This window comes from Burkholderia sp. KJ006 (genome assembly GCF_000262695.1).
In the GTDB taxonomy this organism is placed as follows: domain Bacteria; phylum Pseudomonadota; class Gammaproteobacteria; order Burkholderiales; family Burkholderiaceae; genus Burkholderia; species Burkholderia vietnamiensis.
Map to the genome: position 1 here is coordinate 741,285 of NC_017920.1, position 56,379 is coordinate 797,663.

The following is a 56,379-nucleotide window of genomic DNA, read 5'->3' on the forward strand; positions in this document are numbered from 1 at the left end:
TCGATTCAGGAAGGCAAGTTCATGGCCTTTGTCTAAACGGGGCTCATTCGAGCTTCGTTGACGGGACAGTGTGCCCGGCGTCGATGACGGGCCCGCGTTGCAGTGCATCGAGGACGACCGGCGGGATCGCCGCGGGACGGATGCCGGAACGGTCGACGCAGCCGAGGCGGATATGCCCGGCGACCAGCAGCGTGTCGCCACGCCACGCTTCCTGCGTGAACTCCACCGACGCGCGGCCGATGCGTGCCGGGCGGCTCGTGATCGCGAGTGCGTCGTCGAGTCGCGCCGGCGCGCGGTAGTCGACCGACGTGCTGCGAACGATGAAGATCGCGCCCGTGTCGTCGGCGAGCTGGCGCTGATCGATGCCGCACGCGCGCAGCCACTCGGTGCGGGCGCGCTCGAAGAACTTCAGGTAGTTGGCATAGAAGACGATGCCGCCTGCATCGGTATCCTCGTAGTACACGCGCACCGGCCAGATGAAGCCGCGCGAGGTGTCCGGAGAGCGGGTAGGCTGAGTCATGGCGCGCATTCTACCGGAAGGCCGGGGTCCGATTCGTTACGGTTTGGTAACGGAATGTAGTGCCGCACGGCACGACGCGGGCCGCCCATGGCGGGCCCGCGGCGCGCGGTGCCAGGCGTCAGCCGTCAGCCGCGATGGACCGTCAGACCGGCCGGCGCTTGCGCGACCGGCATCATCTCGATCGTATTGATGTTGACGTGCGCGGGGCGCGTCGCGATCCAGTAGATGGTGTCGGCAATATCCTCGGCTGTGAGCGGCTGGACGTTTTGATAGACGTTCGCTGCTTTCGCGTCGTCGCCGCGGTAGCGCACGTTCGAGAACTCCGTGCCGCCGCAGAGGCCGGGCTCGATGTCGGTGACGCGCAGCGGCGTGCCGACGAGGTCGGCGCGCAGATTCAGGCTGAATTGTCTGACGAAAGCCTTGGTTGCGCCGTATACGTTTCCGCCGGGATACGGGTAGGTGCCGGCGACCGAACCGAGGTTGAAGATGTGGCCGCGGCCGCGCGCGATCATCCCGGGCAGCAGCGTGTGCGTGACCGTCACGAGACCGGTGCAGTTCGTGTCGATCATCGTGTGCCATTCGTCGAGGCTGGCGTTCTGGGCCGGCTCGACACCGAGCGCGAGGCCGGCGTTGTTGACCAGCACGTCGAGCGCCGCGAATTCGGCGGGAAGGGCGGCCGGCACCGCTTCGACGGCGGCGCGGTCGCGCACGTCGAGTTCGAATGGCAGCAGCGCGTCGCCCAGTTCCGCGGCGAGCGCATCGAGCCGATCCTTGCGGCGCGCGGTGGCGACGACGCGGTGGCCGCCCTTGACGAAGGCACGGGAGATGGCTGCGCCGAAGCCGGCGGACGCGCCTGTGACGAACACGATCATTGCTGCTGCTCCTGGTCGATGACGAAGTGGCCAATAGTATCGCGCAAGCCTACTGAGATTGCCGCACCGCGGCAAGGCGCGGAAGCGCGCGGGCCCGGCGCGCGGAATCCGGCCCTCATTGATTCGGCGGGGGAGGCGCGGTTGCCTATTCATGACGCATCCAATAAACTAACGCGCTCATCACCCCTGCGTGACTGGCGATAGAACCCTTCGGGTTCAAGGTGGAGCATCCCACCGTGAAGCGCGGGGCGCCGTTTTTGCCGTTCGCCTGGGCAGCCGTTGTGCGCCGTCGCGTGCATCGCCGGTGGCTGTCCTGTCTCGCGTCATACGGATTCTTCCGCCACGTCGAGCTGGTTCCACCAGCAACGCAATGTACTCGGCCGCACCGGTCAACCTGTACACACTTAACGGAAACCGTATGTTTGACAGAGCCCAAAGCACCATCGCGAACGTCGATCCCGAGATCTTTGCTGCGATCGAGCAGGAAAACCGCCGCCAGGAAGACCACATCGAGTTGATCGCCTCGGAAAACTACACGAGCCCGGCCGTGATGGCCGCACAGGGCTCGCAGCTCACGAACAAGTACGCGGAAGGTTATCCGGGCAAGCGCTACTACGGCGGCTGCGAGTACGTCGACGTGGTCGAGCAGCTGGCGATCGATCGCGTGAAGCAGCTGTTCGGCGCGGAAGCGGCGAACGTGCAGCCGAACTCGGGCTCGCAGGCGAACCAGGGCGTGTTCTTCGCGATGCTCAAGCCGGGTGACACGATCATGGGGATGAGCCTCGCGCACGGCGGGCACCTGACGCACGGCTCGCCGGTGAACATGTCGGGCAAGTGGTTCAACGTGGTGAGCTACGGGCTGAACGAAAACGAAGACATCGATTACGACGCGGCGGAAAAGCTCGCGCAGGAGCACAAGCCGAAGCTGATCGTCGCGGGCGCCTCGGCGTTCGCGCTGAAGATCGACTTCGCGCGTATGGCGCAGATCGCGAAGTCGGTCGGTGCGTACCTGATGGTGGACATGGCGCACTACGCTGGGCTGATCGCGGCGGGCGTGTATCCGAACCCGGTGCCGCACGCTGATTTCGTGACGACGACCACGCACAAGAGCCTGCGCGGCCCGCGCGGCGGCGTGATCCTGATGAAGGCGGAGTACGAGAAGCAGATCAACTCGGCGATTTTCCCGGGCATCCAGGGCGGCCCGCTGATGCACGTGATCGCGGCGAAGGCGGTGGCGTTCAAGGAAGCGCTGTCGCCGGAGTTCAAGGCGTATCAGCAAAAGGTGGTGGAGAACGCGCGGGTGCTGGCCGAGACGCTGGTCAAGCGCGGGCTGCGGATCGTGTCGGGCCGCACGGAAAGCCACGTGATGCTGGTGGACCTGCGAGCGAAGCACATCACGGGCAAGGCGGCGGAAGCGGCGCTGGGTGCGGCGCACATTACGGTGAACAAGAACGCGATTCCGAACGATCCGGAAAAGCCGTTCGTGACGAGTGGCGTGCGGCTGGGCTCGCCTGCGATGACGACGCGCGGCTTCGGGCCGGCGGAAGCGGAGCAGGTGGGCAACCTGATCGCGGACGTGCTGGAGAACCCGGAAGATGCGGCGACGCTCGAGCGCGTGCGCGCGCAAGTGGCCGAGCTGACCAAGCGTTTCCCGGTCTATCGCTGATCCGGCATGCGCTGCCCGTTCTGCCGGCATGAAGACACGCAGGTCGTCGACTCGCGCGTCTCCGAAGATGGCGCTGCGATTCGCCGGCGCCGTCGCTGCTCGGCTTGCGACAAGCGCTTCACGACGTACGAGCGGGTCGAGCTGAACCTGCCGGCCGTCGTGAAGAAGGACGGCAGCCGCACGGAATTCGACCGTCGCAAGATCGTCGCCAGCATGCAACTCGCGCTGCGCAAGCGGCCGGTTGCAGCCGATGCGATCGACGCGGCGGTCGCCCGTATCGAATATCAGCTGCTCGCCACGGGCGAGCGGGAAGTGCGTAGCGAGAAGCTCGGCGAACTCGTGATGAACGAGTTGCGCGGCCTCGATACGATCGCCTATGTCCGTTTTGCATCGGTTTACCGCCGGTTCGAGGACGTTTCCGAATTTGCCGACGTGATCGAAGAGTTCCGTCGCGCGTCCCCCTCCAAGCCTCCGCGTAAGCGCTGACGCGCCGCGTTCGTTCATCGTCTTCTCCGCAGGCCCGATTGGGCCGAGTGATCCAGTTCGTCCCGATTGTGTCGGTCTCGGCCGCATGTCGCCAGTTGGCCGTTTGGCCAATGGCGCGGGTTCGCTCGCGTCGCTACAGTCGTTGCATCACGTTGACGGAGGGCAATGGCGATGGGACTGCACCGAAAGATTGTCGGCGCGCACCTGCGGCGCTGCGACGGATTCACGCTCGTCGAGCTGATGGTCGCAATCGCGCTGGCGGCCGCGACGGCGCTCTACGCCGCTCCGGCATTCGATCAGTGGCGCATGCGCGAACGCGTCGATGCGCGCTCGCGCACGCTGCTCGGTGCGGTGTCGTTCGCCCGCACCGAGGCGGCTCGGCTCGGCGTGCGCGTCACGCTGTGCCGCGCCGGGCCCGCCGGCGATTGCGTGCGCGCCGACGAACCATGCGATCCGGCCGCATGGTCGTGCGGCTGGATCGTCAGCGGGCAGTTCGACGGGCAGTCGCGGGTGTTGAGGCGTTATCCGCGCGATCCCGACATTGCCGTGACGGGCGCCACGCACGATCTGGCGTTCGCGCCGCCGGCCGGACAGGTGATCGGCGGGATCCGGCGCTTCGAATTGCGTGCGCAGCGCGAGCGGCCTGGCGACGAGGCGCGCACGTCGCGTTGTATCCGGATTTCGGCGGGCGGTCGCGCGCGCATCGTGGCCGGCCGGTGTGACGCGGCATGAAGTGCTCGCGCCGACGAACGCACGGCACGTCGCTGCTCGAAGCGGTGCTGGCCGTTGCGCTGCTCGCGGCCGTGATGCTGACGGTGGTCGGCAGCCAGTTCGCGATGACCCGCATGCAGCGGGCGACGATCTGGCGCGAACGTGCGCTCTGGCTGGCCGACGCACGCATCGAGCGCCGTCATGCGGCACCAGGCGATTACGGCGGCCTCGCGGCGCTTGCGGCGGCATCGTTGCCCGACGGCGCAATGATGCTCGACCGTGGGGCGGCCGGTGTCAGCTATGCGATCGTCGGCTGGCGCGACGCCGACACTGCGCAGTCGGCCTCGGCGTCCGCGCGGTGCGATGCGGCGCGGACGATGACGAAGCCGCCGTCGTGTGTGCGCATTCCGTTTCGGGAGTTCGACGCCGATGAACGCTGATCGCCGCAGCCGCGCACATACGCTGCTGGAAGTCCTGATTGCGATGGTCGTCGGTCTGCTCGTGCTCGCGGCCGCCGGCGCGCTTTACCACGCACAGCGTGTCGCGCACGGGCGGGCCGAGGACGCGTTCGCGATGCGCGATGCGGCCACGACGGCCCTGATGCTGATCGGACAGCAGATTCAGATGGCCGGATTTCGTTCGCTCGACGACGACGACGCGTTGCCGCTGCCGCCGTTGTTCGGTTGCTCCGCGGCGCGGGTGCGTGGCGATGGTGCACAGGTGCGCTGCGAAGCCGCTCGCGAGGCCTCCGATGCGGTGGTGGTCCGTTATGTCGGCGACGGTGTGTCGACCTGGCCAACCATTGGCGACCAGGTATCCGACTGTCTCGGGCAGGGTATCGGTGCCCCCGGCGAGCGGCCGCTGGTGGAAAACCACTTCGATGCGCATGTCAGCCCGTCGACCGGTGAGCCCGAGCTGTACTGCGAAGGCAGCGGTCGCCCCGGCACGCCGCAGCCGGTGGTGTCCGGCATCGACCAGTTGCGTGTGCGCTATTTGCGTCGCGGAACCGTGCGATTCGCCGACGCGGCGGCGATCGGCGCTGACGGGTGGCGCGACATCGTCGCGGTACATCTGTGTGTGCGGGCGCGCGGTGAACCGATGCGCGCGCCGACGCGTCATGTCGACTGCGATGGTCGCGTAGCCGTATCCGACGATGGCCGCGCGCGCCTCACGCTGCATCGCATCGTCGCGTTGCGGAATTCATCGATCGCGTTGGCCGATCGTGTCGTGGGCGGTGTGCGTGACGGTGAGGCATTCCGATGATCCGCGCGACCCGGTCCGTCCGACGTTGTGCGACGCGGATCGCGACAGCCGATGCGTCGGCGCGCCGTGCTGCGGGCCGGCGCGGCGCAGGTGACGGCCCCGCGTTGCCGAACCGCGCGACATTACGCGCTGCGCCCGCACGTCGGCCTCGGCTTCGGCGTCGGCTTCGCAATGCCGGCCTTGCGCTGCCTGCCGTGATGGCCGTTGCCGCGGCGGTCGTGGCGCTGGCAGGCACATGGTTCGAGTCGGCGTTGACGGAATCGCGTCGCACGCGCGCGTTGTCCGATCGGATGATCGCGTTTCATGCCGCCGATGCGGCGTTGGCCGCATGCATCGTGCGTTTGCGCGGCGGCGCAGCGCCATACCTCGACGAACCGGCATCGCATGGTGAACCACGCGCGTGGCGGCGGACGCCCGCGCTGCGCGTCGCCGACGCGTTCGAGCCGTTTGCATCGTGGCCGCTGGCGGCGCAGCCGCCGCGTTGTCTGATCGAAGCGTGGCGAGGTGCCGGTCCGGCCGGCAGCCGCGCGTACCTCGTCACCGCTCGCGGCGTCGGCGGCGATGCCTCGAGCGTGGTCTGGCTGCAAAGCCAGCTCGCGTTGCGCGACGGGCACATCGTGGCGCAGCGCTGGCGTCGTGTCGTGACGGTGCAATGATGCGAGCCGCTGCTGCGATGCGCCGGCTGGCGGCCTTCACGTTGATCGAATTGATGATCGTGCTCGCAATCGTCGCTGCGTTGGCGAGCTGGGGTGTCCCGTCATATCGCGCGCACGTCGCGCGCATGCATCGCACCGCTGCGGTAAGTGCGCTGTACCGGGCCGCCCAGTATCTCGAAACGCTCGATGGCCCGCCGCCGCAGACGTTGCCGGATGCGTACACACAGGCACCGCCGGACGGGCAACCGGTCTATCGGCTTACGCTGCGGCGACCGGCCGACGGCGATGCGCCGGTGGCATACGAACTCGTCGCCAGCCCGCTCGACGCCGGGCCGATGCGTGACGACCCATGCGGTGCATTCACGCTGCGTTCGGACGGAACGAAGGGCAATGCAATGGCGGATACCGGCCAGATGGACGAACCGTCTCGCGCGTGCTGGGGCGTGCATTGAGCCCGCGCGTGACGCGCGCGGCTCAACCGCATCGCGCGCGCCCCGTGGAGCGTCAGTCGTTGCTCGCGGTGCTGTCGCGCTCGTCGCGCGATTGCTTCCAGATCTGGTAGATCTCCCATGCGGCGAAGCCCAGCGTTCCCCACTTCAGCGCCGGCCCGCCGGTTGCGCGCAACAGCGAGCGAACGGGTTTCGCGAGCACGAGCGACGCAAGCGAGCTCAGCATCGGATACTGGTTCACGATCTGGCCGATGCTCGCGTTCAGGCTTTTCGCGGATTGACCGAATTTCGAGGTCGACAGGCCGGGGATGAACACCTTCAGCCAGCTGAAGCGCGTGACGGCGTGACGCATGTCGGCGGCGGCTTCGGCGAGCTCGAGCCGCTCGACTTCGGATCGCAGGATCAGCAACTCCTTGCGGAGTGCGCGATGCTGCGACGCGCTCCAGTTCGAGCGCGACGAATGGTGGCTGGGCGAATGGCCCGTGACGTTCTGGCTCATGGCGCGTCGGCGAAATGGGTGGAACGGGTGAACGCGACGGCGTTCACGGCTTGCCGCGGAACATCTCGCGGTCCTTTTCGAGCTCGGCGAGCGTCGCCTCGAACACGGTCGGCGCGTTGCGCAGGCCCGCGCGCGCCTTCAGCACGCACACGATGCCGGCGACCGCGTACAACGCGGTGACCACCGCGAGCGACTGCCAGCGATAGGTGTCCCAGAACGCGATCGCGATCAGGACGGTCAGACTGATGAGCGCCATCGTCGCGAGCATCATCGCGGCGAGGCCGAGAAACAGCACGCCCATCAGGCGTTCCTTCTCCTCGGCCAGTTCGATGCCAACGAGTTCGAGACGCGTTTGCAGTAGGCCGATCGCGGAACCGACGAGGCGGCGCAGCGGCCCCGGGCCGGATGGCTGCGGGTGGGTGTCTGTCGTCATGGATGAGGCGCTTGCACGCGCAGTGAGCAGCAAGGTCAAGCCAGGCCGGCGGCGAGCCGCCGGCCTGCCGCGACTCCCGCGTGCCGCAGCGAGCGGCGCGCGGGGCGAAACGGCGCAGCGCGCGTTACTTGCGGTTGATCAGCAGGCCGATCAGCACGCCGACGCCGGCAGCGACGCCGATCGACGTCCACGGATGCTCGTGCACGTAGTCGTCGGTTGCGCGCGCCGCCTTCTTGCCTTTCTCGACCACCACGACCTGGACGTCGGTTGCCTTTTCCTTGGCCTGCTTCAGGCGCGACATGGCCTTTTCGCGCAGCTCGGTAGCCCGGTCGCCCGTGCTGCTCGCAGCCTGCTTCAGCAGGTCCTCGGCGTCCGCCAGAACGGTTTTGATATCCGACATCAGTTTCTCCTTGTTGATTTCCGACATTGCAACTCCCTTCATGCTGTCATGCTGCAGGTTCACATCGTAGCGAAACGCCTGCCTGCTGGCGAGCCGGGAAGACGCACGGCGACATTGCAAGACCGCATGGTAAACGAAACGTAAACAAAAACAGAGCCGCCGACGGCGTGAAAAGTGCCTTTCGCCGCTGTCCACCGCGCTCTGCGCCTGGGCAAAAATGACAAAAAAGTATGAATATCAAACGTAATAATCGTTCGCATGGCCCATTGCTTCCCGTAAGCTGAGTGACTATCCCGCGCCGACAGCGCGCGGTTTCAACCAGCATCGTTCGAGGAGGGAACATCATGGGTCTGCGTCTTGGTGACATCGCACCGGATTTCGAGCAGGAATCGAGCCTGGGCACGATCAAGTTTCATGAGTGGCTTGGCAACAGCTGGGGCATCCTGTTCTCCCATCCGGCCGACTACACGCCGGTATGCACGACGGAGCTCGGGCTCACCGCGAAGCTGAAGGGCGAATTCGACAAACGCAACGTGAAGGTGATCGCGCTGTCGGTCGATGGCGTCGAATCGCACAAGGGCTGGATCAACGACATCAACGAAACGCAGTCGACGGTCGTCGGCTTCCCGATCATCGCCGACGCCGATCGCAAGGTCTCGCAGCTGTACGACATGATCCACCCGAACGCGAACGAAACGCTGACGGTGCGCTCGCTGTTCGTGATCGATCCGAACAAGAAGGTGCGTCTCATCATCACCTATCCGGCCAGCACCGGCCGCAATTTCGACGAAGTGCTGCGCGTGATCGATTCGCTGCAACTGACCGATAATTACAAAGTCGCGACGCCGGGGAACTGGAAGGACGGCGACGACGTCGTGATCGTACCGTCGCTGCAGGATCCCGATGAGTTGAAGAAGCGCTTCCCGAAGGGCTTCAACGCGGTGCGTCCGTATCTGCGTCTGACGCCGCAGCCGAACAAGTAAGCAGCGGCTGCGCGCGATCGCCGCGCGCCCATGAAAACGGCCCGCCCGGCAGCGATGCCGGGCGGGCCGTGTCGTTTCAGCGCGCACGATGCGGTGCGACCGGCGCCGCGTCGCCTGCGCAAACGGTCAGAAGAATGCCTGGATGCCCGTCTGTGCGCGGCCGAGGATCAGCGCATGGATGTCGTGGGTTCCTTCGTACGTATTGACCACTTCGAGGTTCACGAGGTGGCGCGCGACGCCGAACTCGTCCGAGATGCCGTTGCCGCCCAGCATGTCGCGCGCGAGCCGCGCGATGTCGAGCGCCTTGCCGCACGAGTTGCGCTTCATGATCGACGTGATCTCGACGGCCGCCGTGCCTTCGTCCTTCATCCGGCCCAGCCGCAGCACGCCTTGCAGGCCGAGCGTGATTTCGGTCTGCATGTCGGCGAGCTTTTTCTGGATCAGCTGGTTCGCGGCGAGCGGCCGGCCGAACTGCTTGCGGTCGAGCACGTACTGGCGCGCGGTGTGCCAGCACGATTCGGCCGCGCCCAGCGCGCCCCACGCGATCCCGTAGCGGGCCGAGTTCAGGCACGTGAACGGGCCGCGCAGGCCGCTCACGTTCGGCATCAGGTTTTCGTCGGGCACGAACACCTCGTCGAGCACGATCTCGCCGGTGATCGACGCGCGCAGCCCGACCTTGCCGTGGATGGCCGGCGCCGACAGCCCCTTCCAGCCCTTCTCGAGGATGAAGCCGCGGATCGCGTCCGCGCCGTTTTCTTCGAGCTTCGCCCACACGACGAACACGTCGGCGATCGGCGAGTTGGTGATCCACATCTTCGAGCCGGACAGCGAATAGCCGCCCGGCACTTTCTTCGCGCGCGTGACCATGCTGCCCGGGTCCGAGCCGTGGTTCGGTTCGGTCAGCCCGAAGCAGCCGATCCATTCGCCGGTCGCGAGCTTCGGCAGATATTTCTGCTTCTGCGCGTCCGAGCCGAATTCGAAGATCGGCACCATCACGAGCGACGACTGCACGGACATCATCGACCGGTAGCCGGAGTCGACGCGCTCGACTTCGCGCGCGATCAGGCCGTAGCTGACGTAGTTGAGGCCGGGGCCGCCGTATTCGTCAGGGATCGTCGGGCCGAGCAGGCCCAGTTCGCCCATTTCGCGGAATATCGCCGCGTCGGTGCGCTCGTGGCGGAACGCCTCCGTGACGCGCGGCGCCAGCTTGTCCTGCGCATACGCGCGCGCGGCATCGCGCACCATCCGCTCCTCTTCGGTCAGTTGCTGGTCGAGCAACAGCGGATCGTCCCAATGAAAAGTTGCAACGCTCATCGTGTCATCTCCTGTCGGTCGGCGGCGGCGCTTCGCTACCGGTTCCGATTTCTATGGTCTGCTTGACTTGCGTTCCGCTGTGCGGAACAATGTTTTGCAAAACGAACCCAGTGTAGCACCAGATGACACTTTCAACCATCGACGAAACCGCGATCGACGAACGCAAGTTCGTCGTTGCGCTTGCGCGCGGGCTCGACCTGCTGCGCGCGTTCCGGCCCGGCGAAACGATGCTCGGCAATCGCGATTTTGCGGAACGCACCGGGTTGCCGAAGGCGACCGTGAACCGGCTCGCTTACACGCTGACCGTGCTCGGCTACCTGCGCTACGACGAGACGCTCGGGAAATACGCGCTGGATGCCGCGGTGCTGTCGCTCGGCTACGCGCTGCTGTCCGGGTCGGGGACGCTCGATCTTGCGCGGCCGCACATGCAGGCGCTCGCGCGCGAGATCGGCGCGGCCGTGTCGCTCGGCTGCCGCGACGGGCTCGATATGATTTATCTGGAGACGATCCGCAGCGAAACGGCGCTGACGCTCGGGCTCGCTCCCGGCTCGCGCCTGTCGATGCTGACGAGTTCGATGGGGCGTGCGTATCTGGCCGTGCAGCCGGAGGACGTGCGCCGCGCGCTCTATGCCGACCTGCATCGTGCGGCCGGCGGCGGCGCCGACGCCGATGCGCTCGTCGCGGCCGCGCAGCAGGCGGTCGCCGAATTCTCGACGGGCGGTTGCTGTTATTCGTTCCGCGCGTGGCACACGGACGTGAACGCGGCGGCCGTGCCGTTTCGCGAGCCGCGCGACGGACGCTGGCTGATCCTCAGCTGCAGCGGGCCGGCATCGTCGATGGACGAACAGGCGTTCCGTACCGACGTCGGGCCGAAACTGAAGGCGCTCGCGCAGCGGCTCGGTCAGACGGTCTGAAACGGGGCGCGCGTGGGCGCGTCGCCGGCATTGCCGCGCGCGGCCGCGGATGCCGTGCCTGTTGCAACGCGCGGGCGCCACGCTCATCATCGTTCCCTGACTTTCCGACGATGACGAGGTTCGCGATGTCTGTCCCCGAGACGATGGAAGGCGGTTGTGCGTGCGGAGCGATCCGTTACCGGATCGCCGGCATTCCGACCGACGCGGGCTTTTGCCATTGCCGGCTCTGTCAGCGCACGACCGGTGCGGCGGTCGTGGCAGCGGCATCGGTGCCGATCGGCGCGTTCGAGTATCTGCAGGGCGAGCCGACGGTCTATGCGTCGAGCGCGTGGGGTGAGCGGCGCTTTTGCGGCCGCTGCGGCGCGCAGCTCGAATATCGGCTGCGCGACGCGCCGACCACCGTCGAAATCAACTACGCGACGCTCGACGAGCCGGCGCGGCTGCGTCCGGTGTGGCACGTGTGGTATGCGGATCGTTTTCCGGGGATCGACTGTGCCGACGATCTGCCGAAATACGACGACGACGGACCGCAGTAGGCGTCGAGGTGGCGGCGACGAGCGCGCCAGCACGCGTGTTCGATCGGGTGGCGCGAACGCGGCAAGAGTCGGCCGGCGCGGCACGTGGATCGTTGCGCAGGCAACTACCGAAATACGATGACGGTGGTCGGACTAGGCGTAGGGGTGACGGCGACGAGCGCGCCAGCACGCGTGTTCGATCAGGCGGCGTGAACGCGGCAAGAGTCGGCCGTCGCGACACGTGGATCGTTGCGCAGGCAACTGGTGCGTCGACGATCTGCCGAAATACGGCGACGGCGGACCGGGATGGGCGTCGCGATGCCGGCGACGAGTGCGTCAGCGAGCCAGCACGCGCGTTCGACTCGGCTGCATGAGCGCGGCGCGAGCTGGCCGACATGGCGCGTGCGGTGCGCGGATCGTTTCTCGGAAATCGACTGTGCCGACGATCTGCCGAAATACGACGACGGCGGACCGGAGTAGGCGTCGACCCAGCGCACTCGCACCGACTGCATAAGCACGGCGCGATGCAGCAAGCCGCTAGCCCTGCATCCACCGACCGCCTGCCGCCCGCCGTTTGACGACGGACGCATACGACGCGGCACGACGGCAGCACGACCCACCCGCCCGAAGACCCCCAGCCCCCAGCACAGCACTCACCGCACCCACACGCGCAGCGCCCCTCAGGCCGTCACGACCTTCGCGAACACCGGCCCCTGCATGAAGCGCACGTCGTGCTGACGCAGCAACTCGCACTGCGTCTCGTCGACCACGCCATCGAATATCAGCGGAATCCGCACGCGCTGCGCATACGCGACCAGCGCCTTCACCATCCCGTCGCGCAGCGCGATGCCCGCATCCATCTTGATGTAATCGGGCCGCGCCATCTCCGATTCGACCGCGAGGATCCGGCCCGGGTCGGGCAGCTTGTCCGCGACCTTGAAACCGTGATGCTGATAACTGCGCGTCAGGTAGCCGAGGAAGGTCTTGTGCGCGACCGCGGCCGCCGGCAACTCGATCACGATCCGCTCGGCCGGCAGGCCGAACCGCTGCAGCACCGACGAGAAATGCTTGCCGTGATCGTACTTCACGCTCTTGAGCAGCCGTTCGTGCACGCGCAGGAACAGCAGCCCGTGGCGCTGCGCACCGAAGAAGTTGATCGCGTGCAGCGCCCGCGACAGCCGGTCGATCGCGACGAGCGTCTGGTCGTCGACGGCCGAGTCGACCGGGTCGTGCGCGGCGCCGCTGACCAGCGTGATGGCCTGGAAGCCGAGCTCGTCGCCGTAGCGCTCGATGGCATCCGCGAACGACGTCGACTGCGGCGCGCCGGGCATCGTCACGTCGTAGATCGGCTCGTAGGCGCTCGCGAGCGTGCGCTCCGGCAGATTCGCGCATGCGGTGCCGCCTTCGGCAAGCGCGAGGTGTTCCCGCAGATAAGGCAGTTGCCCGGCACGGGCGACCAGCTCGGGAATGTTGGGCGGGATCATCGGCGTAGGAAGAAAACGGCGGCCGAAAGGGCCGCCTCGTATCTCGATATTAGCAGCGCCCGTCGGGCTCGGCTCGGCGTTTCTCTCATATGGTTATCCCGTTGCCGAACCCATCGCTAGGGTTAACGTTGATTTCACTATACGTAATTGGTTTTACTATTCGTAAATCCAAAGATTTGTTGCCGATCAAGAAAAGCGGCGTTCGGGCGCCGGCAGCGGCGTCGTTTCCCGAACCGAATCAACCAGGAAGCAAGGAGCGAGACGTGGCGGTGGACAGCAGGCGGATGGAGCAGGGCAGGCCGCGCGAGCGGTTGAAGGCGGGCACGAAGGCGGCCATGAACGGCGGCACAAGCGCGGCGGCGCCGCGCGTGCCGGCGCACGTGCGGCGCGGCTGAGGAGCGGATGGCGACCATGAGCATCGATTACCAGACGCTGAAGTTCGATTACCGGCCGCGCGCGGCGCGGGCCGCGCAGGCCGATGCGGCCGTTCACCCGGTGATCGTGGTGGGCGCGGGCCCGGTGGGCCTGGCCGCCGCGATCGATCTGGCGCAGCGCGGTGTGCCGGTCGTGCTGCTCGACGACGACGACACGCTGTCCACCGGCTCGCGCGCGATCTGCTTCGCGAAGCGCACGCTCGAGATCTTCGACCGGCTCGGCTGCGGCGAGCGCTTCGTGGACAAGGGCGTGAGCTGGCACGTCGGCAAGGTGTTCCTGCAGGACGAGCAGCTTTACGCGTTCGACCTGCTGCCCGAGCAGGGCCACGCACGCCCGGCGTTCGTCAACCTGCAGCAGTACTACGTCGAAGGCTATCTGGCCGAGCGCGCGTTCGAACTGCCGAACCTCGAGATCCGCTGGAAGCACAAGGTGACGGGCGTCGCGCAGTCGGCCGAGCACGCGGCGCTGACCGTCGAGACGCCGGAAGGCATCGAGACGCTGCGCGCGCAGTACGTGATCGCGGCCGACGGCTCGCGCAGCCCGCTGCGCGCGGCGATGGGGCTCGAAAGCCGCGGCCGCACGTTCAAGGACCGCTTCCTGATCGCCGACGTGAAGATGAAGGCGGAATTCCCGACCGAGCGCTGGTTCTGGTTCGATCCGCCGTTCCACCGTAACCAGTCGGTGCTGCTGCACCGTCAGCCGGACAACGTGTGGCGCATCGATTTCCAGCTCGGCTGGGACGCCGACCCGGTCGCCGAGAAGCAGCCGGAGCGCGTGATCCCGCGCGTGCGCGCGCTGCTCGGGCCGGACGCCGAATTCGAGCTCGAATGGGTCAGCGTCTATACGTTCCGCTGCCAGCGGATGGATACGTTCCGTCACGGCCGCGTGCTGTTCGCGGGCGACGCGGCGCACGGCGTGTCGCCGTTCGGCGCGCGCGGCGCGAACAGCGGCGTGCAGGACGCCGACAATCTCGCGTGGAAGCTGCAGCTCGTGCTCGACGGCCGCGCGCCCGAGCGCCTGCTCGACACGTATGCGAGCGAGCGCGAGTTCGCCGCGGACGAGAACATCCGCAACTCGACGCGCTCGACCGACTTCATCACGCCGAAGAGCGCGGTGTCGCGCGTGTTCCGCGACGCGACGCTGAAGCTCGCGCGCGACTGCGAATTCGCGCGCCGGCTCGTGAACAGCGGCCGTTTGTCGGTGCCGGCCGTGCTGACCGATTCGCCGCTGAATACGCCCGATCGCGCCGGCGACGCGTTCGCGTGCGCGATGCGTCCCGGCGCGGTCGCGGCCGACGCGCCGGTGCGCGCGCAGCAGGCGTCCGGCTGGCTGCTGCGTCATCTCGGCGACGGCTTCGCGGGCGTGCTGTTCGGCCTGCCCGGCGATGCGGGCGCGCTCGCGCAGGCGCTCGACGGTCTCGCGCTGCCGGTGCGGCCCGTGCTGATCGTGCCGGCCGGCCATGCGCAGGCGGTGCCCGGCGTCGACGTCCTCGAAGACGTCGACGGTCTCGCCGCGCAGCGCTACGACGCGCAGCCCGGCACGTTCTACCTGCTGCGCCCGGACCAGCACGTGTGCGCCCGCATGCGCGCGCTCGACCGGCACGCGATCGCCGACGCACTCGCCCGCGCGAGCGGCGCATGCTGAACCCGCCTCGAACACGACAACGACACCGGAGACACCCGACATGCCCCCCCTCGACACCCGCCCGCGCCTGGCCGACCCGGACGCGTTCTACGAAGCGCTGATCGACATGCATCGCGATTTGTCGGACGCCGACAGCCAGCTCGTCAACGCGAAGCTGATCCTGCTGCTCGCGAACCAGATCGGCGACGCCGACGTGCTGCGCGAAGCGATGGCGCTCGCGCGCCAGGGCGTGAATCCGCCCGTGCATCCGAACGCCGAGGTGGCGCAATGAGCGCGGCGCCGGCCAACGCGCGCGTGCTCGAAGTCGAGCGCGTGATCGACGACACCCATCGTCCGGGCTTTCACTGGATGCTGTTGGTGCTGTGCGGGCTGTGCCTGGTGGTCGACGGCTTCGACGCGCAGGCGATGGGCTACGTCGCGCCGAGCGTGATCGCCGAGTGGCATGTGCCGAAGCAGGCGCTCGGGCCGGTGTTCAGCGCGAGCCTGTTCGGCATGCTGCTCGGCGCGCTTGGGCTGTCGGTGCTGGCCGACCGCATCGGCCGGCGGCCGGTGCTGATCGGCTCGACGCTGTTCTTCGCGGTGACGATGCTCGCGACCCCGTTCGCGAGTTCGATCCCGGTGCTGATCGCGCTGCGCTTCGTCACGGGCCTGGGCCTCGGCTGCATCATGCCGAACGCGATGGCGCTGGTCGGCGAGTTCAGCCCCGCCGCGCACGGCGTGAAGCGGATGATGATCGTGTCGTGCGGCTTCACGCTGGGCGCCGCGCTGGGCGGCTTCATCAGCGCGGCGCTGATTCCGGCGCTCGGCTGGCGCGCGGTGTTCTTCGTCGGCGGCGCGGTGCCGCTCGTGCTGGCGATCGCGATGCTCGCGCGGCTGCCCGAGTCGCTGCAGTTTCTGGTCCTGAAAGGACGCGTCGCGCAGGCCCGCGACTGGCTCGCGCGGTTCGCACCGCACGCCGGCATCGATGCCGACACGCGGCTCGTCGTGCGCGAGCGTGCGACGAGCGGCGCGCCGGTCGCCGAACTGTTCCGCGCCGGCCGCCTGCCGGTCACGCTGCTGCTGTGGTCGATCAGCTTCATGAACCTGATCGACCTGTACTTCCTGTCGAACTGGCTGCCGACCGTGATGCGCGACGCCGGCTATACGCCCGGCACGGCGGTGATCGTCGGCACGGTGCTGCAGACGGGCGGCGTGATCGGCACGCTGTCGCTCGGCTGGTTCATCGAGCGCTACGGCTTCGTGCGCGTGCTGTTCGCGTGCTTCGCGTGCGCGGCCGTGTCGGTGGGGCTGATCGGCTCGCTCGCGCATGCGCTGCCGTGGCTGCTGGTCGTCGTGTTCGCGGGCGGCTTCTGCGTGGTCGGCGGGCAGCCGGCCGTCAATGCGCTGGCCGGCCAGTATTACCCGACGTCGCTGCGCTCGACCGGCATCGGCTGGAGCCTCGGCATCGGCCGGATCGGCTCGGTGCTCGGGCCGCTCGTCGGCGGCCAGTTGATTGCGCTGAACTGGAGCAACGGCGCGCTGTTCCATGCGGCCGCGCTGCCCGTGCTGTGCTCGGCGCTGTTCGTGCTCGGGCTGGCCGGCGTCGCGCGGCGCGGCAGCGCGCACGCGGCGAATGCCGCGATGAATTGATGGAGAAAGGAAACGATGACGCTTGACCTGTCGAAACCGGCGACCGCCGGCTACCTGAGCGGTTTCGGGAACGAATTCGCGACCGAGGCGCTGCCCGGCGCGCTGCCGCACGGCCGCAACTCGCCGCAGCGCGCGCCGTACGGGCTGTATGCGGAGCAGCTGTCGGGCACCGCGTTTACCGCGCCGCGCGGCCACAACCGCCGCGCGTGGCTGTACCGGATCCGGCCGGCCGCCGTGCACCGGCCGTTCGAGCCGTTCACGGGGCGGCAGCGGCTCGTCGCGGAGTTCGGCGACTCGGCCGACGTGCCGCCGACGCCGCCGAACCAGCTGCGCTGGGACCCGCTGCCGATGCCAGTCGAGCCGACCGATATCGTCGAAGGGCTCGTGACGATGGCCGGCAACGGCTCGGCGGCCGCGATGAACGGTTGCGCGATCCACCTGTATGCGGCGAACCGCTCGATGCAGGACCGCTTCTTCTACAGCGCCGACGGCGAATTGCTGATCGTGCCGCAGCAGGGGCGGCTCTTCATCGCGACGGAGTTCGGCCGGCTCGACGTCGAGCCGGCCGAGATCGCGGTGATTCCGCGCGGCGTGCGCTTCGCGGTCGCGCTGCCCGACGGCGACGCGCGCGGCTACATCTGCGAGAACTTCGGCGCGCTGCTGCGTCTGCCGGACCTCGGCCCGATCGGATCGAACGGGCTCGCCAATCCGCGCGATTTCCTGACGCCGCAGGCCGCGTACGAAGACCGCGAAGGCGCGTTCGAGCTGATCGCGAAGCTGAACGGGCGCCTGTGGCGCGCGGACATCGGCCACTCGCCGTTCGACGTCGTCGCATGGCATGGCAACTATGCGCCGTACAAGTACGACCTGCGGCTGTTCAACACGATCGGCTCGATCAGCTACGACCATCCCGATCCGTCGATCTTTCTCGTGCTGCAGTCGCAGAGCGACTCGCCGGGCGTCGACGCGATCGATTTCGTGATCTTCCCGCCGCGCTGGCTCGCGGCCGAAGATACGTTCCGCCCGCCGTGGTTCCACCGCAACGTCGCGAGCGAGTTCATGGGCCTCGTGCACGGCGCGTACGACGCGAAGGCCGAAGGCTTCGTGCCGGGCGGCGCGAGCCTGCACAACTGCATGTCCGGTCACGGGCCGGACGCCGATACGTTCGAGAAGGCGTCGGCGATCGACACGACCCGCCCGCACAAGGTTGACGCGACGATGGCGTTCATGTTCGAAACCCGCACGCTGATCCGGCCGACGCGCTACGCGCTCGACACCGCGCAGCTGCAGGCCGACTACTTCGAATGCTGGCAACGCATCGAGAAACACTTCAACCCGGAGCAACGATGAGCGACACCCGAGACTGGCGTGCGACGCTCGACCCGGCTCGCAAGAGCTGGGTCGACACGGCGAACGATCCCGCCTGCGATTTCCCGATCCAGAACCTGCCGTTCGGCATCTTCAGCGACGCGGCGCAGCCGGCGCGCCGCGCGGGCGTGGCGCTCGGCGACCGGATCGTCGACCTCGCCGCGCTCGCGCGCGCGGGCCTCGTGACGGTGCCGGCCGGCGCCGACGTGTTCGCCGAGCCGACGCTCAACGCGTTCATCGCGCTCGGCCGCGATGCGTGGCGCAGCGTGCGCGTTCAGCTGTCCGAGCTGTTCGCGCGCGACGCTGCGCGGCTGCGCGACGACGCGGCGTTGCGTGCGCGCGTGCTCGTCGCGCAGCGCGACGCGACGCTGCATCTGCCGGTCGACATTCCCGGCTACACCGATTTCTATTCGTCGAAGGAGCACGCGACCAACGTCGGCTCGATGTTCCGCGATCCGAAGAATGCGCTGCTGCCGAACTGGTCGGAGATGCCGATCGGCTACAACGGCCGCGCGTCATCGGTGGTCGTGAGCGGCACGCCGGTGCGGCGGCCGAACGGGCAGCTGAAGCTGCCCGATCAGGAGCGCCCGGTGTTCGGCGCGTGCCGCAAGCTCGACATCGAGTTCGAGACCGGCTTCATCGTCGGGCGGGGCAATGCGCTCGGCGAGCCGATCGCCTGCGAGGATGCCGAAGCGCACATCTTCGGGATGGTGCTGTTGAACGACTGGAGCGCGCGCGACATCCAGCAGTGGGAATACGTGCCGCTCGGCCCGTTCAACGCGAAGACCTTCGCGACGACGATCTCGCCGTGGATCGTCACGCTTGACGCGCTCGAACCGTTCCGCGTCGCGCAGCCCGAGCAGGCGCCGCAGCCGCTGCCGTATCTGCGGCACGCGGGCAAGCATGCGTTCGACATCGCGCTCGAAGTCACGCTGCGGGCGGACGGCGCCGCCGAGCCGACGTCGATCTGCCGCACCAACTTCCGGCACATGTACTGGACGATGGCGCAGCAACTCGCGCATCACACGGTCGCGGGCTGCAATACGCGCGTGGGGGACCTGATGGGTTCGGGCACGATCAGCGGGCCGACGCGCGACTCGTTCGGCAGCCTGCTCGAGCTGACGTGGAACGGCAAGGAGCCGCTCGTGCTGAAGGGCGGCGGCAGCCGCACGTTCATCGAGGACGGCGACGAGCTGACGCTCGCGGGCTGGTGCGAGGGCGATGGCTATCGCATCGGCTTCGGGACGTGTACGGGGAAGATCCTGCCGGCGCGTAGCGCGTAGCGGATTGCCGCGCGACGGGTCGCGCGCAGTCCGGAACGGCACGGCGGCCCGCTTGATGCGGGCCGGTTTCGTTTTTATTGGCGGGGGCGGGAGGGGATAGGGCGCTGAGTATGTGTCGCTGGCCACAGGTCACGGATTGCGGGCCACGCGCCACGAGTCACGAGTCACGAGTCACGAGTCACGGATCACGAACCTTGAACCATGCGCGTTCGGCGCAGCGCCCGCGCCGCCGCGTGTGAACATCGAGGCCGTCCGCCGGCCGCCGCGTCAGATCGCGCGCCGCAACGCCGCGCGTCGCTCCCACAATGCGGCCGCGACGAACGCCGCGACGCAGCCGACCAGCACACCGATCAGCGCATTGCTGCCGAGTTGTTCCATCAACGCGCCGGCGACGAGCGGCCCGCCGAAGCTCGCGGCGCTCCACGATGCCGAGACGAGCGAGCTCGCGGTGACGAGCGCCGCGCCGCGGAAGCGCTCGCCGCATGCGACCAGCGACAGCGTGTAGATGCTGCCGGCCGCCGCGCCGAGCACGAACAGCAACGGCCAGCACAGCCACGGGTTCGCGATCACCAACGGCAGCAGCGGCAGGCCGGCGAGCACGATGCAGCCGGCGCCGAGATGCACGCGCTCGCGACCGAGCTTGTCGGCGAGCCAGCCGATCGGGAACTGCATCGCGGTGTCGCCGCACAGCATGATCGACGCGAGCAGCACCGCGGTCGCGCTCGCGACGCCGTGGTCCATCGCGTAGAGCGGCAGCAGCGACAGCGCGAGCGTGTCGAACAGCGCGAAGAAACCGGTGCCGATGATCAGCGCGGGCATGCGCGGCAGCACCGCGAGCCAGCTGTCGTGGGCGGCCTGGCGCGCGTCGTCGCCGGCCAGCGGCGCGCGCCGGATCGTCGCGAGCGTCGGCAATGCAAGCAGGAACAGCGCGCCGCACAGCGCGAAGCGGATGCTGGTGGCGCCCGCGATCTGGCTGACCAGCACGGGCCCGGCCATCTGGAACAGCGTGAAATTGGTCGCATAGATCGCGACCACGCGGCCGCGCGTCGAATCGTCGGCGAGCTGGTTGACCCACGCTTCGCCGATCGTGAACAGCAGCATCAGCGCCGCGCCGCACAGCACGCGCAACACGCCCCATACGATCAGGTTCGACGTGAACTGCATCAGCGTGGTGGCCGCGGCGAGCAGCACGACCGACACGACGATCGCGCGGCGCGCGCCCAGGCGCCGCGCGAGCGCGGTGACGAACGGGACGATCGCGAGGCCGCCGAGCGCCTGCGCGGCGGTCAGCATGCCGACCACGTTGGTGCCGTGGCCGGCTTCGGTCAATGCGAGGGCGGTGAGCGGCAGCGTCGCGCCGGTGCCGAGCCCGACCACCGCGACGCTCAGGATCAGCGCGACGAAATCGCGGGAGAGAACGTTTTTCATCGGGCCGGATGCTACACCGCGGACCTTGAAAGGTCCATGAAGGCCGTCATGCGCGCATGGTTGCGCGCGAAACGCAATGCGGCGGCGCCGTGCGGGCGCCGCGTCGCGCGTCATGGCGTCACACGTACCCGGCGGGCGCGCGGGCCGGACGGCGTTCGAGCGACGCCGACCACAGCGTGAGCGCGAGCGCCGCGACCGCCATCGCGACGCCGACCCACGGCAGGCTCACGAGCGGCACGCCGGCGCCGATCGCCGCGCCGCCGAGCCATGCGCCGGTCGCGTTGCCGAGGTTGAACGCGCCCTGATTGAGCGTCGACGCGAGGTTCGGCGCATCGCTCGCGCGGTCGACGATCAGGATCTGCAGCGGCGGCACGATCGCGAACGCGAGCACGCCCCATACGAAGATCGTCGCCAGCGCTGCGAACGGCACGTGCATCGTGCCGGCAAACAGCGCGAGCACGATGCCGATCAGCGCGAGCGTCGCGATCAGCGACGGCATCCGGCGCCAGTCCGCGAGCCGGCCGCCGAGCGTGCCGCCGACGGTCAGGCCGAGCCCGAACAGCAGCAGCACGTAGGTGACCTGGTGTGGCGAGAAGCGCGTCACGTCCTCGAGGATCGGCGTGATGTACGTGAACACGCTGAACAGGCTCGCGGACGCCAGCACGCTGATGCCGAGCACCATCAGCACCTGCGGGTGCCGCAGCACGCCGAACTCGCGCGTGATGCTGGTGTCGGGCATCGCGAGATGCTTCGGCAGGCACACGGCGAGCGCGGCCGCCGCCGCGATGCCGATGCCGGTGACGGCCCAGAACGTCGCGCGCCAGCCGTAGGCCTGACCGAGCGCGGTGCCGAGCGGCACGCCGAGCACGTTCGCGAGCGTGAGGCCGGTGAACATCAGCGCGATCGCCTGCGCGCGCCGGTTCGGCGCGACGAGGCTGCTCGCGACCACCGAGCCGATCCCGAAGAACGCGCCGTGACAGAACGCGGTGACCACGCGCGCGGCCATCAACACCGCATAGCCGGGCGCGAGCGCGCACAGCAGGTTGCCGGTGATGAACAGTCCGATCAGGCCCATCAGCGCGCGCTTGCGCGGCATCTTCGCGGTGACGACCGCGAGGATCGGCGCGCCGATCGTCACGCCGAGCGCGTAGCCCGACACGAGCATCCCGGCAGCCGGGATCGACACGCCGAGGTCGCGCGCGACGTTCGGCAGCAGCCCCATGATCACGAATTCGGTGGTACCGATTCCAAATGCGGCGACGGCGAGGGCGAAAAGAGGCAAGGGCATCGCGATGGGTCAGGGAAAGAGCCGCGGCCGGGATTCGGCGCGGGATGCGCACGATGGCTGGGCGGGGACGTCAGCCGCGATTCTACGTGAGAGAAAACCCGGACGCTCGGGGCCGGAACGTATTGTTTCGCGGGCCATGCTGGGGCGGCCGACGTCACGCTACGGTGGGGATTTCGATGGGCGCGATTGCAGGCGCAGTGCGATGTAGCGATGCCCGGCGGTGCGGCGCTCGGCGCCCACGCAGGGGCCGCGACCATTGCTCGCGCGGCATGTCCGGCGGAGTGGCGGCGGAGCTAGAGGTACCGCCACGGTGGCGGATTTCGACGGGTGCGATCGCAGCGGCGCAGCACGATGTCGCGATGTAGCGATGTAGCGATGTAGCGATGTAGCGATGCCCGGCGCCGCCGCGCTCGGCGCCCACGCCGGAGCGGTGGTCATTGCCCGCGCAGCATGTCCGGCGGCGCGTCGGCGGCGTGCTCCAGCGTTGCCGCGCCGTCGCGGGTCGGCGTCGATTCGGCGCTGGGGTTCGCCTGCGCCGGTGCGTCCCAAGTGTTTTCGAACAGGCACGCTTCGATCGGCATCCGTGCGGCCCAGCGTTGCTGCTCGAGCATCGGCTGCGCGTAGAACGCGTCGACGTGCCCGATGCACAGCACCGCGATCGGCTGCGCGCCGGCCGGCATGCCGAGGAGCGTGCGCAGCGCGTCGACGTCGAACAGCGACACCCAGCCCATGCCCAGCCCCTCCGCACGGGCGGCGAGCCACATGTTCTGGATCGCGCAGGCGGCGGACGCGAGATCCATCTCCGGCAGCGTGCGGCGGCCGAACACGTGGCGCTCGCGATCGTCGGTGAGCGCGACGACCAGCAATTCGCCGCATTCGCGCACGCCTTCGACTTTCAGCCGCATGAACTCGTCCTGGCGCTCGCCGAGCGCGTCGGCGGTCGCGCGGCGCTCGGCCTCGACCAGCCCGTGAATCGCGGTGCGCAGCGCGGCGTCGGTGATGCGGATGAAGCGCCACGGCTGCATGAAGCCGACGCTCGGCGCGTGATGGGCCGCGCGCAGCAGTCGCGCGAGCGTGGCCGGATCGACCGGCGCCGACGTGAAGTGACGCATGTCGCGCCGTTCGAAAATGGCCCGGTAGACCGCGGCGATGGCGGAGTCGTCGAAACGCATGGGGGAGCGGGAGCAAAGGGAAGTCGGCGCAACGATAGCAGAGCGCGGGCGCCGCGCGTTACATCAGGCGAATGAATGGGTCGGCGCGATGCCGGTGCGGTGGGTGTGGAGCGGAGGCACGCGGAACGCCGCAAGCCGAAAGCCAACCCCGCGCTTCAGCGCCCGCCAGTGACGACGTTGGTCGGCGCGCCCGCGCGCCATGCGTCGATGTTCAGCAGCGTCGTATGTGCGATCTCGGCGAGCGCCTCGCGCGTGAAGAACGCCTGATGCGACGTGACGATCACGTTCGGGAAGGTCAGCAGCCGCGCGAGCACGTCGTCCTGCAGCGGCAGGTCCGAGTGATCCTCGAAGAACAGGCCGCTTTCCTCCTCGTACACGTCGAGCCCGAGATGACCGAGCTGGCCGCTCTTGAGCGCCTCGACCAGCGCCTGCGCATCGACCAGCCCGCCGCGCCCGGTATTGATCAGCATCGCGCCGTGCTTCATGCGCGCGAGCGTCTGCGCGTTGATCAGATGATGCGTCGACGGCAGCAGCGGGCAATGCAGGCTCACGATGTCCGATTGATGCAGCAGCTCGTCGAGTTCGACGTAGCGCGCGCCGAACGCGATCAGCTCGTCGTCGTGAGGCGGCAGCGAATGCGCGAGCACGCGCATCCCGAAGCCCATCATGATCTTGGCGAACACGCTGCCGATCAGCCCCGTGCCGACCACGCCGACGGTCTTGCCGTGCAGGTCGAAGCCGAGCAGCCCGTTCAGCGAGAAGTCGCCCTCGCGCGTGCGCGCAACGGCGCGCGGCAGCCGGCGGTTGAGCGCGAGGATCAGCGCGACCGCGTGCTCGGCGACCGCGTGCGGCGAATATGCGGGCACGCGCACGACCGCGATGCCGAGCCGCTCGGCAGCCGCGAGGTCGACGTGGTTGAAGCCGGCCGAGCGCAGCGCGATCAGGCGCGTGCCGCCGTCGGCGAGCCGCTGCAGCACCGCCGCATCGACGGTGTCGTTGACGAACGGACAGACGACGTCGTAACCGTGCGCGAGGATCGCGGTCTCCGCATCGAGGTGCGACGGCTGAAAGTGCAGCCGATAGCCGAACTGGCGGTTTGCGGCGGTAAACGACTCTTCGTCGTACTGCCGGCTGCTGAACAGGATCACACGCACGCTGCACCTCCGATGGCTGACGCGTGCAGTTTACTGCAGGCCAGCCGGCCGCCCAGCGACGAGATCGGCGCGCTCGGGGGTGCGCAGGAAGCCGTATTCGGAGCGCTCCTGCGCCGCCTGCTGCCCGAAATGCTCGAGCGCATGTTCGACGAAGCTGCGCGTGCGGGCCGGCACGTACTGGCGATTCGGATAGACGAGCGACAGCTGCGCATCCGGATCGTCGATCCGATAGCCGGGCAGCAGCCGCACCAGCGTGCCGGCGGCGAGCGCATCGGCGACGCACGACTCGGGCAGCACCGCGATGCCCGAGCCGGCGAGGGCCGCCGCGTGCACGAGCGCGAGCTGGTTGACGGTGCACGCCGGGCGCACCGTGACCGAATGCGCGGTGCCGTCGTGGCCGACCAGCCGCCACGCGGGCGCATGCTGATGCGGCGCGAGCGCGACCCAGTCGTGACCGGGCAGGTCGTCGGGCGCGCGCGGCTCGCCGCGCCGTTCCAGATACGCGGGCGCCGCGCACGCGACGAACGGGTTCGGCGCGAGGGTGTGACCGATCAGCGTCGGATTGCCGTCGAGCCGGTCGCCGGTGACGATGCCGACGTCGTAGCCCGAATCGAGCACGTCGAGCGGCCCGTCGGCGACGGTCAGCTGCACGCGCAGTTCGGGGTAGCGGTGCCGGAAACCGCTGACGAGCGGCGTCAGCGTGAGCGGCGACAGCAGACCCGACGCGACGACGCGCAGCGTGCCGGCCGGCTCGCGCACCGCGTGCGCGACGGACGCCTCGAGATGATCGAACTCCTCGAGCAGCGCACGGCAGCCGTCGAGGTAGCGCAGCCCGGCTTCGGTCAACGACAGGTTGCGCGTGGTGCGGTGGATCAACCGCGTGTTCAGATGGGACTCGAGCATCGCGATCGAACGCGTGACGAGTGCATTGGACACGCCTAGATGGTGCGCCGCGCGCCGGAAACTCTGCTGCTCGGCAACGCAGACGAACACTCGCATGGTCTGAATCTGGTTCATGTCTCGCGTATTTCTGGCCCGGTGGATTGATTTTGCTTGGAATTTTTCGTCGCGCGACCGGGATTGCCGGTGTGCGTCGTCCGATTTTCGTTCGTATCGAAAAAGCGGCTCTCGATTCCGCAGACGATTGTTCATTACGAAGGCGATATCCGTCAACCTGAGAAAATGGGCGGGTTGCGGAAAATCGAAATCGCGGCTATCGGATTTACGCGGCGGTCTCGTTGGTTTCCCGGCAGTATTGAAGCCGGTAGTTCGGTATCTGAATGTTGCTCAGCAAAATCAATGATTTATCGGTTTTGTACGATGCTTCGCAGCGGTAATTTTCGAACTCTGTCACTAATAGATGCCGCGATAATCGATGTTTTTCCGGCGTATCGGCATTTGGTGGATCCATTCGGTCCGCGCGGTTTTTATCCTGATGCGGCGTATTTCCGACTAATTGGGTCGTCTATTACTGAAGCGGGCGCATCCGCACGCACTGCAATATGGCCGGGAAAATCGCCTGTACCGGGCCGCGGCGGGGCTGCCGGCGTGCTCGCTCGCGATGCGCGGCCGGCTGGCCCGGTCGTCCGACCGGGCCAGCGTCGCGCCGTCCGGCCGCGCGCGCCTCTTGCGCGCGGGCGCGGAACACGGAATCATCGATCGATCCGCCATGCCCTGTGGCGGGCGACGCTCGTGCGTCTTTCTTCATCTTTTTTGCCAGCCATGTCCCTCGACCATTCGCCGATTCCCTGTCCCGTCGTCGTGCCGCTCGACGCGATCCTGCCCGAAGAACCGCTGCTGATGATGGGCGCCGGCCCGGTGCCGATCCCGGCCGCGGTCGCGAAGGCGAACACGATCGTGATCAATCACCTCGGCGCGACGATGGCGAAGATCATCGAGCAGGTGAAGGAGATGGCGCGCTACGTGTTCCAGACCCGCACGAAGTGGGTGCTCGGCGTCGCCGGCCCCGGCTCCGCCGCGATGGAAATGGCGATTTCCAACCTCGCCTGGCGCGGCACGCGCGTGCTGTCGATCCGCAACGGCTTCTTCAGCGCGCGCATGGCCGAGATGGCCACGCGCGTCGGCGCCGACGTCGCGACGCTCGAAGTGGCCGACCGCTCGGTCGCGAGCCTCGACGAGATCGCCGACGCGATCGCGCGCGAACGCCCCGAGATCGTCACGATCGTGCAGGGCGAGACGTCGAACACCGTGTGGAACCGCGACCTGCGGGAGATCGCGGCGCTCGCGAAGGCGGCCGGCGCGCTGGTGGTCGTCGACGCGGTGTGCACGCTGTCGACGATGCCGCTCGAGATGGACGCATGGGGCATCGACGCGGTCATCACGGGCGGCCAGAAGGGGCTGTCGTCGATTCCCGGCGTGTCGCTGATCGCGTTCTCCGACGCCGCGTGGGACCGGATGAAACAGCGTCCGGAGCCGAATGCGCACTGGTGCCTCGACATGGCGCTCGCGGAAAACTTCTGGCACAACGCGGGCTACCACTACACCGCGCCGGTGTCGGGCGTGCTCGCGCTGCACGAGGCGCTGCGCCTCGTGTGCGCGGAAACGCTCGAAAGCCGTTTCGCGCGCCATCTGCGCTGCACGCTGGCGCTGCAGGCCGGCATCGAGGCGATGGGCCTCGCGCTCTACACGCCGAAGGAATGCCGTCTCAATTCGGTGGTGGGCATCGAGACGCCGGCCGGGCTCACGCCCGGAATGGTCTGCGGCCACATCTCGAAGCAATATCAGGTCGAGATCTCCGGCTCGTTCGGCTTGCCGATCGTGCGGATCGGCCAGATGGGCGAGCAGTGCCGCGAACACAACCTGTTCCGCACGCTGCATGCGTTCGGCCGGACGATGGTCGATCTGAAGGTGCCGGTCGACCTGCCCGCAGGCGTTGCCGCGCTCGAGCAGGAACTGTCGCGGCGCGGCACGTAAGCGCGACCGGCGGCGCGGCGCCGCTGTCCCGCGGCGCGATGCGCGGTGCGCGGTGCTCAGCCGCCCCGCATCGCGCGCCGGTATGCGTTCGGCGTCGTCCCGTGCGCGTCGCGAAAGCGGTGGCTGAAATGGGCGGCGTTCGCGTAGCCGCACTCGGCGGCGACCTGCGCGAGCGGCAGCGCCGTCGTGCGCAGCAGCAGGCGCGCGCGGGCCAGCCGCTGCTCGGCCACCCAGGCGTGCGGCGCGCGGCCGAACGACAGCCGGAACATCCGCGAAAAGTGATATTCGGACAGCGCGGCGACGTTCGCGAGTTCGCCGAGCGTGAGCGGCTGCGACAGGTAGCTGTCGATATAGTCGCGCACGCGCCGGCGCACGGCGGGCGCCAGGCCGCCGCGCAACGGCGCGTCGGCGCGCGCGGCGCCCTGGCCGCGCAACAGCAGGCTCAGCACGTCGTGCGCGGCCTCGTTCACGCGCAGTCGCCCGTCCGCATCGTCCCAGCGCTCCAGTGCGAGCGAACGGAACTGCGCGGCGACGCGCGCATCCTCGAAATAGGTGCGGTCGGCGAGTTTCAGTTCGCGCGGTTCGCGGTCGAGCTCGCGGATCGCGCGCTGCGTGAAGTGCTCGGGCAGAAAGTACAGGTGGATGAAGTGCATCTCGCCGCGCACCCACCAGCGCGATTCATGGTCGCCCGGCAGCGTGCACAGCAGGCTCGGCGCGCCGTAGCGCGGCACGCGCTCGCGCTCGGTCCGGTAGCCGCCGTCGAGATAGCACGACAGCGTGTGGTGGCCGGGCTGTTCGTAGACCGTCTCGCTTTCGTCGGTGATGCGCGTCCATTCGGCGATCGCGAGGTGGTCGCCGAGCCACGTGAAGCGCTCGAGCGTCGCGTTCGCGTCGGCGAGCGTGCGGCACACCGACTGCAGCCCGAACGGCATCGTGTCGCCCGCGAGGGCGGCGGCGTGGTCGACGGGCGGAGCGTACAGGGGCGAACTCATGGTGCGACGAGTATAAGCGCGCGCACCGCGTGCCGTGCGCCGGAGCGAAAAAGACCGCAAATCCGGACAATGCGTGCGCGCGGCGCGGCCGCATAGTCGGAATCCGTTCCACTCGTTCCGCTGCGTTGCCGCCATGAATCTGTCGCTTTACTTCATCACCGTGCTGATCTGGGGCACCACCTGGATCGCGATCAAATGGCAGTTGGGTGCCGTGCCGCCGCCCGTGTCGATCGCATGGCGCTTCTGGCTCGCCGCCGCCGTGCTGTTCGCGCTGCTGCGCCTGATGCGCCGGCCGGTGCGTCCGCCGCGCGAAGCGTGGCGTTATCTCGTCGCACAGGGCGTCGCGCTGTTCTGCCTGAATTTCCTGTGCTTCTACTATTCGGAGCAGGTCGTGCCGAGCGGACTCGTCGCGGTGATCTTCTCGACCGCGCCGCTGCTGAATTCGATCAACGGGCGCGTCTTCATGGGGCGGCCGCTGCGGCCGTCCGCGATCGCCGGCGCGCTGCTCGGGCTGACCGGCATCGCATGCCTGTTCTGGCAGCAGATGGCCGGGCATCTGGACGACCACGCGACGTGGATCGGTCTGGCGATCGCGTTCGCGGGCACGATGTGCTTCTCGGCCGGCAACCTGCTGTCGAGCCGGATGCAGGCGATGGGGCTGCACCCGCTCGCGACCAACGGCTGGGCGATGCTGATCGGCGCGGCGATCCTGACGGTCGGCAGCGCCGCGGCCGGATTGCCGTTCGCGCTCGATCCGAGCCCGCGCTATCTCGGCGCGCTCGTCTACCTGGCCGTGCCGGGCTCGGTGATCGGCTTCACCGCGTACCTGACGCTGGTCGGCCGGATCGGGCCGGAGCGCGCCGCGTACTGCACGGTGCTGTTCCCGATCGTCGCGCTGGCCGTGTCGACGGTATTCGAGGGTTATCAGTGGTCGCCGCTCGCCGTGGTGGGGCTGCTGCTCGTGGTGGCCGGCAATCTGGTGGCGTTCGATCTGACGCGCCGGCTGTTTCTGCGCACCGCGTGACGGCTGCGCTGAATGAAAGGCGCCCCGCGCGAAGCGGGTTGAGGGCTGGTTCGCGCCGTGGGCGGAAGATGGTTGCTCGGCATGCAGATGGGGTCGGCCTGTTGGCCTGTCGGGCCGCCAGCCCGATGACGGCCTGATGGGCCGTTAGCCCGAAAGCCGTACAGCCTGATGGCCCGAGAGCCCGAGAGCCCGAGAGCCCGAGAGCCCGAGAGCCCGAGAGCCCAAAAGCCCAAAAGCCCAAAAGCCCAAAAGCCCAAAAGCCCCACGACCCGACTGCCGCCGTTGGCCCAGCCCCGGCGGCTAGTCCGCCGGGGCTGGGCCAACGGCCCACCAGCTAGCTCGACAGCCGCCCGCCGTACCGCCCCTCAAGCCGCCGCGCCGCTCCCCGCCACGCGCGCCTGCCGCTGATACAGCACCATCGACAGCGCGACGCCCGCTGCGGCGGCCGCCGCAGCGAACAGGAACACCTGCGGATAACCGAATGCGCCGGCGATGTAGCCGGCGAGCGGGCCGGTGATCCCGAGCGACAGGTCGAGGAACACCGAATACGCGGACAGCGCCGCGCCGCGGCTCGCCGGCGGCACCAGCGCGACGGCCTCCACGCCGAGCGCCGGGAAGATCAGCGCGAAGCCGAACCCGGTGAGCGCCGCACCGACGAGCGCGACGTGCGGCACCGGCGCGAGCCACAGCAGCAGGAGGCCCGAGGATTCGAACGCGAACGACACGATCGCGACGCGGAAGCCGCCGTAAGTCTTGATCATGTTCGCGAACAGCAGGCGCGCGCCGATGAACAGCGTGCCGAACACGGTCAACGACAGCGCCGCGTTGGGCCAATGGCGCGCCGCGTAGTAGAGCGTGACGAAGGTCGCGATCGAGCCGAAGCCGGCCGAGCCGAGCGCGAGACCGAGGCCGTGCGGCAGCACGCGCGTGAACACGCTCGCGTACGACATCCGTTCGCCGTGCACGAGTGGCACCGCGTCGATCAGGCGGGCCAGATAGAAGCCGGCCGCCGCGAGGGCGATCACGAGCACGCCGATCAACGCCGGATTGAGCGCGTGCGCGATCGCGACGCCGACCGGCGCGCCGAGCGCGAGCGCGCCGTAGGTCGCGATGCCGTTCCACGAGATCACCTTCGCGTTGTGCGCGATGCCGACCCGGCCGATGCCCCACAGGATCGCGCCGGTGCCGCACAGGCTTTCGCCGACGCCGAGCACGAGCCGGCTGCCGATCAGCAGCACGAGGCTCGCGGCCGGCCAGCGCGCGAGCAGCAGCGCCACCAGCAGCAGCACGCCCGACACGCCGCAGCCGATCAGCCCGCGCAGCACCGTCTGCTTCGGCCCCAGCGTATCCGCGAAGCGCCCGGCGAGCGGACGCGACGCGAGCGTCGCGAAATACTGGACGCTGATCGCGGCGCCCGCGACGATCGCGGAATAGCCGAGATCGTCGTGGACGAAGCCCGGCAGCACCGCGAGCGGCAGCCCGATGGTCAGATAGCAGACGAACGTGAAGCAGACGACGGACACGATTTGCAGCGTGACGGCGAGCCCGCTGCGCGGCGGTGTGGCGGAATCGGTGGACATGGGGTCGGATTAGATGAACGAAGCGCGACGACGATCGAGGCAGATGCAGCCAAACAGGGAATCCGGATTTTCCCATGGAACCGGTTTTCCCGCAGGTACTACTTAGTTAATCGTGACCCCGTTTTCGCTCTGCAACGGACCCGGCGAAAACAGCCAGAGGCGCACCGGCACGCCAGCCTGCGCCACGCGCGACGCGCATGCCGCGCAGCTGGCGGCCCCGCCGCCCACATATCGCGGCCGTGATATGAGCCGCATGCGCGTTCGGCTATGGGTTGCGAAATTTGACGGTGATAGCGTGCAAACTGTCAGAGAAACGTCGGTCGTGCGCTGAGCGCCGGCCGCCTTGCCCCCACTTGAACAACGATTGAGACATGAGTGAGCCGATCCGCTTCTACCATCGTCACGCGGTCCGCGAAGTCAGCGGCGCGGACGTCACCCGCACCGTGCTGCAGTATCTGCGCGAGGATGCGCACTGCACCGGCACCAAGGAAGGCTGCGCGGAAGGCGACTGCGGCGCGTGCACGGTCGTCGTCGGCGATCTGACCGACGCGGGCGCGGTGGCGTTCAAGGCCGTCAACGCGTGCATCCAGTTCCTGCCGACGCTCGACGGCAAGGCGTTGCTCACGGTCGAGGACCTGCGCCGGCCGGACGGCTCGCTGCATCCGGTGCAGCAGGCGATGGTCGATTGCCACGGGTCGCAATGCGGTTTCTGCACGCCGGGCTTCGTGATGTCGATGTGGGCGCTGTACGAGCAGCACGGCCATGAGCGCTGCGGCAGCGCAGCTTCGAACGCATCGTGCGTGCAGAGCGCCGCCGGCGCGCCGAGCGTGCCGTCCCGCACCGAGATCGCCGATGCGCTGACCGGCAACCTGTGCCGCTGCACCGGCTACCGGCCGATCATCGACGCGGCGGTGCGGATGTTCGACGCGAGCGGCGAACGCACGCCGGCGCAGGACTCGCCGGTCGACGCGGCCGCGCTCGCGCGCACGCTGGCGTCGCTGCGGCGCGAGCGCACGTTCGAATACGCGGCCGCCGACGGCGCGCGCTTCGCCGCGCCGCGCACGCTCGACGCGCTGGCCGCGCTGAAGGCCGAGCGCCCCGACGCGCGGCTGTTGGCCGGCAGCACCGACATCGGCCTGTGGGTGACCAAGCAGATGCGTCGCCTCGACGACCTGATCTACGTCGGCCAGGTCGCCGAGCTGCAGCGGATCGTGCACGGCGACGACTGGATCGAGATCGGCGCGGGCGTGACGGTCGAGCGCGCGTATGCGGCGCTCGCCGGCACGTATCCGGAGCTGACCGAAATGTGGAAGCGCTTCGCGTCGCTGCCGATCCGCAACGCGGGCACGCTCGGCGGCAACGTCGCGAACGGCTCGCCGATCGGCGACTCGATGCCGGGGCTGATCGCGCTCGGCGCGCGCGTCGTGCTGCGCGGCGGCGACAGCGTGCGCGAGCTGCCGCTCGACGCGCTGTACACCGGCTATCAGCAGAAGGACATGGCGCCGCACGAATTCGTCGTCGCGCTGAAGGTGCCGACCCGCAGCGGCGCGCGCGCGGCGCTGCAGTTCCGCACCTACAAGCTGTCGAAGCGGTTCGACTCCGACATTTCGGCGGTGTGCGCGGCGTTCGCGTTCATCGCGGACGGCGACACGATCCGCGAGCCGCGCATCGCATTCGGCGGGATGGCCGCGACGCCGAAGCGCGCGCCGCACACGGAAGCGGTGCTCGACGGCGCGCCGTGGCACGAAGCCACCGCGCAGGCCGCGATGCAGGCGCTGGAGCGCGACTACCAGCCGCTCACCGATATGCGCGCGACCAGCGCCTATCGCGTCGATGCCGCGAAGAACCTGCTGTACCGGTTCTGGCTCGAGACGCGGATGCACGACCCGCTGCCGGCGCACGCGTTGAGCGTGCGCGAAGTGGCCGCCGAAACCGGCGCCGAAGCGGCCGATGGCGCGGCGCGCGTCTGAAGACGGAGAACCCCGAACATGAACCAGCAAGCAGAACCGTTCCTGACCGCGCTCGATGCGCAGACCGACGGCGCGCAGGTCCACGTGTCGCGCGTGCACGAATCCGCGCACCTGCACGTGAGCGGCCGCGCCACTTACACCGACGACATCCCGCTCGTCGCCGGCACGCTGCACGCGGCGCTCGGCCTGTCCGCGAAGCCGCACGCGAAGATCGTGTCGATGAACTTCGACGCGGTGCGCGCGACGCCCGGCGTCGTCGCCGTGTTCACGGCCGCCGACATTCCGGGCGTCAACGACTGCGGGCCGATCGTCCACGACGACCCGGTGCTCGCCGACGGCGTCGTGCAGTTCGTCGGCCAGCCGATGTTCATCGTCGTCGCCACGTCGCACGACATCGCGCGGCTCGCCGCGCGCCGCGCGCAGGTCGACTACGAAGAGCTGCCCGCGATCCTCACCGCGCAGGACGCGCGCAACGCCGAGTCGTACGTCATCCCGCCGCTGAAGCTCGCGCGCGGCGACGCGCCCGCGCGGCTCGCGGCGGCCGCGCATCGCGAGTCCGGCGAGATGTATCTCGGCGGGCAGGAGCAGTTCTATCTGGAAGGGCAGATCGCCTACGCGGTGCCGAAGGACGACGACGGCATGCACGTGTACTGCTCGACGCAGCATCCGAGCGAGATGCAGCACCTGGTCGCGCACGTGCTCGGCGTCGCGTCGCACGACGTGCTGGTCGAATGCCGCCGGATGGGCGGCGGGTTCGGCGGCAAGGAATCGCAGTCGGGCCTGTTCGCGTGCTGCGCCGCGCTCGCCGCATGGAAGCTGCTGTGCCCGGTGAAGCTGCGTCCCGATCGCGACGACGACATGATGATCACCGGCAAGCGGCACGACTTTCATTACCGCTTCGACGTCGGCTACGACGACGACGGCCGCATCGACGGCGTCGCGCTCGACATGACGTCGCGCTGCGGCTTCTCGGCCGACCTGTCGGGCCCGGTGATGACGCGCGCGGTGTGCCACTTCGACAACGCGTACTGGCTCGGCGACGTGGCCATCGCCGGCTACTGCGGCAAGACCAACACGCAGTCGAACACCGCGTTCCGTGGCTTCGGCGGCCCCCAGGGCGCGTTCGCGATCGAGTACATCCTCGACGACATCGCGCGCGCGCTCGGCCGCGATCCGCTCGACGTGCGCTACGCGAACCTGTACGGCAAGACCGAGCGCAACGTGACGCCGTACGGGCAGACCGTCGAGGACAACGTGCTGCACGAATTGCTCGGTGAGCTCGAGGCGACGAGCGGCTATCGCGCGCGCCGCGCGGCCGTCAGGGAATTCAACGCGCGCAACGCGGTGCTGAAGAAGGGCATCGCGCTCACGCCGGTGAAGTTCGGCATCGCGTTCAACGTGACGCATTTCAACCAGGCCGGCGCGCTGGTGCACATCTACACCGACGGCTCGGTGCTCGTGAACCACGGCGGCACGGAGATGGGGCAGGGGCTCAACACGAAGGTCGCGCAGGTGGTCGCGCACGAGCTCGGCATCCGCTTCGACCGGATTCGCGTGACCGCGACCGACACGAGCAAGGTGGCGAACACGTCGGCTACCGCCGCGTCGACGGGCTCCGACCTGAACGGCAAGGCCGCGCAGGATGCCGCGCGCCAGCTGCGCGAGCGGCTCGCGGCGTTCGCGGCGAAGCGGTTCGGCGACGGCAGCGTCGCGGCGGCCGACGTGAAGTTCGGCAACGACGTGGTGTGGGTCGGCGCGACCAGCGTGCCGTTCGCCGACGTGGTCGCGAGCGCGTATCTGGCGCGCGTGCAGCTGTGGTCCGACGGCTTCTACGCGACGCCGAAGCTGTACTGGGACCAGTCGAAGCTGCAGGGCCGGCCGTTCTACTACTACTCGTACGGCGCGGCCGTGTCGGAGGTCGTGATCGACACGCTGACGGGCGAAATGCGCACGCTGCGCGTGGACGCGCTGCACGACGTCGGCGCCTCGCTCAATCCCGCGCTCGACATCGGCCAGGTCGAAGGCGCGTTCATCCAGGGGATGGGCTGGCTCACGACCGAGGAGCTGTGGTGGAACGCGGGCGGCAAGCTGATGACGCACGCGCCGTCCACGTACAAGATCCCGACCGTCAACGACACGCCGCCCGCGTTCAACGTGCGGCTGTTCCGCAACCGCAACGTCGAGGACAGCATTCACCGCTCGAAGGCCGTCGGCGAGCCGCCGCTGCTGCTGCCGTTCTCGGTGTTCTTCGCGGTGCGCGACGCGATCGCCGCGGTCGGCGACTACCGCGTGAACCCGCCGCTCGACGCGCCGGCGACCGGCGAGGCGATCCTGCGCGCGGTGCACGCGGTGCGTGCGGCGAGCGCCGCGCGGGCAGGGTGAGATGATGCATCGCCTCTTCACGCTCGCTTCTTGCGCCGGCTTCCGCCCGGCGCTCGGCGTCGTCGGGACGGCCCGGCGGAGGCCGGCATGAACGGCCGCGCTCGTTCGCCGCATGGCGCGGCGCAGGCGCCCGCCGTCCAATGCGACGACGGCGCGTGCGGCAGCGCGCCGTCGCAGCTGCCGCCGTTCGCGCGCGGCACCGGCCAGCGCAATCGCGCAACCGCGGCGCCGCCGCCGATGCACATCGTGCTGTTCGGCGCGGGGCACGTGGGGCATGCGCTCGTCACGCTGCTCGGCGCGCTGCCGTGCGTCGTGCAGTGGGTCGACACGCGCGACGAGCTGTTTCCCGACGAATGTCCGCCGAACGTGCAGCCGGAGCCGACCGACACGCCGGAAGCGGTGGTCGATGCGGCGCCCGCGGGCGCGTACTTCCTCGTGATGACGCACAACCACGCGCTCGACTTCGCGCTCGCCGCGCAGATCATGCGGCGGCACGACTTCGCGTATTTCGGCATGATCGGCTCGCGTACCAAGCGCGTGAAGTTCGAGCGCCGGCTCGTCGCGCGCGGCGTCGATGCGGTGCGGCTCGCGGAGATGGTGTGTCCGATCGGCGTGGCCGGCATCGTCGACAAGGCGCCGGGCGCGATCGCGGTGGCCGTGTGCGCGGAGTTGTTGCAGGTGCGCTCGAAGGTACCCGCGCGCCGTTCGCCGAACCATCGTGAAAGCGCCGGTAGTGTGGAGTAAGCGGCGGCGGCTCTGAACGGCCGAGCATGCGATGCCGTGCTGGCGTCGTGCGAAGACTTTGCCGCCTTGCACGATCGGCCAATCTGTTGGATTTATGCGGGCGCATCCGTTCGGATGGATCACCCGAGGCCGTCACTCCGGAAGCGTCATCGTTGCTTGACCGCGGCTTCGGCCGAAACCGTCCGTGTTGGAGCCGTTATTTCCAAGGCGGCCGTGACGGTCACGTGCTGAGGCATTCGACGAATGCCACCCTGAAAGGCGATCAGTGCTTGCAGCTTCCGCGAAGAGTGCTAGCATTGATATCAACTCGGATGTGGAGGTGAAGCATGGCAACTCTTCTGGTGAGAAATGTGGACGAGGAACTCGTCCAAAGCCTGCGCGAGCGGGCCGCAGCCAACGGGCGTAGTGCGGAGGCCGAGCATCGAGAGATCCTGGCAAAGGCGCTGCGCGCGCCGCAGCGCAAGACGTTCGCGCAGGTGTTGATGAGTATCCCGAACGTCGGAACCGATGCCGATTTTGCGCGCGTGGATGACGGCGAGGCAGCGAATGTTTTTGGTTGATACCAACGTCATCAGCGAAGTACGGAAGCGGGAGCGAGCAGATAAAGGTGTGATGGCGTTTTTCCGCAAGGCCGCGCAGGACGATGCCGATCTGTACCTTTCCGTGGTGACGGTTGGCGAACTGCGGCGCGGTGTGGAAATCATCCGTCACCGTGGCGACAAGTCCCAGGCGACGCGCCTTGAAAACTGGCTCGATGGCGTACTTCGGGAGTTTGCGTCGAACATTCTGGCGGTGGACGAAGAGATCGGGCAGTTGTGGGGACGCCTGCGCGTCCCGCATCCCGAGCACTCGCTCGACAAGTTGATCGCGGCAACGGCGTTGATCCACGACCTGATCGTCGTGACGCGGAACGTCGATGATTTCGCCGGAACGGGCGCACGCGTTCTGAACCCATTCGAAAGCTGATACCCAACGCCGGAGAAAGCGGAGCGCTGAGCGGTTGTTGCTTGCGGTAACGACGCCAGCTGCGCACGCATTCGTCTACACTCCGCAGATCGTGCGGCACCGGGCCGCGCGTTTTTCCCTGCACACCGCATGTCCGATCCGCAGATCTATCTCGATGCACTTTCCGCGAGCGTCGTCGCCATCGAGCGCTGGCTGTCCGGCGCCGATTCCGAGCCCGCGGCCGTCGATGCGCTGCTCGCCGATTTCGCCGCCGATTTCACGATGATCATGACCGACGGCCGCGTGTTCGACCACGCGGGCACGCACGCGCTGTTCGCGAAGCTGGGCGGCGCGAAGCCGGGGCTGCGCATCGCGCTGTCGGACGTTCGCGTGCTCGCGGCCGACGCATCGCATGCGGTGCTCACCTATCTGGAATCGCAGCACGCGGCGTCGGGTGCGTTGCCCGCACGGCGCGCGACCGCCGTGTTCCAGCGCGATGCCACGGGCGCGGTGCGCTGGACGCATCTGCAGGAAACCTTCTGCACGGCCTGAACGCCGGCGCGGCCCCGAACCGGAACGCGAGTGAGCTGATTCAGCGCTTGCGCACGCGCGCCGCGGTCAGTTCGTCGGACACGCTTTGCATCAGCGCGCACAGCCACGCGATGTCGGTCGGGCGATCGGGTTGCGGATGCGTGAGCAGATAGCTCCTGATACGCGGAAACGGCACGGGCGGTTCGACCACGACGAGCGGCAGCAACTGCGCGTAGTGCGTCGCGAAGCGGCGCGTCGTCGTGAAGATCAGGTCCGCCTGCAGCAGCACCTGCGGCACGATGCCGAAGTACGGCAGCGTCGTCACGACGCGGCGCGTGAGCTGCGCACGCGCGAGACCGATCTCGATCGCATTGCGCTTGTCGCCGGTGTAGGGCGTCGGCGCGACGTGCGCGGCCGCGGCATACGCATCGCGCGTGAGCGGCTCATGTGCGAGCGGATGGGCCGCGCGCATCAGGCACACGATCGTGTCGGAGAAGAGGTCCTGGCGCGCGAAGCGCGGGTCGGGCTTCGGCCAGTTGCCGATCACGAGATCGAGCGCGCCCGTTTCGAGCGCGCCCGCATGATCGAGCGCGGGGTTCAGCGAGTCGATTTCCAGATGTGCATGCGGCGCCGCGTCGCGAAAGCGCGCGATCAGCGTCGGCATGAAGAAATCGTTCAGATAGTCGGGCGCGGCGACGCGGAACGTGCGGCGCGCCGACGACGGCTCGAAGTCGCCGTGCGGCGTCGCGATGAAGTCGACCTCGCGCAGCGCGCGCGACGCCGCGCCGAGCAGCGACGCGCCGTACTCGGTCGGCACCATGCCCGACTTGCCGCGCACGAGAATCGGATCGTTCAGCGTTTCGCGCAGCTTGCGCAGCGCGGTGCTGATCGCGGGCTGGGTCTGGTTCAGCCGCAGCGCGGCCTGCGTGACGCTGCGCTCGAGCAGCAGCGTACGCAATACGCGCACGAGCCAGATGTCGAGCGAGGCGGTGCGGTCGTCTTCCATCGATGCAGGGTTGTGCGGGCGAAGCGTAACCTTACCGCAGCCGCCCGCGCGCGGGCGTGATACCGGGCATCACGCGCGGCCCTTCGGCAGCGTGCTGATCCGCTTGACCTCGCCCGACTCGAGCCAGTTCGGCGTGCGTGCGCAGTACAGCACCATCGGCAGTGCATCCTCGCCCCAGAACAGCTGCTGGTTCATCCAGAAGGTCGGCACGCCGAACACGCCGAGCGCGATCGCGTCGTCGGTGTTGCGGCGCAGCTGCGCGCTCGTTTCCTCGAATTCGATCAACTCGTCGCCGTGCCCGACGCCGACGCGCTCGCACAGCGCGGCGAATCCCGCGGGCGTCGACGGATCGTTGCCGTCGTGCCAGATGAAACGGAACATCTCGAGCACGGTGCCGATGTCGGCGCGCATCGCGATCGCGAGGCGCAGCGCCTTGTCGGTGTCGAACGGATGCGCCGGCGGCATCTTGAAGCGGATGCCGAGCTGCTCGGCGCGAAACAGCGCGTGGCGGTACGTGAACACGCGCTTGGCCGGCACGTCGGCGCTCGGCCGCTGTCCCCAATGGCGCTGCAGGTCGGGCAGCGCCACGGCGACGGGCTCGAACGGCACGTCGGGCCACTTGTCGTGCTGTTCGAGCAGCAGGTAGGAGAACGGCGACACGAAGTCGTAGAACCAGGCGGGTTGGGCGGTGTCAAGGCCGGTTGTCATGACGATCTCCAGAGGGGTGGGGCGTGCGCGCCTGGCGGCGGCCTTCATGTTACGCGGTGGCGCGCGGATGCGGTAATGATCGCGGATCGGCCGCTCACGCGGAACCCGGAGTCGCCCGAGGGGTTTCGGCAGTCGGCGGCGCGGCGGCCGCGGGCGGCTGCGACGCGTCCGACATGCGCGCGGGCGCGTCGGGCTCGTGCGCACTCAGCCGTTCGCGCACGAAGCCGATGTGCTCGCGCAGCACGTAGAACTGCCCCGCGTACGCGAGCGGCATCTTCATCCGGTTCACGGCTTCCTCGATATCGTCGAGCTCCTCGAGCAGGTGCACGCGTTCGTCGGCCGTGTGCTCGCCGAGCGCGCGGCGCTCGAGCGCGATCAGCGCGCCGTACCAGCGATAGATCCGCGAGCGCACTCGCCAGCCGTACAGCGACGGCACGAGCCGCAGGCCGGGGATCAGCACGACGATCAGCGGCACCACGACCACCAGCAGCCGGTCGACGAGGCTCGCGACCCAGAACGGCAGCCGGCGGTACAGGAAGCTCTTGCCCGACTTGTAGTAGCGCGCCGCGTCGTCGGACAGCGGGAAGCCGCGCGTGATCGCGGACGGGAATTCGCCGGCGTGCTGCAGGATCGTCGCGTGGCCGTGCACTTCGCGCGCGGCCTCGATCAGCAGGTCCGACAGCGCCGGATGCAGCGTGTCGCGCGCGACCAGCTCGATCGTCGGCGCGACCGTGTGGATGTCGCTGGCCGGCAGGTTGCGGCCGAGATCGTAGACGCCCATCGGCAGCGTGATCGCTGTCAGGTACGGGAAGCGGCGCGCGTACGCTTCGGCCTGCGTGAACGAGTACACGTGTACGCCCGGCGCACGGAACAGCTTCGACATCACCGGGATCTGCGTCGAATCGCCGGACAGGAACGCGGCGTCGATCTTGCCGTCGAGCAGCGCGGTCGCGGCGTCCTCGCCGGCGATCGGCAGCAGCTCGGTCGGGCCGCCCGGCACGATGCCGTTCATCTTCAGCAGCGCGAGGCTCAGCTCGCGTGCACCGCTGCCCTGCGGGCCGAGCGCGAGCCGCTTGCCCTTGAAATCGGACAGGCGCGCGACCACCGCGCCGCGATACATGATCGCGAGCGGCACGTAGCCGATGCTGCCGAGCGATACCAGTTGCTCGTCGCGTTCCTTCGAACCGATGCCGCTCTGCACGAAGCCGACGTCGACCGGTGCGTTCGGGTCGGACAGCCGCGCGAGGTTCTGCGCGGAGCCCTCGGACGCTTCGACGTCGAGCGTGATGCCGTTCTTCGCGAGGATCGCCTTGTATTTCTGCGCGGCGTTCCAGTACGTGCTGCCGGGCGGCCCGGCCGAAATCACGAGCGTGGACGGCGGCGCGGGCTGGATCAGCTTGACCGCGAGCCACACGGCCGCCGCCGCGAGCAGCACGGTGGGGCCGATCGACAGCGCGAGGTCGCGCCACGACACCGCGACGAAGCGGGCGAGGATGCGGCGGGGTGGACGCGGGCTGGCAGGCTTCATGGAAATCGACAGATGACACGGCCGTGACGCATCGATGACGAGCGGCGCCAACGATGCGGGTTCAGCCGGCGATGGTACCTGGTTTCGCGTCGTTGGCGCGAGTGGGGGTTGTGCGCCGGTTGTGCGCCGTGCGGGGGCCGGAGATTTTGCCCGCCGGCGTCGCTGGGCCGGCTTCGCGCGCTCGCGCGTCAAAGTCTTTGCGCTTCCGCGGGCGCTGGATTACATTGTGCGTCGCAGCCGCGACCGATTCGCGCGCGACCCGGCACCCAACGAGACCGGGCGCGTCCGGCCGGCGGCTGTCCGGCCCGGCCGGCCCGCATTTGCGTGCGCCGGCCGCCGGCCCGTGTCGCCTCTCTCGCATCGCCGTGGAAATCATCGGCCGTCCCGCCCCTTCGCGCGCGGGCCGGCTGCCTTTGGGGGTATCCGGCCGTACTGTGCACGGCCGTTCCGAAGTCACAAGGAGATAGCATGAAGTCGATCGTGTTGAGAGCGTTGGGTGTTGCGGCCGTGGCGGCCTGTCTGACGGGCAGCGTGTACGCGCAGTCGAGCGATGCGGCGGCCACCGAGGCGGCGGCGAGCTCGCCGAAGGCCGCGGCCAAGACCGCGAAGAAGGCGAACCGCAAGCTCGGCTACGCGGTGCGCAAGGCCATTACGAAGGCAGGCGGCGTCGACGTGGCGAACCTGGTCGTCCGCTCGAAGGGCGGCGCGATCACGCTGGAGGGCACCGTGCCCGACCAGGCACAGATCGACAAGGCGGAAGAGGCAGCGAAAAGCGTACACGGCGTGACGTCGGTCACGAACAAGCTGACGGTCCAGCAGCAATAATGCGGGGCGGCGGCGCGCGAGCGCGCCGCAAGCGCCTGCTTTCCGGCGGGCCCCGGCGTGCCGGGGCCCGTTTGCGCTTCAGGGCCGTGCGCCGCGCACGACGCGGCGGCCGGCCGATAACGATATCGATATCGACACTGAGAGGGCGGCAATGGACACGCACGGGTGGGGTAGTCGAATTCTTGTCGGCGCGGCGCTCGCCGCACTCACGATGCTGGGCGCCTGCAACGGCGACGAGACGGCCGAGCGCAACCAGCTGCCCGTGTTCGTGTCGGGCTCGGTGCGCACGACCGCGTACGACGGCGCGAGCGACGACCTGCTGACGGCCGGCCTCGGCAAGACGGGCCTCGCGTCCGCCGCCGCGCCCGCGTTCGCGGACCCGTCGCGGCCGACCGCCGCCGAGCTGCGCCGCGTCGCGATCTGGTCGAATTACCGCGCGCTCGTCGACATGAGCGCGAACGGCGGATACGGCCGCTTCTGGGGGCCGAACGTCGACCTCGACGGCAACGACACGCTCGGCGAAGGCAAGATCGCCGGCACCGAATATCTCGCGTATGCCGACGACGGCAGCGGCCGCAAGAACGTGACGCTGCTCGTGCAGGTGCCGGCGAGCTTCGATCCCGCGCAGCCGTGCATCGTCACCGCGACGTCGTCGGGCTCGCGCGGCGTGTACGGCGCCATTTCCGCGGCCGGCGAATGGGGCCTCAAGCGCGGCTGCGCGGTCGCATACAACGACAAGGGCGGCGGCAACGGCGCGCAGGAGCTCGGCTCCAACACCGTCACGCTGATCGACGGCACGCTCGCCAACGCGGTGCTGGCCGGCAGCGCGAGCCTGTTTACCGCCAACCTGACGAGCGGCGACCTCGCCGCGTTCAACAGCCGCTTCCCGAACCGCTACGCGTTCAAGCACGCCCATTCGCAGCAGAACCCCGAGCACGACTGGGGCCGCGCGACGCTGCAGTCGGTCGAATTCGCATACTGGGCGCTCAACCAACAGTTCGCGCCGCTCGTCGACGGCTCGCATCGCGGCGTGCGCTACCGCGCGGGCGACATCACGACGATCGCCGCGTCGGTGAGCAACGGCGGCGGCGCGGCGCTCGCGGCGGCCGAACAGGACACGCGCCGCTGGATCACCGCGGTGGTGGTCGGCGAGCCGCAGATCAACGTGCGGATGGCGCCGAACGCCGTCGTGCGCGAAAGCGGCCGGCCGGTGCCGTCGTTCGGCCGGCCGCTGGCCGACTACGCGACGCTCGCGAACCTGCTGGAGCCGTGCGCGGCCGCGTCGGCGTCGCTCGCGAGCGAGCCCTATCTGAGCGCGCTGCCGCTCGCGACCACGCAGTCGATCCGCACGCAGCGCTGTGCGACGCTCGCCGCAGCCGGGCTCGTATCGGGCGCCGATACGCAGAGCCAGGCCGCCGACGCGCTCGCGCAACTGCATGCGGCCGGCTACCTCGCCGATTCGGACCTGCTGCAGGCGTCGATGTGGGATTCGCAGGCGATTCCGGCGATCGCGGTCACCTATGCGAACGCGTACACGCGCTCGAGCGTCGCCGACAACCTGTGCAACTTCAGCTTCGCGACGACCAATGCGGCGACCGGCGCGGTGGCGGCGCCTGCCGCGTCGCCGATGCCGGCCGTGTTCGGCCTCGGCAACGGCGTGCCGCCGACGGCCGGCATCAACCTCGTGTTCAACACCGGCGCGGGCGTCGACCACCGGCTCGCGACGCCCGACGCGAGCTTCGCGGGCGCGCTATGCCTGCGTCAGCTGTGGACCAACGGGATGCTCGACATGCCGGCGAACGTCGAGGCCGTGCGCGTGAACGCGAACCTGCAGGGCAAGCCCGCGATCATCGTGCAGGGCCGCAGCGACGCGCTCGTGCCGGTGAACCACGCGTCGCGCGCGTACGTCGCGCAGAACAGCATCAGCGAAGGCGGGCGCAGCCAGCTGGTGTTCTACGAGGTGACCAACGGGCAGCACTTCGATGCGTTCCTGCCGGTCGCGGGCTTCGACACGCGCTTCGTGCCGGTCCACTACTACAACGTGCAGGCGCTGAACCTGATGTGGCGGCATCTGAAGAGCGGCGCGCCGCTGCCGCCGTCGCAGGTGATCCGCACGGTGCCGCGCGGCGGCACGCCGGGCGCCGCGCCGGCGCTGACCAGCGCGAACCTGCCGCCGATCTCGACGGCGCCGGGTGCGAACGCGATCGCGGCCGGCGCCGGCGCGATCGACGTGCCGCTCTGACGGCGCGCCGCGCCGCATTCCCCGCAGCCGGATGGTCGTCCGGCTTTTTCTTTTTTGGCGCTGGAAATCGCTTCGGCGTTCACTCCTCATCGACCGGTCCGCGCTGTAACAAATTATTACTTTACGGCCCAAAACCCCGCTTCTATTATTCGCCGAGATTTTCACTTAATTTAATAAATTACCTTATCGGCGATATTTCTTTCCAAATAGTTATTCGATCCTTTCGGTTTTATTAAATCGGCTCGCGTCTCGATTGACCGCTTGTTCCGGTTAATCGGCATGTCGCCGAAGGGGATTGCTCGTCCATTCCGGGCGACGCGTGCATGGCCGTGCGGGTCAGGCCGGGCAAGTATTTGCCGTTGCATTTCGGCGCGACGCATTGGCGCAGCATGCGCGCGCGGCCGTCGATTATTGAATCGTCGTTCCCGATGGAATTGATTCCATCGTGCATTCGAAATACGGGTGGGGTAAATCGTGCCGGCCGGCAATGGCCGGGGCGGTAAAAAACTCGGAGTGCGTCGCAAAACGAATGCGCTCCCGGTGCGGAGCGTCGGCGCAAATGATCCTTTGCGCCGACGGTATTTATCGTTCTATTCGAGAGGCAATAATGACGACACGGAAGTCCTTGAAAGACGGTTTCGCGCTATTTGGAACGACACTGAGCGTGCCGCTCGCGGCGGCGGCGGCCGCGGCGCTGCTCGTCACCGGCTGCGGCGGCGACGACGGCTCCGGCCCGAGCGCCGCCACCGCGGCGGCCGTGACGGCGGCCAACGGCAGCACGTCCGCCACGACGAATGCCCCGGCCGCCGTGCCCGCGGACCAGCCGTACGTCGACGACGACGTCTACGGCACCGGCCCGGACGATGCGGTCACCGACTCGGCCGAAGGCGCCGCGGTCGTGCATCGCCAGGTCGCGATCGGCGGCAAGACGATCCAGTACACGGCCACGACCGGCCACCTGACGACGATCGATCCGGTCACGTCCGCACCGAACGCGAAGATGTTCTACGTCGCCTACACGCAGGACAATCCCGACCCGTCGAAGCCGCGCCCGGTCACGTTCTTTTACAACGGCGGGCCGGGCTCGTCGTCGGTCTACCTGCTGCTCGGCTCGTTCGGGCCGAAGCGCCTGCAATCGTCGTTTCCGAACTTCACGCCGCCCGCGCCGTACAAGCTGCTCGACAACCCCGACAGCCTGCTCGATCGCACCGATCTGGTGTTCATCAACCCGGTCGGCACCGGCTACTCGACGGCGATCGCGCCGGCGAAGAACAAGGACTTCTGGGGCACCGACCAGGACGCGCGCTCGATCGACCGCTTCATCCAGCGCTACCTGACCAAGTATTCGCGCTGGAATTCGCCGAAGTTCCTGTTCGGCGAGTCGTACGGCACGGCGCGCAGCGCGGTCGTGTCGTGGGTGCTGCACGAGGACGGCATCGACCTGAACGGGATCACGCTGCAGTCGTCGATCCTCGACTATGCGAATGCGCTGTCCGCGCCCGGCACGTTCCCGACGCTCGCGGCCGACGCGTTCTACTGGAAGAAGACGACGCTCAATCCGGCGCCGACCGATCTCGACGCGTACATGGCGCAGGCCCGCCACTACGCGGACGACACGCTCGCGCCGCTCGCGCAGAAGCCGAACCCGCAGGACGGCGGCTTCGTGAACGTGCGGCTGAACCTGAACCAGCGGACCGCGCAGCAGATGGGCGCGTACATTGGCACCGACGCGACGACGCTGATCCAGACCTTCGGCAACCCGGCCGCGCTCGGCAACGTGCCGTCGTCGGACGACAACCCGCCGTACACGTTCTTCCTGACGCTCGTGCCCGGCACCCAGATCGGCCAGTACGACGGCCGCGCGAACTTCACGGGCAAGGGCATCGCGCCGTACATCCTGCCGAACTCGGGCAGCAACGATCCGTCGATCACGAACGTCGGCGGCGCGTACACGGTGCTGTGGAACAGCTACATCAACACCGATCTCAAGTACACGTCGACGTCGTCGTTCGTGGATCTGAACGACCAGGTGTTCAACAACTGGGACTTCAGCCACACCGACCCGACCGGCGCGAACAAGGGCGGTGGCAATACGCTGTACACGGCCGGCGACCTGGCGGCGACGATGAGCGTCAACCCGGACCTGAAGGTGCTGTCGGCGAACGGCTATTTCGACGCGGTCACGCCGTTCCACCAGACCGAGCTGACGCTCGCGCAGATGCCGCTCGATCCGACGCTCAAGGCGCAGAACCTGACGATCAAGAACTACCCGTCGGGGCACATGATCTATCTGAACGATGCGTCGCGAACCGCGCTGAAGGGCGATCTCGGCAGCTTCTACGACGGGATCCTCGCGAACCGCGGCGCGTTGCAGCGCGTGCTGAAGCTGCAGGCGCGCACGCTGCAGATGAAGCAGCAGCAACTGCAGCAGCAGGGGCAGTAAGCGTCGCGCCGCGGCTCGCGCGGCCCGGCCTCGGGCCGGGCGCTGCGGGCTCGCGGTGCGCTTATGGACGACAGCCCGATCGGCGCGAGCCGGTCGGGCTGTTTTTTCAGACGAATCGCCGGCGCGCGACGCGCGGGCGGGTGCGGCGGGGAACCGCGCAGCCGTGCTTACGCGAGCACGAGCCGCACGCCGACCGCGATCAGCGTCGCGGCGAGCAGGTTGCGCAGCAGCCGCTCGGGCGCGCGCGCCGACAGCAGGCTGCCGATCACGATGCCCGGCAGCGAGCCGAGCAGCAGCGACAGCAGCATCGACCAGTCGACCGAGCCGAGCAGCCAGTGGCCCATGCCGGCGACGAGCGTGAGCGGCACCGCGTGCGCGATGTCGGAGCCGACGATGCGGCTGGTCGCGAGCGCCGGATACAGCAACAGCAGCACGGTGACGCCGATCGCGCCGGCGCCGACCGACGTCATCGACACCAGCACGCCGAGCACGGCGCCGGTCAGCACGGTCGACCACAGCGTGCGCGCGGGGCTCGGCGCGAGCGGATTGCGCGCGGCGAGCGCGGTGAGCTGCGGGCGGAAGATCAGCGCGAGCGACGTGAGCAGCAGCGCGACGCCGAGCACCAGCTGGATCGTGCGTGCGGTGCTGGGCGAATTCATCCCGTGCGTGTGGAGCACCCACAGCGTGACGGCGGCGGCCGGCACGCTGCCGGCCGCGAGCCGGCCGGTGATGCGCCAGTCGACCGATCCTTTCAGCCCGTGCACGAGCGTGCCGGTGGCCTTGGTCGCGGCCGCGTACAGCAGGTCGGTGCCGACCGCCGTCGCGGGGTGGACGCCGAACAGCAGCACCAGGATCGGCGTCATCAGCGAACCGCCGCCGACGCCCGTCAGACCGACGAGGATGCCGACGAACAGGCCGGACAGGGAGTACAGCGGATCGATATGGGGAAGCGACATCGGAAGCAGGCGGTTATGCGGCGTTCGGCGGCGGCGCGCAGGTCAAAGTCCGCCATTGTCGCAAATGTGGCGAGCCGGTGTACGACTACGTTAAAAATCGATGCGCAAAGTCGGCCGGGCAGCCGGTGCCGGCACCTGAAACGGCCGTTTGAATGGATCGCGCGGCCGTGGCGCGGGCGGCCCGGCTGCGGGCGGCCCGCGGCGCATGCGCATGCCTTTGGGACCGTGGCGGAACACGGCGCCGCAACGAAGGCCGGCGCGGCCGGCCGCCGCGCCTCAGGGCAGTCAGTGGACCGCGGGACCGACGCCCGGCATAGCATCCTGCCGGCGAATGCGCAGCGCGAGGCCGAGCAGCCCGGCGGCGGCCGCGAACGCCGCGCCGACCGCGAACGCGGCGTGGTAGCCGCCGTTCAGCGCGTCGAGCGATGCGGCTCGTGCGGCCGCGAGCGCCTCGGTGCGGGCCGCGGCGAGGCTCGCAAGCACCGCGAGGCCGAGCGCGCCGCCCATCATGAAGGCGGTGTTGACGATGCCCGATGCGAGCCCGGAATCGGCCGGCTCGACGTCGCTCATCGCGGCGAGCAGCACTGGATTGAATGCGACGCCCGCGCCGATGCCGAGCAGCGTCATGCCGGGCAGCACGTGCCACACGAAGCCGCCGTCCACGGGCGCGCGCGAGAACAGCGCCAGCCCGCAGGCGGCGATCAGCAGGCCGGCCGCGATCGGGCCGCGGATCCCGCAGCGCATCACGATGCGCGCCGACAGCCCGAGCGAGAACGCGGCCATGATCAGATTGGCCGGCAGGAACGCGAGGCCGACCTGCAGCGGCCCGTAGCCGAGCACGCGTTGCATGTACAGCGCGGACAGGAAGAACCAGGCGAACATCGCCGCCGCCCACAGCACGCCGATGACGTTGGCGAGCGCGACGTTGCGCGCGGCGAACAGCGTCAGCGGCATCAGCGGATGCGCGACGCGCGCCTCGATCGCGATGAACGCCGCGAGCAGCGCGAGCGCCGCGCCGATCAGCCCGACGGTCTGCGGCGACAGCCAGCCGGCCTCGTTGCCGCCGACGATCCCGTAGACGGCCAGCATCAGCGACGCCGTCACGGTGAGCGCGCCCGCGACGTCGAGCCGCGCGGCGTCGGCCGGCACGCGCACGCGCGGCAGCAGCGCGACGCACATCGCATAGACGGCGATGCCGATCGGCAGGTTGACGAGGAAGATCCAGTGCCACGACAGCGTGCTGGTCAGCAGCCCGCCGAGCAGCACGCCGAGGCTGCCGCCGCCCGCGCAGACGAAGCCGTAGACGCCCATCGCGCGCGCCCGTTCGCCGGGCTCGGTGAACAGGTTCATGATCAGCGACAGCGACACGGCCGACACCACCGCGCCGCCGAAGCCCTGCACCGCGCGCGCGGCGATCAGCAGCGTCTGCGAGGGCGCGACGCCGCATGCGAGCGACGCGAGCGTGAACACCACGAGGCCCGCGAGGAACATGCGGCGCTGGCCGTACAGGTCGCCGAGCCGGCCGCCGAGCAGCAGAAAGCCGCCGAACGTCAAGAGGTACGCGTTGACGACCCAGACGAGCGCCGTCCCGGTGAAATGGAGGTCGGCGCCGATCGACGGCAGCGCGACGTTCACGATCGTGCTGTCGAGCACGATCATCAGCACGCCGAGGCACAGGACGATCAGCGCATACCAGCGCTGCTGGCCGTGGATTCCATGGGTCATCGTCTGCAGCCTCGCTCTGATAGTTATTTGAAAGGCTGAATTGTAGACGCCGTTCGCGCCGTGTTCCTGTCGGTTTGTGGCAGGAGCGGCGCGTAGTCGCGCGGCCCGTGCGTCATGCGCGCGGCGGCAGTTCGCAGCCGTCGGGGCCGCACGCGGCCGCGTCGTCGTGGAATGCGACGCTCGCGCCGTCGTGCCACGCGCGCTCGAGCGCCTGCGCGAACACGTCGACCGGCTGTGCGCCGGACACCGCGTAACGGCCGCCGAACACGAACAGCGGCACGCCGCGTCCGCCGATCTGCGCGGCGCGCGCGACGTCGGCTTCGACCTCGTCGCGGTACGCATCGCTGCGCAGCGTCGCTTCGACGGCCGCGCGTTCGAGTCCCGCTTCGACCGCGAAGTCGGTCAGCGCCGCGTGGTCGAACAACGCGCCGTGCTCGCAGAAATACGCGCGGTAGAGTCGCTCGGTCAGCGCGTGCGCATGACCGGTCGCTTGTGCGAGCTTCACGACGCGGTGCGCGTCGAGCGTGTCGCCGACGAGCGTGCCGGGCAGGTCGTAGCGCAGCCCGACGCTCGCGGCCGCGTCGGTCACCTGGCGCAGCATCTGGTCGACCTGCGCCGCCGACATCCGGTATTTGCCCGCGAGCATCGCCTCGACCGGTTCGACCGGCTGGCCCGGCATGAGCCGGTACGCGCGCAGCACGACGTCGACGTGCTGCGCATGCGGGAATGTGGCGAGCGCGTCGTCGAAGCGGCGCTTGCCGATCCAGCACCACGGGCAGATCAGGTCGGACCAGATCTCGACGGTGAGCATCGGGCGGGCGGTCGGGGCGGGCAGGGGCGTCATCGGCTGTTCGGCGGGAAAAGTGTAACTGCGACTATAGCATTTGATGCGCCGGCGTTTCGTCGGGCGGCTGCGCTCGCAGACGCATCGTGCATGCCGGCTTGCCTCGCCGGCGCACGCGCGGCGGGCCGGCGGGGTGCAGTCGCGCTTACGCGTCGCCTTGCGTTTCCTTCAGATGCTTGAGGTGTTTGTAGACGGTCGCGCGGCCCATCCCGAGCACGTTCGCGACGTAGTTGGCCGCGCTCCTGCCGCGGAACGCGCCTTCCGCGTACAGCGCTTCGACCAGCTCGCGCCGGTGCTCGCGCGTGAGACCGTTCAGGCCGACCTGCCGCTCGCGCAGCCAGCCGTGCAGGAACGTGTTGATGCGCTCCTGCCAGTCGTCGCGGAACAGCTCGTCCGGTTGCGCGACGATCCCCGCGCCCTTGATGAACACGTCGAGCGTCGCGCGCACGTCGTCGAACACCGCGATGTTGAAGTTGATGCACATCATCCCGGCCGGGCGGCCTTCGTCGTCGAACAGCACGTTGCTCACGCAGCGCATGCGCCGGCCGTCCCAGTTCAGCTTTTCGTACGGGCCGATCACGCGCTCGCGCGCGGAGTGATCGATTTCTTCCAGCGCAGAATCGTCGCCGACCTCGCGCTTCGACAGGTTGTTGGCCAGGTACAGGACGGTCTGGTCGTGCAGGTCGTGGATCACGGCTTCCGCATAGGGGAAGAACAGCGCCGCGATGCCGTCGGCGATCGGTGCGTAACGGGAGAGCAGCAGGTCTTTGACGGGGGATGGCTTCTTGCGCATCGGGATCGCGATCTCGGGTGAGCGGGGGGCGGGCGGCGCGTTCGCGCGCGCTGGCACCGGCGCCGCGGCGGTTGCGCCATTGTATCTAGCCTGCGCAGGCGAGCGGCTCATCCGCGCGGCTGTTCGCGCGAGAGCGGCCGGTGGCTCGCCGAGATGATGACCGGCGCGCCGACGTATATCGACCCGCATTCGTATCGGCCTGTGGGCTTCGGTTGACTGCGGCCGGGCACGATGTGACGGCCGCTGTGCGGGCGGTTTTCACAGTTTTTCATTCGACTATACGTAGTGGCGAAAACTATGTCGATCGCAATGGTCTGCGTAATTGATCGGAAAGAAATCGCCGATAAGAAAATAAGAAATCCCGCCGATTTTTAAATGCATTTCATCGAAATGAAATGCAAAAGGGATGGGCGGTCCATACGGGCGTCGAGGGCGTGGCGACGAATGGCTGCAATGTGCGCGAATGTACCGGAACACGTTACCTGCGGCCTCGAAAACGTTACGTTACATCCGTAGTCCACGATGCTCTTTCGTCTGACGAGTCGGTGGAAATGCGCCGTCCTTTTCCCTGTAGATCCATATAAATCCGTTATTGCGTCGCAATAAATAGCCGAGTCGGACCATTTTATTAGGGTGGCATGCTTCGTGCGATCCGTCCCCATGCTTTATCAACGTAGTGCCAACCGAGATGGGGTAAATAAAGATGGGACAAAACATTAATTTGACGGGTGTGGCGCTGTCGGTCGCGACGGTGTTCGGGGTGCTGACTTCCGGTTCGGCGATGGCGGCGGCGCTCGATGCGCTGCCGATCCCGCAAGTGATCGTGAACCCGCCGACGAACAACGTGTCGGTCGGGCTGGCCGCGACCGGCACGTCGCCGCTGGGCTCGGTGACCGTGACGACGGGCGGGGCCGGCGCGCTTCAGACGTCGCTCGGCAATCCGGCGCAGGCGTTGTCGGGGGTGGTGAATGGGTTGCCGGGCGCGCTGGGGGGCAGCGGCGGCACGGTGACGCCGCTCGCGCCGGCGCAGGGCGTGGTGAATCAGGTGACGGGCGCGTTGGGGAGTGTCGGGGGCGGCGCGAATCCGTTGGCGGCGGTGCAGGGCGCGGTCGGTCAAGTGACGGGTGCGTTGACGGGAGCACTTGGCACGGTGACCGGTGCGCTGGGTAACGCTGGCGGCGGTAACCCGGCCGGCGCGTTGACCGGTGCACTCGGCACGGTGACCGGCGCGTTGGCTAACGCTGGCGGCGGTAACCCGGCCAGTGCATTGACCGGAGCGCTCGGCACGGTAACCGGTGCATTGGATAACGTTGGCGGCGGTAACCCGGCCAGTGCATTGACCGGCGCACTCGGCAACGTCGGCGGCGCGAATCCCCTTGCCCCTGTCCAGAACGTCATCGATCAGGTCACCGGCACGCTCGGCAGCGGCAATCCGGCCGGCGCGCTGGGCAACGGCGTCAACACGATCACGGGTGCGCTGGGCAACCTGGGTGGCGCCTCGAACCCGCTCGCGCCGGTGCAGGGCGCCGTCACGCAGGTGGCGGGCACGCTCGGCAACGGCAATCCGGCCGAAGCGCTGACGAATGCGGTGAACTCGGTGACCGGCGCGCTCGGCAACCTCGGCAGCACGAGCCCGCTGGCGCCGGTGCAGGGCGTCGTCAATCAGGTCGTCGGCTCGTTGTCCGGCGTTGGCGGCAGCAACCCGATCGCGCCGATCACGAACCTCGTCAGCGGCTTGCAGAACGCGCTGCCGACCGGCGGCAACGCCGCGGGCGCGCTGACCGGCGCACTCGGTACGGTCACCGGCGCCTTGGGCAATCTCGGCAGCACGAACCCGCTGGCACCGGTGCAGGGCGTCGTCAATCAGGTCGTCGGCACGCTGTCCGGCGCTGGCGGCAGCAACCCGATCGCGCCGATCACGAACCTCGTCAACGGCTTGCAGAACGCGCTGCCGACCGGCGGCAACGCCGCGGGCGCGTTGACCAACGCACTGGGCACGGTCACCGGCGCCTTGGGTAACCTCGGCAGCACGAACCCGCTGGCGCCGGTGCAAGGCGTCGTGAACCAGGTCGTCGGCACGCTCGGCGGCAGCAACCCGGCCGGTGCGCTGACCAACGCACTCGGCACGGTCACCGGCGCCTTGGGCAACCTCGGCGGCACGAACCCGTTGGCGCCGGTGCAGGGCGTCGTGAATCAGGTCGTCGGCACGCTCGCGGGCGCTGGCGGCGGCAACCCGATCGCGCCGATCACGAACCTCGTCGGCGGTCTGACCGGCGGCAACAACCCGGCCGGCGCGCTGACCGGCGCACTCGGCTCGGTGACGGGCGCGCTCGCGAACGGCCCGGCGGCACTCGGGCAGGCCGCGGGTGCGTTGACCGGTGCGGCCGGTTCTGCCGCCGCGGCCGGCGGCGGCTTGCTCGGCTCAGGCGCCAGCGCCGGGGGCAGCACGGCAGGCGCGGTCGGCTCGCTGGTGTCGACCACGGGCAATGCGACGGCGACGGTCGTCAACGCGGCCGGCACGACGGTGGGCACCGCGCTGGGCTCCACGCCGGGCCTGTCGGTCACGCCGCACTCGGGCAACGGTTCGGCGAACAACCCGCTCGCGCCGGTGTCGACGCTCCTCCAGGCAGTAACGGCCGCCTTGCCGAGGTAACCACCGCACAGCGCGCGGCGGCGGCGCATCGCTCGCCGCGCGCAATGCGTCACACGACGCGGCATGACTTCAACGTCATGCCGCGTTTTCTTTTGCATCGCGCTCGTCCTCACCCCACCACCAGCCGACGTGCGCCCGCCCCGGCGCAGCGGCCGCCCGGAATAACCACCCACGCTCATTCGTTTACATACCGAGTCGCAGCGCACACGCACGGCAGGATAATGATCGGCACCATGCCGAACGTCCCGTCGGGCAGCACCGTGCCGCGATGCCACGCAAAGGAGAACGGCAATGAAGACGATGATGGTTGCGATCGCGCTGACCGCCGCGGTTGCACGCCCGGCCGCCGCCGAGCCGCCGCAGGTCGGCGACGGGAAACTGGTCGACGAACACCGGATGACGCTGTACGTGTTCGACCACGACGCGCCCGGCAAGAGCACGTGCACGGGCGCCTGCGTGGCGAACTGGCCGCCCGCGCTCGCCGACGGCTACGACCACGCAGCAGGCCCGCTCACCCTCGTCGCGCGCGACGACGGCAGCAAGCAATGGGCATATCGCGGCCGTCCGCTGTATCGCTGGAAGATGGACCGCAAGGCCGGCGACGCGAGCGGCGACGGGGTCGGCGGCATGTGGCACGTCGCGCGTCCCTGAGCGAGCGACGGCCTGACGGCGCGCGACGCGCGATGCGCGAGGCATCCGGATGAGCTACGAATCGGATCTGCTGGTATGGCTGCCGCATCTGACGCGGTATGCGCGCGCGCTGACGGGCGAGCGCGCGTGGGCCGACGATCTCGTGCAGGACACGCTCGAGCGCGCGCTGAACCGGCCGCCGCGCGACACCGCGAACCTGCGCGCGTGGCTGCTGACGTTGCTGCGGCACCGTTTCATCGATCAGTTGCGCGCGCGGCACGAGATCGCGGTGGACGATGCGACCGCGCCCTGGCAGACGATGGCCGCGCCGGGCGGCGAGATCGGCGGGCTGGTGTTGCGCGACGTACAGCGCGCGCTGTACCGGCTGCCGGTCGAGCAACGCGAGGTGCTGCTGCTGGTGGCGCTCGAGGAGCTGAGCTACCGCGATGCCGCTCAGGTGCTCGGCGTGCCGGTCGGGACGGTGATGTCGCGGCTGTCGCGGGCGCGCGAACAGATGCGCGCGCTGCTGTCCGGCGAGCCGTCGACGCACGGCACGGCCGCACTACGGGTCATCGGGAAGACATGATGGACGACGAACCGCGCACACCTTCGCACGATGCGGACGACACCGCATCGGCCCAGTTGCTGTCGGCATTGCTCGACGGCGAACTGTCCGGGCCGGAGCGCCGCGAGGTGCTCGAGCGGCTGCGGTCCGATGCGCAGTCGGCCGACCGGTTCGCGCATTACGGCGCACAGCGCGACGCATTGCACGCGCTGTTTCCGCTGCCGCCCGCCGCGCCGGCGCTGTTCGTGCAGGGGCGCGCGTCGCGCCGGCACGCGGCCGCGTACGCATTCGCCGGGCTCGCGGCCGGACTGCTGCTCAGCGTCGCGCTGCATGCCGGCTGGACGGCGTTCGGCGCAGCTCCCGCGTTCGCCGCGCGCGCGGACGCCGCATACGCGGTGTACGCGCTCGACCGCGACCATCCGGTCGAAGTCGGCGCGCACGATGCCGGCGCTGCGGCGCGCCTGACCGGCTGGCTGTCCGCGCGGCTCGGGCGGCCGGTGCGCGCGCCGGCGCTCGACGAATACGGTTACGCGCTGCTCGGCGGCCGGCTGCTGCCGGGCGACGCCGGCCCGGCCGCGCAACTGATGTATCAGCGTGCCGACGGCGCGCGCGTGACGCTTTACATGACCGCGTACGACGCGCGGCGTCTCGCGCCGCGCGCGCTGTCGTCGCAAGGTCGCCATACGTATTTCTGGTCGGATCGCGGCATCGGTTATGCGCTGTCCGGCGATGGCGACGAACGCCGCCTGCGCGAGCTCGCGATCGATGCGTGCGGCGCACTCGGCGGCCCGACCGACGCGTGGAAGGGCTGACCGCCCACCGCACGGCGGCATGGAGCAGACGATGAAGCCGAAGATCCTGAAGCTGTTGACGGCTGGCGCGCTCGCGGCAGGCACCGCGTTTGCTCGCGCTGATGCAACGGTGCCGACGCGCGTGCCGGTCGACGCGGACGGCGTGCAGCGCGCGACCATCGTCGGCGGCAGTTACTTCTTCCGCCCGGCGCTGCTGATCGTGCGCGCCGACGTACCGGTCGAGCTGACCGTATCGGCCGAGCCGGGCGTCGTGCCGCACAGTTTCGAAATCGACGCGCCGCAGGCCGGCATCGCGGTGCACACCGAATTGGCCACGACGCCGCGCACGCTGCGCTTCACGCCGAGGCAGCCCGGTCGCTTCGCCTACTATTGCACGCACCGGCTGCTGTTCCTGCGCAGCCATCGCGAGCGCGGCATGGCGGGCGTGCTGGTCGTCGAGGCGGCGCCGTGATCGCCGCGCTGCTGGCCGCGAGCCTGATAGGAGCAAGCATGACAGCCGATCCCGTAACCGTGGCGCACGCCCATTTCGAGCAGGTTCACTCGTATCGGGCGACGATCCGCTCGTCGGCGCGCAGCGGCGAGCATGCCGAAATCCATTACGCGTACCTCAAACCCGGTTTCGTCCGGATGGACTTCGTGTCGCCGCATCACGGCGCCGTGCTCGCATACGATCCGGGCGACGGCAAGGTCCGGCTGCGTCCGTTCGGCGAGCATGTGCCGCCGGCGCTGACGCTGTCGCCGGCCAATCCGCTGGTACGCGACCACAGCGGCCACCGGGTCGACCGGTCGGACGTCGGCGAGTTGCTGCGCAACGTGCAGGCGCTGCAGCAGGGCGGCGCGACGGTGACCGAAGGCGAGGAAACGATCGGCGGCCGGGCCGCGCTGCGTGTGACGGTGACCGGCGCGCCCGCGCATGCGGTGGACGGCGTGCATCGCTACCGGTTGTGGCTCGACGCCGACGACGGTTTTCCGCTGAAGGTC

54 protein-coding genes and 1 riboswitch (1 of these 55 cut by a window edge) are annotated in these 56,379 nt (G+C 68.8%); of the genes, 33 read left to right on the forward strand and 21 right to left on the reverse strand.

The genetic code is table 11. The annotated features are described in order from the left end of the window. Positions 1–43: 43 nt before the first annotated feature. A complete protein-coding gene (ybgC, locus tag MYA_RS03345) occupies positions 44–529 on the reverse strand; it encodes a tol-pal system-associated acyl-CoA thioesterase (RefSeq protein WP_011883398.1) in 486 nt (161 codons plus the stop codon). Positions 530–645: 116 nt separating this feature from the next. After that, positions 646–1,392 (reverse strand): SDR family oxidoreductase, encoded by a 747-nt coding sequence (locus MYA_RS03350; protein WP_011883400.1) that lies wholly within the window; start codon positions 1,390–1,392, stop codon positions 646–648. A gap of 180 nt (positions 1,393–1,572) precedes the next feature. After that, a riboswitch (ZMP/ZTP riboswitch) is annotated at positions 1,573–1,673 on the forward strand. Between the two features lie 137 nt (positions 1,674–1,810). On the opposite strand from MYA_RS03350, the gene glyA reads away from it, so the two are divergent. The 7 genes from glyA to MYA_RS03385 all read left to right on the forward strand — a co-directional run bounded on the left by glyA (position 1,811) and on the right by MYA_RS03385 (position 6,626). Beyond that, positions 1,811–3,058, forward strand: coding sequence for a serine hydroxymethyltransferase (glyA, locus tag MYA_RS03355; protein WP_014722503.1), 1,248 nt, complete (start codon positions 1,811–1,813; stop codon positions 3,056–3,058). Between the two features lie 6 nt (positions 3,059–3,064). Further along, positions 3,065–3,544: a transcriptional regulator NrdR gene (gene nrdR, locus MYA_RS03360; protein ID WP_006760615.1), complete on the forward strand. Its 480-nt coding sequence runs from the start codon at positions 3,065–3,067 to the stop codon at positions 3,542–3,544. Positions 3,545–3,715: 171 nt separating this feature from the next. Further along, positions 3,716–4,276 carry a GspH/FimT family pseudopilin gene (locus tag MYA_RS03365; RefSeq protein WP_011883405.1) on the forward strand — a complete coding sequence of 187 codons (561 nt, stop codon included), beginning with the start codon at positions 3,716–3,718 and terminating at the stop codon, positions 4,274–4,276. Continuing rightward, a complete protein-coding gene (locus tag MYA_RS03370) occupies positions 4,273–4,695 on the forward strand; it encodes a hypothetical protein (protein WP_014722505.1) in 423 nt (140 codons plus the stop codon). Before MYA_RS03365 ends, MYA_RS03370 begins: the two co-directional genes overlap by 4 nt. Then, entirely contained in the window at positions 4,685–5,518 is an 834-nt protein-coding gene (locus MYA_RS03375) for a type IV pillus assembly protein (RefSeq protein ID WP_014722506.1), read from the forward strand. The genes MYA_RS03370 and MYA_RS03375 overlap by 11 nt, the downstream gene beginning before the upstream one ends. 197 nt (positions 5,519–5,715) lie before the next feature. Next, on the forward strand, positions 5,716–6,174 hold the full coding sequence (locus MYA_RS03380) for a pilus assembly PilX family protein (protein WP_014722508.1): 459 nt from the start codon (positions 5,716–5,718) through the stop codon (positions 6,172–6,174). Further along, a complete protein-coding gene (locus tag MYA_RS03385; RefSeq protein ID WP_041493936.1) occupies positions 6,174–6,626 on the forward strand; it encodes a type IV pilin protein in 453 nt (150 codons plus the stop codon). The genes MYA_RS03380 and MYA_RS03385 overlap by 1 nt, the downstream gene beginning before the upstream one ends. Positions 6,627–6,678: 52 nt before the next feature. Here the strand turns inward: MYA_RS03385 and MYA_RS03390 are convergent, their stop codons facing one another. The 3 genes from MYA_RS03390 to MYA_RS03400 form a co-directional block, all read right to left on the reverse strand. Continuing rightward, entirely contained in the window at positions 6,679–7,122 is a 444-nt protein-coding gene (locus MYA_RS03390; protein WP_011883413.1) for a DUF3318 domain-containing protein, read from the reverse strand. Positions 7,123–7,165: 43 nt separating this feature from the next. Continuing rightward, entirely contained in the window at positions 7,166–7,555 is a 390-nt protein-coding gene (locus MYA_RS03395) for a phage holin family protein (protein ID WP_011883414.1), read from the reverse strand. A 124-nt stretch (positions 7,556–7,679) separates the two neighbouring features. Beyond that, a complete protein-coding gene (locus MYA_RS03400; protein WP_011883416.1) occupies positions 7,680–7,982 on the reverse strand; it encodes a DUF883 family protein in 303 nt (100 codons plus the stop codon). 317 nt (positions 7,983–8,299) lie between these two features. Here MYA_RS03400 and MYA_RS03405 point away from each other — a divergent pair, with 317 nt between their 5' ends. Continuing rightward, complete coding sequence (locus MYA_RS03405; protein ID WP_014722511.1) at positions 8,300–8,938, forward strand: peroxiredoxin; 639 nt, start codon at positions 8,300–8,302, stop codon at positions 8,936–8,938. Positions 8,939–9,064: 126 nt separating this feature from the next. Here MYA_RS03405 and MYA_RS03410 read toward each other — a convergent pair whose 3' ends face one another. Beyond that, positions 9,065–10,252: an acyl-CoA dehydrogenase gene (locus tag MYA_RS03410; RefSeq protein ID WP_011883419.1), complete on the reverse strand. Its 1,188-nt coding sequence runs from the start codon at positions 10,250–10,252 to the stop codon at positions 9,065–9,067. A 122-nt stretch (positions 10,253–10,374) separates the two neighbouring features. Here MYA_RS03410 and MYA_RS03415 point away from each other — a divergent pair, with 122 nt between their 5' ends. Together MYA_RS03415 and MYA_RS03420 are read left to right on the forward strand one after the other, a co-directional pair. Beyond that, a complete protein-coding gene (locus MYA_RS03415) occupies positions 10,375–11,166 on the forward strand; it encodes an IclR family transcriptional regulator (RefSeq protein WP_011883421.1) in 792 nt (263 codons plus the stop codon). Positions 11,167–11,291: 125 nt separating this feature from the next. After that, complete coding sequence (locus MYA_RS03420) at positions 11,292–11,702, forward strand: GFA family protein (protein WP_011883423.1); 411 nt, start codon at positions 11,292–11,294, stop codon at positions 11,700–11,702. Positions 11,703–12,361: 659 nt separating this feature from the next. Here MYA_RS03420 and MYA_RS03425 read toward each other — a convergent pair. Further along, positions 12,362–13,165: an EAL domain-containing protein gene (locus MYA_RS03425; RefSeq protein WP_011883431.1), complete on the reverse strand. Its 804-nt coding sequence runs from the start codon at positions 13,163–13,165 to the stop codon at positions 12,362–12,364. Positions 13,166–13,293: 128 nt separating this feature from the next. Between MYA_RS03425 and MYA_RS31685 the strand changes: the two genes are divergently transcribed. Genes MYA_RS31685 through fahA form a run of 6 tightly spaced genes read left to right on the forward strand, consistent with a single transcriptional unit; the run spans position 13,294 to position 19,524 of the window. Beyond that, positions 13,294–13,560 carry a hypothetical protein gene (locus tag MYA_RS31685; protein ID WP_155416633.1) on the forward strand — a complete coding sequence of 89 codons (267 nt, stop codon included), beginning with the start codon at positions 13,294–13,296 and terminating at the stop codon, positions 13,558–13,560. Between the two features lie 7 nt (positions 13,561–13,567). Beyond that, positions 13,568–15,244: an FAD-dependent oxidoreductase gene (locus MYA_RS03430; RefSeq protein ID WP_014722515.1), complete on the forward strand. Its 1,677-nt coding sequence runs from the start codon at positions 13,568–13,570 to the stop codon at positions 15,242–15,244. 40 nt (positions 15,245–15,284) lie between these two features. Continuing rightward, positions 15,285–15,515 (forward strand): DUF2783 domain-containing protein, encoded by a 231-nt coding sequence (locus MYA_RS03435; protein ID WP_011883434.1) that lies wholly within the window; start codon positions 15,285–15,287, stop codon positions 15,513–15,515. Beyond that, a complete protein-coding gene (locus tag MYA_RS03440) occupies positions 15,512–16,873 on the forward strand; it encodes an MFS transporter (RefSeq protein WP_014722516.1) in 1,362 nt (453 codons plus the stop codon). The genes MYA_RS03435 and MYA_RS03440 overlap by 4 nt, the downstream gene beginning before the upstream one ends. A 15-nt stretch (positions 16,874–16,888) precedes the next feature. Beyond that, on the forward strand, positions 16,889–18,223 hold the full coding sequence (gene hmgA, locus MYA_RS03445; RefSeq protein WP_014722517.1) for a homogentisate 1,2-dioxygenase: 1,335 nt from the start codon (positions 16,889–16,891) through the stop codon (positions 18,221–18,223). Next, on the forward strand, positions 18,220–19,524 hold the full coding sequence (fahA, locus tag MYA_RS03450) for a fumarylacetoacetase (protein WP_014722518.1): 1,305 nt from the start codon (positions 18,220–18,222) through the stop codon (positions 19,522–19,524). The genes hmgA and fahA overlap by 4 nt, the downstream gene beginning before the upstream one ends. Positions 19,525–19,791: 267 nt before the next feature. Here fahA and MYA_RS03455 read toward each other — a convergent pair whose 3' ends face one another. The 5 genes from MYA_RS03455 to MYA_RS03480 form a co-directional block, all read right to left on the reverse strand. Beyond that, complete coding sequence (locus MYA_RS03455; RefSeq protein WP_014722519.1) at positions 19,792–20,952, reverse strand: MFS transporter; 1,161 nt, start codon at positions 20,950–20,952, stop codon at positions 19,792–19,794. A gap of 118 nt (positions 20,953–21,070) precedes the next feature. Then, positions 21,071–22,240 (reverse strand): MFS transporter, encoded by a 1,170-nt coding sequence (locus MYA_RS03460; RefSeq protein ID WP_034194475.1) that lies wholly within the window; start codon positions 22,238–22,240, stop codon positions 21,071–21,073. A 434-nt stretch (positions 22,241–22,674) separates the two neighbouring features. Continuing rightward, on the reverse strand, positions 22,675–23,412 hold the full coding sequence (gene bluB, locus MYA_RS03470) for a 5,6-dimethylbenzimidazole synthase (RefSeq protein ID WP_011883447.1): 738 nt from the start codon (positions 23,410–23,412) through the stop codon (positions 22,675–22,677). A gap of 155 nt (positions 23,413–23,567) precedes the next feature. Further along, complete coding sequence (locus MYA_RS03475; RefSeq protein ID WP_014722522.1) at positions 23,568–24,566, reverse strand: 2-hydroxyacid dehydrogenase; 999 nt, start codon at positions 24,564–24,566, stop codon at positions 23,568–23,570. A 30-nt stretch (positions 24,567–24,596) separates the two neighbouring features. After that, a complete protein-coding gene (locus MYA_RS03480) occupies positions 24,597–25,583 on the reverse strand; it encodes a LysR family transcriptional regulator (RefSeq protein ID WP_014722523.1) in 987 nt (328 codons plus the stop codon). 705 nt (positions 25,584–26,288) lie between these two features. On the opposite strand from MYA_RS03480, the gene MYA_RS03485 reads away from it, so the two are divergent. Further along, positions 26,289–27,500, forward strand: a complete 1,212-nt coding sequence (locus MYA_RS03485; RefSeq protein WP_014722525.1) for a pyridoxal-phosphate-dependent aminotransferase family protein — start codon at positions 26,289–26,291, stop codon at positions 27,498–27,500. A 56-nt stretch (positions 27,501–27,556) separates the two neighbouring features. Here MYA_RS03485 and MYA_RS03490 read toward each other — a convergent pair whose 3' ends face one another. Beyond that, positions 27,557–28,492: a helix-turn-helix domain-containing protein gene (locus MYA_RS03490; RefSeq protein WP_034194478.1), complete on the reverse strand. Its 936-nt coding sequence runs from the start codon at positions 28,490–28,492 to the stop codon at positions 27,557–27,559. Between the two features lie 133 nt (positions 28,493–28,625). On the opposite strand from MYA_RS03490, the gene MYA_RS03495 reads away from it, so the two are divergent. Continuing rightward, entirely contained in the window at positions 28,626–29,516 is an 891-nt protein-coding gene (locus MYA_RS03495; protein WP_014722528.1) for a DMT family transporter, read from the forward strand. A 365-nt stretch (positions 29,517–29,881) separates the two neighbouring features. On the opposite strand, the gene MYA_RS03500 is transcribed toward MYA_RS03495, so the two are convergent. Further along, positions 29,882–31,096, reverse strand: coding sequence for an MFS transporter (locus MYA_RS03500; protein ID WP_011883456.1), 1,215 nt, complete (start codon positions 31,094–31,096; stop codon positions 29,882–29,884). 371 nt (positions 31,097–31,467) lie between these two features. Here MYA_RS03500 and xdhA point away from each other — a divergent pair, with 371 nt between their 5' ends. The 6 genes from xdhA to MYA_RS03530 all read left to right on the forward strand — a co-directional run bounded on the left by xdhA (position 31,468) and on the right by MYA_RS03530 (position 37,689). Further along, a complete protein-coding gene (gene xdhA, locus MYA_RS03505; protein WP_014722529.1) occupies positions 31,468–33,066 on the forward strand; it encodes a xanthine dehydrogenase small subunit in 1,599 nt (532 codons plus the stop codon). Between the two features lie 18 nt (positions 33,067–33,084). Beyond that, complete coding sequence (xdhB, locus tag MYA_RS03510; RefSeq protein WP_014722530.1) at positions 33,085–35,448, forward strand: xanthine dehydrogenase molybdopterin binding subunit; 2,364 nt, start codon at positions 33,085–33,087, stop codon at positions 35,446–35,448. An 87-nt stretch (positions 35,449–35,535) separates the two neighbouring features. Further along, the gene (xdhC, locus tag MYA_RS03515) at positions 35,536–36,192 is read left to right on the forward strand and encodes a xanthine dehydrogenase accessory protein XdhC (protein ID WP_011883460.1); all 657 of its coding nucleotides are present in this window, start codon (positions 35,536–35,538) and stop codon (positions 36,190–36,192) included. Positions 36,193–36,518: 326 nt separating this feature from the next. Then, complete coding sequence (locus MYA_RS03520) at positions 36,519–36,752, forward strand: FitA-like ribbon-helix-helix domain-containing protein (RefSeq protein ID WP_011883461.1); 234 nt, start codon at positions 36,519–36,521, stop codon at positions 36,750–36,752. After that, positions 36,739–37,158, forward strand: coding sequence for a type II toxin-antitoxin system VapC family toxin (locus MYA_RS03525; protein WP_011883463.1), 420 nt, complete (start codon positions 36,739–36,741; stop codon positions 37,156–37,158). Before MYA_RS03520 ends, MYA_RS03525 begins: the two co-directional genes overlap by 14 nt. 129 nt (positions 37,159–37,287) lie before the next feature. After that, positions 37,288–37,689: a polyketide cyclase gene (locus MYA_RS03530; RefSeq protein WP_014722533.1), complete on the forward strand. Its 402-nt coding sequence runs from the start codon at positions 37,288–37,290 to the stop codon at positions 37,687–37,689. A 40-nt stretch (positions 37,690–37,729) separates the two neighbouring features. On the opposite strand, the gene MYA_RS03535 is transcribed toward MYA_RS03530, so the two are convergent. The 3 genes from MYA_RS03535 to MYA_RS03545 form a co-directional block, all read right to left on the reverse strand. Continuing rightward, positions 37,730–38,674 carry a LysR family transcriptional regulator gene (locus tag MYA_RS03535; protein ID WP_011883467.1) on the reverse strand — a complete coding sequence of 315 codons (945 nt, stop codon included), beginning with the start codon at positions 38,672–38,674 and terminating at the stop codon, positions 37,730–37,732. 69 nt (positions 38,675–38,743) lie between these two features. Further along, complete coding sequence (locus tag MYA_RS03540) at positions 38,744–39,382, reverse strand: 2-hydroxychromene-2-carboxylate isomerase (RefSeq protein WP_011883469.1); 639 nt, start codon at positions 39,380–39,382, stop codon at positions 38,744–38,746. 94 nt (positions 39,383–39,476) lie between these two features. Further along, positions 39,477–40,910, reverse strand: coding sequence for a TAXI family TRAP transporter solute-binding subunit (locus MYA_RS03545; protein WP_011883471.1), 1,434 nt, complete (start codon positions 40,908–40,910; stop codon positions 39,477–39,479). Between the two features lie 468 nt (positions 40,911–41,378). Between MYA_RS03545 and MYA_RS03550 the strand changes: the two genes are divergently transcribed. The 3 genes from MYA_RS03550 to MYA_RS03560 all read left to right on the forward strand — a co-directional run bounded on the left by MYA_RS03550 (position 41,379) and on the right by MYA_RS03560 (position 46,420). Continuing rightward, complete coding sequence (locus MYA_RS03550) at positions 41,379–41,735, forward strand: BON domain-containing protein (RefSeq protein WP_011883473.1); 357 nt, start codon at positions 41,379–41,381, stop codon at positions 41,733–41,735. Between the two features lie 151 nt (positions 41,736–41,886). Next, positions 41,887–43,977, forward strand: a complete 2,091-nt coding sequence (locus tag MYA_RS03555) for a 3-hydroxybutyrate oligomer hydrolase family protein (protein ID WP_014722534.1) — start codon at positions 41,887–41,889, stop codon at positions 43,975–43,977. A 607-nt stretch (positions 43,978–44,584) separates the two neighbouring features. Further along, the gene (locus tag MYA_RS03560; protein ID WP_041493761.1) at positions 44,585–46,420 is read left to right on the forward strand and encodes a S10 family peptidase; all 1,836 of its coding nucleotides are present in this window, start codon (positions 44,585–44,587) and stop codon (positions 46,418–46,420) included. Between the two features lie 167 nt (positions 46,421–46,587). Here the strand turns inward: MYA_RS03560 and MYA_RS03565 are convergent, their stop codons facing one another. The 4 genes from MYA_RS03565 to MYA_RS03580 form a co-directional block, all read right to left on the reverse strand. After that, positions 46,588–47,376, reverse strand: coding sequence for a sulfite exporter TauE/SafE family protein (locus MYA_RS03565; protein ID WP_011883481.1), 789 nt, complete (start codon positions 47,374–47,376; stop codon positions 46,588–46,590). 285 nt (positions 47,377–47,661) lie between these two features. Then, positions 47,662–49,101, reverse strand: a complete 1,440-nt coding sequence (locus tag MYA_RS03570; RefSeq protein WP_014722537.1) for a DHA2 family efflux MFS transporter permease subunit — start codon at positions 49,099–49,101, stop codon at positions 47,662–47,664. A gap of 112 nt (positions 49,102–49,213) precedes the next feature. Further along, entirely contained in the window at positions 49,214–49,945 is a 732-nt protein-coding gene (locus MYA_RS03575) for a DsbA family oxidoreductase (RefSeq protein ID WP_041493762.1), read from the reverse strand. A 145-nt stretch (positions 49,946–50,090) separates the two neighbouring features. Then, complete coding sequence (locus tag MYA_RS03580; protein ID WP_014722539.1) at positions 50,091–50,738, reverse strand: helix-turn-helix transcriptional regulator; 648 nt, start codon at positions 50,736–50,738, stop codon at positions 50,091–50,093. 703 nt (positions 50,739–51,441) lie between these two features. On the opposite strand from MYA_RS03580, the gene MYA_RS03585 reads away from it, so the two are divergent. The 6 genes from MYA_RS03585 to MYA_RS03610 form a co-directional block, all read left to right on the forward strand. Further along, the gene (locus tag MYA_RS03585; RefSeq protein WP_041493763.1) at positions 51,442–53,391 is read left to right on the forward strand and encodes a beta strand repeat-containing protein; all 1,950 of its coding nucleotides are present in this window, start codon (positions 51,442–51,444) and stop codon (positions 53,389–53,391) included. A 291-nt stretch (positions 53,392–53,682) separates the two neighbouring features. Beyond that, entirely contained in the window at positions 53,683–54,042 is a 360-nt protein-coding gene (locus tag MYA_RS03590; RefSeq protein ID WP_014722542.1) for a COG4315 family predicted lipoprotein, read from the forward strand. Between the two features lie 49 nt (positions 54,043–54,091). Then, the gene (locus tag MYA_RS03595) at positions 54,092–54,607 is read left to right on the forward strand and encodes a sigma-70 family RNA polymerase sigma factor (RefSeq protein WP_014722543.1); all 516 of its coding nucleotides are present in this window, start codon (positions 54,092–54,094) and stop codon (positions 54,605–54,607) included. Next, positions 54,607–55,398, forward strand: a complete 792-nt coding sequence (locus MYA_RS03600; RefSeq protein ID WP_014722544.1) for an anti-sigma factor family protein — start codon at positions 54,607–54,609, stop codon at positions 55,396–55,398. The genes MYA_RS03595 and MYA_RS03600 overlap by 1 nt, the downstream gene beginning before the upstream one ends. Before the next feature lie 31 nt (positions 55,399–55,429). Then, a complete protein-coding gene (locus MYA_RS03605; RefSeq protein WP_041493937.1) occupies positions 55,430–55,849 on the forward strand; it encodes a quinol oxidase in 420 nt (139 codons plus the stop codon). After that, a protein-coding gene (locus MYA_RS03610) for a sigma-E factor regulatory protein RseB domain-containing protein (protein ID WP_014722546.1) crosses the window boundary here: on the forward strand, positions 55,846–56,379 show its 5' portion. The gene runs 99 nt beyond the window's last position; 534 of the gene's 633 nt are visible here — the first part of the coding sequence; it begins with the start codon at positions 55,846–55,848; the stop codon falls past the right edge of the window. The genes MYA_RS03605 and MYA_RS03610 overlap by 4 nt, the downstream gene beginning before the upstream one ends.

Coding starts and splice junctions, on each gene's coding strand:
- MYA_RS03375 (WP_014722506.1), top strand. CDS start 4,685: ATGAACGCTGATCGCCGCAGCCGCGCACATACGCTGCTGGAAGTCCTG.
- hmgA (WP_014722517.1), top strand. CDS start 16,889: ATGACGCTTGACCTGTCGAAACCGGCGACCGCCGGCTACCTGAGCGGT.
- ybgC (WP_011883398.1), bottom strand. CDS start 529: ATGCGCGCCATGACTCAGCCTACCCGCTCTCCGGACACCTCGCGCGGC.
- MYA_RS03425 (WP_011883431.1), bottom strand. CDS start 13,165: ATGATCCCGCCCAACATTCCCGAGCTGGTCGCCCGTGCCGGGCAACTG.
- MYA_RS03600 (WP_014722544.1), top strand. CDS start 54,607: ATGGACGACGAACCGCGCACACCTTCGCACGATGCGGACGACACCGCA.
- MYA_RS03380 (WP_014722508.1), top strand. CDS start 5,716: ATGGCCGTTGCCGCGGCGGTCGTGGCGCTGGCAGGCACATGGTTCGAG.
- xdhC (WP_011883460.1), top strand. CDS start 35,536: ATGAACGGCCGCGCTCGTTCGCCGCATGGCGCGGCGCAGGCGCCCGCC.
- MYA_RS03390 (WP_011883413.1), bottom strand. CDS start 7,122: ATGAGCCAGAACGTCACGGGCCATTCGCCCAGCCACCATTCGTCGCGC.
- MYA_RS03460 (WP_034194475.1), bottom strand. CDS start 22,240: ATGCCCTTGCCTCTTTTCGCCCTCGCCGTCGCCGCATTTGGAATCGGT.
- MYA_RS03395 (WP_011883414.1), bottom strand. CDS start 7,555: ATGACGACAGACACCCACCCGCAGCCATCCGGCCCGGGGCCGCTGCGC.
- glyA (WP_014722503.1), top strand. CDS start 1,811: ATGTTTGACAGAGCCCAAAGCACCATCGCGAACGTCGATCCCGAGATC.
- MYA_RS03485 (WP_014722525.1), top strand. CDS start 26,289: ATGTCCCTCGACCATTCGCCGATTCCCTGTCCCGTCGTCGTGCCGCTC.
- MYA_RS03545 (WP_011883471.1), bottom strand. CDS start 40,910: ATGAAGCCTGCCAGCCCGCGTCCACCCCGCCGCATCCTCGCCCGCTTC.
- bluB (WP_011883447.1), bottom strand. CDS start 23,412: ATGCGTTTCGACGACTCCGCCATCGCCGCGGTCTACCGGGCCATTTTC.
- MYA_RS03540 (WP_011883469.1), bottom strand. CDS start 39,382: ATGACAACCGGCCTTGACACCGCCCAACCCGCCTGGTTCTACGACTTC.
- MYA_RS03420 (WP_011883423.1), top strand. CDS start 11,292: ATGTCTGTCCCCGAGACGATGGAAGGCGGTTGTGCGTGCGGAGCGATC.
- MYA_RS03565 (WP_011883481.1), bottom strand. CDS start 47,376: ATGTCGCTTCCCCATATCGATCCGCTGTACTCCCTGTCCGGCCTGTTC.
- MYA_RS03490 (WP_034194478.1), bottom strand. CDS start 28,492: ATGAGTTCGCCCCTGTACGCTCCGCCCGTCGACCACGCCGCCGCCCTC.
- MYA_RS03605 (WP_041493937.1), top strand. CDS start 55,430: ATGAAGCCGAAGATCCTGAAGCTGTTGACGGCTGGCGCGCTCGCGGCA.
- MYA_RS03435 (WP_011883434.1), top strand. CDS start 15,285: ATGCCCCCCCTCGACACCCGCCCGCGCCTGGCCGACCCGGACGCGTTC.
- MYA_RS03415 (WP_011883421.1), top strand. CDS start 10,375: ATGACACTTTCAACCATCGACGAAACCGCGATCGACGAACGCAAGTTC.
- MYA_RS03440 (WP_014722516.1), top strand. CDS start 15,512: ATGAGCGCGGCGCCGGCCAACGCGCGCGTGCTCGAAGTCGAGCGCGTG.
- MYA_RS03385 (WP_041493936.1), top strand. CDS start 6,174: ATGCGAGCCGCTGCTGCGATGCGCCGGCTGGCGGCCTTCACGTTGATC.
- MYA_RS03455 (WP_014722519.1), bottom strand. CDS start 20,952: ATGAAAAACGTTCTCTCCCGCGATTTCGTCGCGCTGATCCTGAGCGTC.
- MYA_RS03365 (WP_011883405.1), top strand. CDS start 3,716: ATGGGACTGCACCGAAAGATTGTCGGCGCGCACCTGCGGCGCTGCGAC.
- MYA_RS03585 (WP_041493763.1), top strand. CDS start 51,442: ATGGGACAAAACATTAATTTGACGGGTGTGGCGCTGTCGGTCGCGACG.
- MYA_RS03430 (WP_014722515.1), top strand. CDS start 13,568: ATGGCGACCATGAGCATCGATTACCAGACGCTGAAGTTCGATTACCGG.
- xdhB (WP_014722530.1), top strand. CDS start 33,085: ATGAACCAGCAAGCAGAACCGTTCCTGACCGCGCTCGATGCGCAGACC.
- MYA_RS03495 (WP_014722528.1), top strand. CDS start 28,626: ATGAATCTGTCGCTTTACTTCATCACCGTGCTGATCTGGGGCACCACC.
- MYA_RS03400 (WP_011883416.1), bottom strand. CDS start 7,982: ATGTCGGAAATCAACAAGGAGAAACTGATGTCGGATATCAAAACCGTT.
- MYA_RS03590 (WP_014722542.1), top strand. CDS start 53,683: ATGAAGACGATGATGGTTGCGATCGCGCTGACCGCCGCGGTTGCACGC.
- MYA_RS03405 (WP_014722511.1), top strand. CDS start 8,300: ATGGGTCTGCGTCTTGGTGACATCGCACCGGATTTCGAGCAGGAATCG.
- MYA_RS03530 (WP_014722533.1), top strand. CDS start 37,288: ATGTCCGATCCGCAGATCTATCTCGATGCACTTTCCGCGAGCGTCGTC.
- MYA_RS03480 (WP_014722523.1), bottom strand. CDS start 25,583: ATGAACCAGATTCAGACCATGCGAGTGTTCGTCTGCGTTGCCGAGCAG.
- MYA_RS03575 (WP_041493762.1), bottom strand. CDS start 49,945: ATGACGCCCCTGCCCGCCCCGACCGCCCGCCCGATGCTCACCGTCGAG.
- MYA_RS03410 (WP_011883419.1), bottom strand. CDS start 10,252: ATGAGCGTTGCAACTTTTCATTGGGACGATCCGCTGTTGCTCGACCAG.
- MYA_RS03370 (WP_014722505.1), top strand. CDS start 4,273: ATGAAGTGCTCGCGCCGACGAACGCACGGCACGTCGCTGCTCGAAGCG.
- MYA_RS03570 (WP_014722537.1), bottom strand. CDS start 49,101: ATGACCCATGGAATCCACGGCCAGCAGCGCTGGTATGCGCTGATCGTC.
- MYA_RS03595 (WP_014722543.1), top strand. CDS start 54,092: ATGAGCTACGAATCGGATCTGCTGGTATGGCTGCCGCATCTGACGCGG.
- MYA_RS03525 (WP_011883463.1), top strand. CDS start 36,739: ATGTTTTTGGTTGATACCAACGTCATCAGCGAAGTACGGAAGCGGGAG.
- MYA_RS03535 (WP_011883467.1), bottom strand. CDS start 38,674: ATGGAAGACGACCGCACCGCCTCGCTCGACATCTGGCTCGTGCGCGTA.
- xdhA (WP_014722529.1), top strand. CDS start 31,468: ATGAGTGAGCCGATCCGCTTCTACCATCGTCACGCGGTCCGCGAAGTC.
- MYA_RS03560 (WP_041493761.1), top strand. CDS start 44,585: ATGACGACACGGAAGTCCTTGAAAGACGGTTTCGCGCTATTTGGAACG.
- nrdR (WP_006760615.1), top strand. CDS start 3,065: ATGCGCTGCCCGTTCTGCCGGCATGAAGACACGCAGGTCGTCGACTCG.
- MYA_RS03580 (WP_014722539.1), bottom strand. CDS start 50,738: ATGCGCAAGAAGCCATCCCCCGTCAAAGACCTGCTGCTCTCCCGTTAC.
- MYA_RS03500 (WP_011883456.1), bottom strand. CDS start 31,096: ATGTCCACCGATTCCGCCACACCGCCGCGCAGCGGGCTCGCCGTCACG.
- MYA_RS03350 (WP_011883400.1), bottom strand. CDS start 1,392: ATGATCGTGTTCGTCACAGGCGCGTCCGCCGGCTTCGGCGCAGCCATC.
- MYA_RS03520 (WP_011883461.1), top strand. CDS start 36,519: ATGGCAACTCTTCTGGTGAGAAATGTGGACGAGGAACTCGTCCAAAGC.
- MYA_RS03555 (WP_014722534.1), top strand. CDS start 41,887: ATGGACACGCACGGGTGGGGTAGTCGAATTCTTGTCGGCGCGGCGCTC.
- MYA_RS03550 (WP_011883473.1), top strand. CDS start 41,379: ATGAAGTCGATCGTGTTGAGAGCGTTGGGTGTTGCGGCCGTGGCGGCC.
- fahA (WP_014722518.1), top strand. CDS start 18,220: ATGAGCGACACCCGAGACTGGCGTGCGACGCTCGACCCGGCTCGCAAG.